Genomic DNA, 47439 nt, shown 5'->3' on the forward strand with positions numbered 1-47439 from the left:
CAGGCAGGGCGGGGCCCGGGTTCTCGGGATCGTGCTCGGGCGGGCGCCGGTAGGCGCGCTCCGCCTCGGCCATGTTGCCGAGCCGCTCGTCGTAGATCTTGGCGGTCTCCGCGAGCAGCCTCGCGACGAGCCCGACGTTCCCTTCCATCGACGGGATCACGCGGTCGAGCAGCTTGCAGTACTCGAGCTCCATGCCGCACGAAGAGGACAGCCGCCCGAGCTCCGCGAGCACGATCTCGTTGTCCGGCGCCACGGCGAAGGCCTGGGAAAGGGCGGCGAACGCCCCGTCGACGTCGCTCAGGCGCCGCTCCCTCAGATCCGCGACACGCGTGAGCACGTCGATCCGCTCGTCGGCGGAGAGCCCGTCGTCCTCGAGAGAAATCATGAGGACGCGCGTCAACGGCTCGGCGGCCCCCTGGGCTTCGTAGTTCTGCGCGAGGATGGCGGCGGCCCGCTGCCGAAGCGCCGGGTTCTCGAGGAGCCCCTCGATTGCGCGCTGCGCCCGCAGGTGATCCGGATCCTCGGTGATGACCTGCTCGAAGTAGTCGAGCGCGTCGGCAGGCGCGTCGAGGTGCTTCTCGGAGATCTCGCCGAGCCGGAACCGCAGCGACATCGCCTCGGTCCCGGTCGCCGCCGAGAGCCCGCCCATCAGGAGCAGCGCGAGATCCTCGTATCGGCCGGCCTCCTCGTACAACACGGTCAGCGCGCGGATCGCCTCGGCGTTCGCGGCGTCGACGTCCAGCACGGCGCGATACGCCTCGATCGCCTGCGGCACGTCACGCCTGACCTCATCGACGATGAAACAGATCTTGAGCAGCAGCCCGAGCCTGTCCTCGGTCGCACCCGCGCGCAGCGTCTCGCGGTACAGGTGGAGGAGATCATCCCATTTCTCGGACGCCGTGTAGAACTCCTCGAGCGCCTCCGCGGACGCGCGGGCGGTCGGATCCGCCTCAACGACGCGCCTGTGGAACGGCTCCGCCGCCGCGGGCTGGCCGAGCACGTCGCCGTACAGGTGCGCGAGGCGCCTAGAGAGCTCGAGCACACCTGCGTCGTCGAGGGTGCCACCGCCGTAGGCCTCCGAGAGCCGTGCCGCGAGATCGGCCTCCCTGCCGAGCTGCTCGGCGAGCGCCGCCATGCGATCCCAGAGCGCGACGTCCGCCTGGTTCTCGCGGAGCGCTGCGCCGAGGGTGTCGAACGCGAGCGCCTTGTCGCCGAGGCGCTCGGAGTAGACGTCCGCGAGATCCATGTTCAGCGCGAGCCGGCGCGCGGCGTCCTGCGTGTTCTCGATCAGGATCGCGAGCACCCACGCCAAACGGCGCCAGTCCCCGCCGGCGACGAGATGCGGCCTGAGCAGCTCCGCGACCTCGGCCCGGTGGGCCTCGTCGCGCAGGAGGTGCTCGACGCCCGAGATCGCCTCCGGGTCGCCCTGCTTCGTCTCGAGCAGCTCGCGGTACGCGCCGATGGCGCGCGGCTTGTCTCCAATCTCGCGATCGAAGAGCCCGGCGATCCGGAAGCCTAACTCCCGCCACTCGTCGGATCCCAGCTCTTGGAGGTTCCGGTGCCGCTCCAGGATCTGCGCGAGCTCCTCCCACTGCTCCGAGACGTGGAACAGGCGCTCGAGGGCGAGCATGGCGTCCCGATTGTCCGGGGCCGCCTCGAGGACGGCCCTGTACTGTGCGGCGGCGCGGATCGAGTCGTCCATCCCCTCTTCGTAGAGGCGCGCCATCTCGAGCATCAGGTCGCAGCGCGCCCTCTTGTCCGTCGCGAGCTCGATGCGCTGCCGGATGATCTCGATGAGATCGTCCCACCGCGCCGTCGTCCGGAAGATGTGGTCGAGCGCCGCGAGCGCGGACTCGTCGCCCGGGCTCGACGCGAGCACGGCCCGGTACCCCGCGACGGCGCCGTCCACCTCCCCGAGCCGCTCGAGCGAGAGATCGGCGATGTGCCGCTCGAGCGCCACCCGCTCGGGCTGCGGGAACGCGTCCAGCTTGCGCTTGTAGATGGCGACGAGCTCGTCGAACGCCCCGGCGGCCTGCGCGGCGTCCTCGAACGCATCCTTGACCGTGGGCTCGGTCGGGAACTCCTCGAACGCCCGGGCCGCCCAGGTGAACGCGAGCGCGCGGTTGTTCAGCTTGTCCGCCGCGAGCTCTCTGAGCTCGTCCATGCGGAGGATCCGCTCCTCGCGGTCCTTTGCCGCGGCGAGCATGACCTCGAGGACGCCGACCAGCCGGCTCCATTTCTCGGCGCGCCTGTAGATCGGCACGAGCGCCTCGGCCGCCCGCAGGTTCTGCGGATCCGCCGTCAGCACGCGCTCGTAGTGACGCACCGCGCGATCCGGCTGGCCGATCGGAGTGTCGTACAGCTCCGCGCAGCGGAACGAGAGGGCGATCTTGGTCGCGGCGTCGGAGGCGCGATCGGCGGCGATGCCGAGCACCTCGACGAGCCCCTCGTAGTCCTCGGCCTCTCGGTAGAGCTGCTCGAGGGCGTCCCAGTCCAGGGCGGCCTGGTACGCGTCCTTCAGGGCGCGCATCGCCTTGGAGTTGCCCGGCTGCACCGCGAGGATCGCCTTCCAGGCCTCCGCGGCCTTCGCGTGATCCTTCACCCGGTCCTTCCACACCGTGCCGAGCTTCGCGAGGAGCTGGATCTTCTCCTCCGCGTCCTCGACCGCCGCGGTCCGCTTCTCGAGCACCGAGGCGAGCCCCTCCCAGTCCTTGTTCCGCTCGGCGAGCTTCTCGAGGTTCGAGAGCGCTTCCGCCGAGCCCGGGTCCGCGTCGAGCACGCGCCGCCACAGCTCGGCGGAGAGCTGCGGATCCGCGAGCCGCTCGCCCGCGATCTGCGCCATCTCCTTGAGGCACTCGAGGGCCTTCGCGCCGCGGAGCGTCGCGACCTCCTTCTCCATGAGGTCGATGAGCGGTCGCCACGCGCGCCGCTTCTGGTAAACGCCCTTCAGCCCCTCGATGGCCGCGGCGTTCGACGGATCGAGGGCGAGGATCTGCTCGAGCGGCTCGACGGCCCGGTTGAAGTTGTTGAACCGGTCCACCCAGAGCGCCGCGATGCGCTGCAGGATCTCGATCTTCTCGGCCGGGCCCGAGACCGCGTCCGCGCGCTTCCCGAGCACGGCGATGAGGTCGTTCCACCGCCCGCCGGCCTCGTACGCCTTCGTGAGCTCGGCGAGCGCCGTCGCGTCGTCCGGCACGAGGGCGAGGATTTGATCGAAGGTCTTGATGACCATCATCTCGAGGTTGAGGTTGGACTGGTAGATGTCCGCCATCTCCCGAAGCACGGCGACGCGGGCCGCGACGTCCGACTCCGGGACGGCGTCGACCTCGCCCTTGAGCAGGTCCAGCAGGTTGTTCCACTTGCCCGCCTGCCGGTACAGCACCTTGAGCTCCTGCCTCGCCTCGGCGTTCGCCGGCTCCTGGCGCAGCACGTTCTTCCACGCGTCGATCGCCTTCTCGACGTTGCCGCCCTCCGTCCCGGCGAGCTGCGCGATCTCCTTCGTCAGCGCGTCGGCGACCTTCTTGTCGTCCGCGGCGCGCTGGGCGTCGGTGAGGATCTGCAGGAGGCGCGACTTGTCGCCCGTCTCTCCGAGGTACTTGCGGTAGAAGCCGAGCATGCCCGGGTGCGCGGGCGCGTGCTTGCGCAGCCGCCTGAAGTAGGCCTCGGCGTCGTCCATCTTGCCGCGCACGCGCCAGTGGATCATGCCGGCCTGCATGAGCATCGCCATCTCTTCTTCCGGCTTGTTCTGCCCGCGCAGCGCATCCTCGTAAACCGCGACGAGGTGATCCCAGTCCTCCTTCTCCTCGTAGTACTTCACCAGGAACTTGAGCGCCGCGCCGTCGCCGGGGCTCAGGTCGAGCACCTCGGAGTAGCAGAGCGCGGCGGAGTCCATGTCCTCCACCTTGCGGCCGTAGGTGTACCCCGCGGCGAGCAGCATCTGGACGCGCTCCCGTTTCGACTTGCGGCTGTCCGCGAGCTTCATGTACAGCGCCGCGAGATCCGCCCACCGCTCGCGCTCCTTGAGCACGCGCTCGAACAGCCGCGCCGCGCCGAGATGCCCGGGGTCCTCTTCGATCGCGCGCTCGAGCAGGGCGGGGATCTCCTTCCCGCGCTTGTGGTTCTTGTAGGTGCGCTCGGCCGCGCTGTAGAGCATGTGCGCCTTGAGCAGCGGCTCCGTGGTCTCTTCCGCCTGCCGCGTGAAGGTCTCGACGATCTCCTTCCAGTTCGAGCGCTCCGCCTCGATCGCCTCGATGCGGCCGCGCAGCGCCTCGTCTTCGGTTCGCAGCGCGGCAATTCGTCTGAGCAGATCGAGCGCGGCCTTCTGATCGAACAGCTCCTCGTCCTGGATGCGCGCCTGCTCCGCGAGCAGCGCGGCCTCGCGCTCCGGGTCGCCGACGATCGCCGCCTCGAGCTCGAGGATCCTCACGGCGGCCTCGAAACCGCTCGCGGCCGCGAGCCTCTTCCACCCGGCGTCGAGCTCCTCGAGCAGCTCTGCGGCGCAGCCTGCCGCCGCGTCGCCGGTGGCGAGCTCTTCCAATCCGGAAATCGCTTCCTCGGTGTTGGAGTCGTGCTCGAGATTCGAAATCAGGGTTCGGATGCGCTCTTTCATGACTTGATGACCTCGTCCTACCCGCTGCCGGCGAACTGAAGCGGCCGTCTCCGTCCGGTGTCAGCCCACCATGGGGACACCGGAGTCGGAAAACCCCGTCAAACTGCGGAGTTGAAAACGACCATCCGCCCCTTCTTCAAACGTGTGTACGACTTGCGAATATCACCTTAGAAATTTCACTATTCAAAGGCAATCCATGGAAATTTGTACAGCGTGAACACCCATTCAGTATCGCGCCGGCCCCGGCCCGTGCCGTTTTGCGAAACAGCGCGGGCTCCGTTATAGTGGCCGCGGCTCCATGGCAAGCAGCGGTACGGAGAATCGCCGCATCGGGCGCTACGAGCTCCTCGCCGAGATCGGCCGAGGCGGCATGGCGGTCGTCTATCGCGCGCGGGACACCGCGCTCCAGCGCGAAGTGGCGCTCAAGCTCCTCCACCCGCACCTCGCCACCCACCCCGAGGCGAGGAAGCGCTTCGAGCGGGAGGCGCACGCGGTCGCGCGGCTGCACAACCCGTCCATCGTCGAGGTGTACGACTACGCCAACGCGAACGCCGACGAGGTGTACATCGTGATGGAGCTCGTCGAGGGGACGACTCTCCGCGCGTTCCTCGATCAGCGCGGCGGGGAGCCGCTGCTCGCGGAGGCCGCGGCGCTCGTCGCACGCCACGTCTTCGCCGCGCTGGCGATAGCCCACGAGCAGGGCGTCGTGCACCGCGACGTGAAGCCCGAGAACATCCTGATAGGCGCCGGCGGCGCGTTGAAGCTCTCCGACTTCGGGATCGCGCACCTCGTCGGAATCGACCAGATGACCGTCACGGGGCAGATCCTCGGCTCCCCCGCGTACATGTCGCCGGAGCACATCGAGCTCGCCGAGCTCGACGCCCGCGCCGACATCTTCTCGCTCGGCACGCTCATGTACGAGATGTCGGTGGGTTCGATGCCGTTCGCGGGCAAGAACCCGCACCACATCATCAAGAGGATCGTCGAAGGCTACTACGATCACCCGCTGAGCGTGAACCCGGGCGTGGGCCACGGCGTCGCCTCGATCATCGTCCGCTGCATGCAGCTCGATCGCGAGCGGCGGTACTCGTCGGCGGCGGAGGTGGTCAGAGGACTCGACGCGGTGCTCACGGAGATGGGGATCGACCCCGGCCCCGCCGAGCTCGCGGCGTTCCTCGCCGATCCGGACGCGTGGGAGCGGAGCCGGAAGGCGACGGTGGCGGCGAAGACGCTCGCGCTCGGCCACGCCGCGCGGCGCTCGGGCCGGTACCCGATCGCCATGGATCACTACAACCGGGTGCTCTCCCTCGAGCCGGGCAACGAGCGCGCGTTGGACGCGGTCGCCGGCCTTTCCCGGCGGCGCCGGATCCGGCGCTTCCTGGAGCGCGCGGCGCTCTCGCTCGCGGTCGTCGTGGCGACGCTCGCCGTCGTGTGGACGATCGTGATGATCCTGATGAGCGGCGCGGAGGAGAAGGTCGGGAGCGGTGGCGACCGCGCGAGCGGCCGGCACGGGTCCGGGCGCGCGCCGCATCGGACGACCGCCGGCAGGACGGACGCCGGCGCGGCGGGGGGTGATCGCGGCGCCGCGCGAGATGGCGGCACGGCCGGCGACGCGTCCAAGGGAGTGCGCCTCGTCGCGAAGCGCCCCGCCGTGAAGCCCAAGGTGCTTCTTCGCGAGGTCGTCTTCAACCCGTCGCCCATGCGCGTCGACGTCGACATCGACGGCGCCGAGCGGTTCGTCTTCAAGACCACGGATCGTTCGCGGCGCCTCATGGTCGGCCCTCACATCGTCACGTTCATCCCCGAGGACCCGCGCCTCGAGCCGCTCCGCAAGGAGATCAGCGTGCCGGTCGGGGACGGGCCGTTCTCCGTCGGCGCGCGCCTCAAGTGGCGGCCGGCGCACCTCAAGATCGCGAGCAACATCGACGCCCTCGTCGAGGTCGTCGGCCGCACGCCCGGCCGGACCAACGCGTTCTTCGACGTCGCCGTCGAGAGCGGCCCCGAGGAGCGCATCAAGGTCGCGGTGAGCGCGAACGGCTACCTTCCTCGCGCGAGGCAGGTTACAATCGCCGCCGGGGAGGACGTGGAGATCACCATCGATCTCCAGCGGGCGCCGACGGCGCCGTGACCTCTCGGGACCGGGGAGGGCGAGGCGGGATGAAACGGGCGATTGCGGTTGCCGCTGCGGCACTCACGATGCTCGTCGCGGCGCGCGGCGCGGCGGACGAGTTCCAGGACTTCGCGAACGCGAAGAACGCGTACGAGGCGGGCGAGTACGAGACCGCCGTCGCCCGCTTCGAGGAGCTGCGCGCGGCCGCGCCGAAGAACAGGGGACTCGTCGAGGAGCTGCACAAGCTGCTCGGCGTGAGCTACCTGTTCCTCGGGAACACCGTCAAGGCGGAAGAGAATTTCCTCGAGCTGCTCTCGGACGACCCGACCTTCGCGCTGGATCCGCTCGTCTTCCCGATCGACGTCATCGACTTCTTCGCGGAGGTGAAAGGGAGGCACGCGGAGCGCCTGGGCGCGCTCGCGGAGGCGCGGGCGGCCGAAGAGGAGTCGAAGAAGCGCGCGGAGGAGGAGAATCGCCTCTTCGAGATCGAGCGACTGAAACGCAACGTCTATGTCGGCCGCGAGATCGAACGCCGATCGCCGCTCGTCGCCGTGCTGCCCTTCGGCGCGGGCCAGTTCCAGAACGGGCACAAGGTCAAGGGCGGCCTGCTGCTCGGGAGCGAGCTCCTCCTGGCCACCGCGGCGATCACGACCTTCGTCCTGCACGAGCAGCTGCGCGGCGAGGCGGCCAATCCGATCGCCTCGAAGGCGGAGCGGGACCGGTACGAGCGCCTGGAGGCGGGCTACCGGATCTCGAACACCGCGTGCGTCGCCACGCTGGGTGCCGTGATCATCGTCGGCGTGATCGACTCGCTCCTCTATTTCCAGAAGGAGATCGTGACCTGGAACCGGATCGAGGAGCGGGACGTGCCCAAGGAGCTCCGGCGCAAACCGGTCGCCGCGCTCGTCGCCCCGTTCCCCACGAACGGGGGGGTGGGCATCGCCGCAGCGGCGCGGTTCTGAGATCGGCTCGGATTCTTACGGAAAAACTGGAGGTCGGCCTGTCGGGTTACGGAACGGCCGGAGCTTCCGGGGCCGGCTCTTCCGCGGCCGGAGCCTCGGGAACTTCCGGCTCCGGGGTCTCGACGGCCGGCTGATCGGCAGCGGGGACCTCGGTCGCCGGAGGCGTAGCGCCGCCGCAGCCGAAAGCGAAACCGAACAGGGCAACCATCACAATCGCGAGAAACTTCTTCATTGATCGAATCCTCCTTGAAAGAGCGAGCCTCTCCCCGCCCTCGCTTCTTGCCCTAGTCAAAGGGTTTCACCTACCTAGCTCCGCCGGGGGAGCGATGTCAAGTTTCAAAAGCATCAGAACGCGGAGCCTATCGAGAGGTACCACGCGAACCGGTCCTCGTGCGGCCGCTTGTCGAGGTTCAGCCCGAGATCGAACGAGAGCGGGCCGATGGGCGTCATGTACCGCAACCCGAGGCCCGACACCGGGCGAAGCGCCATCTCCTTGAGCAGGTTCTTCCGATCGCGCCACAGGTTCCCCGCCTCGGTGAACACGCCGCCGTAGAACCCCTTGGCGAGCGGGAAGCGGAACTCCGCCCGGGCGAGGAACATCGACTCGCCGCCGCGCTGGTTGAGCAGCGCCGCCGCCGTGTCGTCGTAGTCCCGGATCTCCCTCTTCCACGACTGGTAGATGTCCTCGGGGACGACGGAATCCTCCGGGAAGCCGCGGAGCGTGCTCACGCCGCCCATGTAGAAGTAGCGATCGGCCCAGGTCGATGAGCTGGGATCGAGGTGGAACACGTACCCGACCGACGCCGACAGCGCGAGCACCATCTTCCTGCCGATGATCGGGATGTAGCCGGACAGCGACGCCTCGGCGCGGATCAGGCTCGAGAAGCGGTCGATGTACTGCACCTCGCCGGTCTCGGGATCGACGACGTCCTCGCCGTCCGGTCCCTTGGCCGCCTGCCGGCCGAAGTTCGCGAGCGAGCGCACGTAATCCGCGTTGATCGACGCGAACACGCCCCTGCTCGGGTTGAAGACGTCGTCGCGGAAGTCGAGCGACACCGTGAGCCCGGTGACCGAGAACAGCGACTCGCCCTCGGGGAGCAGCGCCCACTTCTGGAACTGCGGCGACGCCTGGAGCGACGTCGCCCCCCCGTCCGCGCTCGTGATCGGCGGCAGATCGAGGGTCGTCCACTCGATGCCGGTGCGCAGCTCTATCGGGAGCGCCTTCAGGCGGTTCGACGTGGCGCGCAGGTAGCTGCTCGTCCTGTCCGCGCTGAACGCGGGGCTGTTCGTGCGCTCGTTGATCACGTCGAGGCCGAGCCCCAGGATGCCGCCCGTGCCCGGCACGTGGGGCGTGGAGATGCCGGCGAGGAGGTGGCGCTCGAGGCGCTCGACCACGCTGAGCTCGCGGTAGCGGGCCTCGAAGTCCTTGAGCGCCTTGCCGGGGAACAGGAGCCGGTAGTTGGCGCGGGCACGCAGGCGCGCCGAGATGGCGAGGCCGCCGACGTTGCGGTATCCGTACTCGAAGCCCGCGCGCACCCCCTCGACCGTGGCGACGCCGCCGCGCAGCTCGAGGTACTGCGGCTTGCCCTCCCCCACCTGGACCACGACGTTCTTCTCGGCGGACGCGACGTTCGGCGCCGCCATCTGCACGGTCGCGCTGTCGAAGATACCGAGCCCCATGAGCCGCTCCTCCGACTTGCTGAGCTTCGCGGGGGTGATCACGTCGCCCGGCTCGATCGTCAGCCGGTCCAGGATCAGCCGCCGGGAGGTGGCGACGTTGCCGCGCACGAAGATCCGCCGGATCTCGGCGCGCGGCCCCTCGCGGATCGCGATGACCACGTCGGCGGCGGTCCCGTCCTGCGACAGCCGGCTCTCCCAGGTCACGTCGGCGAACACGCGCCCCTTGGCGCCGTACGCGGTCTCGACGTCGCGCGCCGACTCGCGGAGCCGGTACTCGTTGTACGGCTGGCCCGGCGCGAGGCCGGCGAGCGCGACGACGTCCCGCTCGGTGAACAACGACGGATCGTTGCCCTCGACCGCGATCCTGTTCAGCAGCGCCTGCGGCCCCTCCTCCACTCCGATCGCGACGATCAGGAGATCCCGATCCGCGTTCAGGAAGACGCACGGCTTGCCCTCCTCGACCTCGCCCTCCGCGGGGTCCCGGCGCACGTCGAGCGGCGAGTACGTCTCGCCCATGGCGTGCATCGGGCCGCGCGTCGCGAGATCGCAGGTGTCCACGACGCGGGCCTTGAGGAAGCCGCGCTCCCGGTACACGCCGGTGAGATGCTCGACCGCCGCTCGATAGATCTCCGGCACGTACGCGTCCTTCGGCGCGACGGTCGGCGAGAGCGCCCCCCGCGGTCGACCGAGCCCCGCGGGCCGCGGATCGGAGAGGCCGAGGCTGTCGACCGTCCGCGTGTTGATGGGCTGAAACACGCCGGTCCGCGCGTTGGACGAGGCGACGAACGCGACGATCTCCCTCTTCAGCTCCTCGTCCGGGATCCGGGAGTTGCCGCTGATGACGATCGCCGCCACGGTGACCGGCACACCCTCGGTGGCGATGAACGCGATCTCCTGGCGTGCCGCTCCTTCGGCGCACGGCGCGAGCTCGGCGGTCCGCGTACGGCGCCCGGCCTCGTCGTAGCAGAGCCGCTCCGCCCGGACGACCGCGTGCAGGAGGCCGCGCTTCACGAGGTGCGCCGCGATTCTCGACCGGACGATCTCCACGGCCGCGGCGGTCGTGCGCAGGCGGCCCTTCCCGGCCGCGACCTCCACGAGCTCGGCCTCGCGGAACCGCCGGAACTCCTCGAACCGCAGGCGGCTCGGCAGCCCGGCGACGATGTCGATCCGGAGCGCGAAGGCGTGCTCGCTCAGGCGCTTCTCCTCGTAGTCGCCGACCGAGGCGTCGTAGTAGCCGAAGCCGGCGAGCGCATCGACGATGGCGTTGCGCGACTCCTCGACGCGCGCGCGATCGCGGACGGTGCCAGGCCGCAGCTCCGCCTTCTTGAGCACGGTGTCGAGCGGGACTTCCTCGGGCAGGCCGCGGATCGTGATCCGGACGTACCTATCCTTGGGGCCCTCGTCGATATCGATCGACAGCGCGACCTGTCCCGCCACCGAGGTGGTCTCCACGGTCAGCGTGGCCCGCGCCTTGCGGTAGCCGCGATCCGCGTACACCCCGAGGAGCGTGTCCCGCCGGACGGTGAGCGCGTCCGCCGTCGGCTCGATCGTGCCGTCCGGCGTGTAGCCGATCGCCCGCGCGACGTCGTCGTCGCTCATCGCGTCGTTTCCGATCACCTCGAGCGCGTGGACGCGGAGCAGCGCCTCGACGCGGACGACGATCGCCGCGCCGTCCCCCCGCCGCTCGGCGAGAATCTCGACGGCGCGGTACGACCCGGTGGCCCAGAGCCGCCGCACCGCGGTCCGCACGAGCGCCCGGTCGAACGTCGCGCCGAGCGGGATCTCGGCGTCCGCGACGGGATCGAACCCCGAGGGCGCGTCCACCGCGCGCACGTCGACGACCGGAAGTCCGATCAGCTGCTCCTCGACGGGTCCCGCGGCCGGGGCGTACGGGCCCTCCTCCCCCTCGGGCGCGGGCACGGCGCCGAGCAGCTCGACGAGCCCGGCGGCGCCGCCGCGATCCGGCGCCGGCGGCGTCTGCGCCGTGGCGATCGCCGGGGCGAGGAGCGCGAGCGCGATGGTGAGAAGTCGCGACATCGATCAGAACTCCAGCCTGAACCTGAGATCCACGCCCAGGTTGCCGGCCTGGCTCTCGTTGTCGTAGTCGGCAAAGAGCGAGAAGTTGTCGTCGATCTTGTATTCCAGATTGGCCTCGATTTCACGCTCCTTGCCCACGCTCGACGATACCGCGATCCAGACGTCCTCCGTGACCTGCTTGCCCACCGAGATCCGCGTCGTGTCCTTGCCGGCCTTCTCGGAGTACTCGTTGTAGATGCGCACATCGACCGGGATCACGTCGCCGCCGACGTTGCTCACGAGATCGCCGATCGGCGCGATGTCGCTGCCGCCGTACTGCTGCCGCTCGGCCTTCGTCATGCCGGTCAGGAGCAGGAACACGAGATCCTCGTTCGAGAGGTACGGCTGTGACGTGAGCGTGATCTTGTAGTCCTCGACCGTGCCCTCGGCCGTGATCGAGACGCGCCAGTCCCGCACCTGGCCGTCGGCGGTCACGCGGAAGGTCGGGTTGCCCGGCCTGAGCCTGTCCTTCCACACGACCGACGCGTACCGCAGGTCGAACACCTGCCCCTGGAACCGCACCTGTCCCTTGGTGCCGAGCACGCGCCCGAGGAACCCGAACATCTGGTTCGAGCCGACGAGCCGGAGCGGCTCCTCCTCGTCGTCGATGCGCAGCGACGCGTCGACCATGTTGTTGCGCACGACGAGGTTCCGCTTGCCGTGGAGCCGCACGTCGTACTCGAAAACGTCGTTCTTCTCCTCGAGGATCTTCGGTATCCCCGAGCCCGCGCGCGCGCCGGTCAGGCTGTCCACCGAGAGATCGGAGATCTGGATCATGCGCAGATCCTCGGTGTAGCGGAAGTCCGAAACCTCCACGTCGCCGGTCACGTACGGCAGGCCCCTCTTGCCCCGCCGCAGGAGCAGGCCGTCCTTGATCGTCGACGCGCTGAGCTCGAGGTCCTCCATGAGCTGGAGCGAGAGGCGTTCGGCCGTCGCGCGGAAGCGGTAGTCGCGGATCCCGAACCCCTCGAGATCCAGCTGCCCCTCGACGCCGACCCGGCCGCCCGCGAAGCGGCCACCGAAGCCCGTGAACCGGATCGTCTTCGCGTTGAGCGCGATGGCGCCGGTGACGTCCTCGATGGGCGTCGGCAGCCCGCGGATCGTCGCCGAGCCGCCCTCGACCTGCGCCTTGCCGTACAGGCGGGGATCGCCCCACGGACCGCTCGCGGTCCCCTCGAACCGGAGCACGCCGCCGCTGCTCGTCACAGGATCGATGAACGCCGCGAGCGCACCGAGATCGGCGAGGCCGCGGATCTTGAGCTGCATCCTCTCGTACGACGCGCGGCCGGACAGGTCGAACACGAGCTGGTCGCCCCGAAAGCGCGAGCGCCGCAGCCGGAACTGGTCGCGATCCGCGGTGATCACGACGTCCTTCTCGTTGATGAACCGGAAGTCGTTGACGCGGACGCGCACCTCGTTCAGCGACACGCGGCCCGTGAGGCCCGGGACGACGCCGGCCCGCCCCTCCCCGAGCCGCCCCCGCAGGGCGAGCTCGCCCGTGAGGTTGACGCTCATCTTCTGGCCGCCCGTGTCGAGCTCGAGCAGGCGCACCACATCGACGTCGTACGCGAACCCCTCGACCTCGAAGCGGAGCGTCTTGAGATCGAGCGTGCCGTGCTCGAGCGTGAACAGATCGCCGCCGAGGTAGCCGCGGGCGGTGAGCCGCATCCCGTCGACGCCGAGCTCGAGGTGGCTCGTCCCGTAGCGCACGCCCCCGCGCACCGTGTCGTCGACGCGCAGATCGGCGGTGCCCTTCGGCCGGTCGAGCGTGCCGCCGAGCACGATGAACGCCTGGGCGACCCCCTCGACGCCGAGCGCGTGCACCGACTCGTAGTCGATGCTCGAGATCGGGAGCTCGCGGGCCATCCCCATCACGTCGATCGCCCCGTCCGCGGCCACGGCGCCGGTGAGCGAGATCGTGCCGGTCCCCTTCTTGGCGTCGAACCTGTTCACCGTGAGCTGCCCGTCGTCGTAGACGAGCTCGGCGCCTCCGCCGCCGAAGCGCTCGCCGAACAGCTCGAGATCCTCGTGATCGACGCTTGCCTCGAGGCGCAGCCTCTCGGGCCGCTGCGCGTACTCCACGGCCACGCGGCCGAAGATCAGGCCGCGGGGGGCCCCGTAGCGCGCGAGCGGGAGGCCGAAGGAGCGGCCGAGCTCCTCGATCGCGGCCTTCTCCACCTCGATCTTGGCCTGGACCTCGAGGCCGCGGCGCCCGCCGAACGCGACCGAGATCTCGCGGGAGGAGAGCGTCGTGCGCGGGCCGCGCGCGACGAGCCCGTCGAAAGACAGCGTCGGGTACGCGAACCGCACACCCGCCTCGGCGCGTTGGAACGCGACGCCGGCGAACACGACGTCGTCGAACGCCGCGGAGCCGACGATGCGCGGATCGCCGTAGTGGGCGTCCGTGATGGCGGCCGACACGCTGCCGCGCCCGGCGACCTCGAGCCCCGCGATGTGCCCGAGATCGCCGAGATCGAACCTGTCGGAGCGGGCGACGAGCCGCCACCCGCGCTGCAGGCTGAAGTTGAACCCGAGGTCGATGAGCACGCGCGAGCTCCCGAACCGCGCCTCGAGGCCGTCCGCGGTGATCGCCCGCTCGCCGACGTGGAGCGGCCCGACGACGGTCGCCTCGTCGAGGTGCAGGAGCGCCTTCCTCTTCGGGCTCCGGAACCCCTCGGACCAGACCGTGTGATCCTTCACCTCGATCCGGTTCTGGAGATCGAGCGACAGGGGCTTCAGGTGGCCGCGGATCCGGCTCGTGCCGGACATGCGCTGCGTGACCTGCGCGCCCGTCAGCGTCATCGCGGCGAGGAGGTGCCCGAGCTCCACGTCCTCGAAGTCGGCCGTCGCGTCGATGGTCATCCGGTCGTCGAACGCGAGGTTCCCCTCGAGGCGGATCACGCCCTCGGCGGCGCGGATCTCGACCTCGGAGAACGAGACCCCCTGCGGCGAGTACGACACGGCGCCGGTCACGTCCCCGATGACGAACTCGTCGACCTTTCCGGACTTGAGCTCCGCGCGGCCGCGGACGTTCAGCTCGGGCTCTCCCATCGCACCCATGCGCACGGACACCTGGCCGGCGAACCCGACGAGCCCTTGCAGCGCCGGGAGCGGCAGCGGCAGCCGGCCGAGCTCCTCCAGCCGCACCGAGACGTCGAGATCGGAGACGCGCGGGCCGTTCGGCCAAACGGGCACGGGGATGTACGCGTCGCGGGCCTCGAGCTGCGCGCCGCCGATCTTCACGGCGACGTGGCGGACGTCGACGCCGGACTCCGAGAGCGCGACCCGGAACTCGAGCCGCTCGAGCCGCTCGTCCACGGTCGCGTCGCCCTTGCTCCAGCGCGCGCTCGCGCCGGCGACGAGGCCGCGGACCTCGATCGCGTCCGCATCCTCGGCGCCCGTCACGTCGAGGCTGAGCCCCTCCACCACCGCGTGCAGGACGCCGAGCTGCGCGGGATCCTCGACGGTCGCCTCGACGCGCCCGTCGGAGAGCGCGAACACCTCGAACCGCGGGATGGCCGACAGGTCGAGGCGCAAGGGCTCGTCGCCCGGCTTCTTTGCCGCCTCCGACCGCAGCTTTCCGATGGTCGCGGCGTCGAGCTGCACGCGGCAGCGGGGCGCGCCGAGGTAGACCTCCTCGACGACGAACGAGCCGCCCACGAGCGCGAGCACGTCCGGCGCGAGCTCCGCCTCCTCGATCGTGCACGAGACGCGGCCCTCGGCGTCCTGCGCCGTGATGCCGCGCAACGTCAGCCGCGGCGGGAGGACGCCGACGTCGATCTTGCTGAACGCGATGACGAACCCGGTCTGCTCCTGAACGGCCTCGCGCACGACCGCCGAGATGCGGCGCGAGCCGGGCTCGGAGGTCGCGTACAGGAGCACCGCCGTGGCGAGGAGCCCGATGATCGCCAGGGCGACGAACACGATCTTGCCGATGCGCTTAAGCACGACCACCTTCCGGAAGATGGACGAACCTCTCGGCTATGGAGATCGCACACACCATTGCCTACATTGTACGACATTATCTATAACTATGTGAAATTATTTGAAGAAGATGACTTCTGGAACAAACGGACACGAACGCAACTACACGTAATAACTCATCATTTGTAGGATGATAAACTACTTTAGACTACATAGAGAACAAAGAAGGCAGGTCAGATATCGAACCCGAACTGGAGGATGAGCGTGCTCGCGTACTGCTTCGCCTCCGCCGGCAGCGAGCCGCTGGGCACGTACCCCGGCAACGCCTCGGCGCACCCCGCGTCCTCGAGGTAGGTCGCGCACATCGCGAGAGGCCCGCCGAACCTGTCGAACATGTAGTTCACGCGGATCTGTCCGTGGATCCCCTCGATGTGGAACTGCGGGCCGGCCGTGACGCGCAGCTGCTCGTCGTCGCGGAGCTCGGTGTCCGGATCGAAAACGTCGACGCGCGCGAACAGCTCGAGCCAGTCGCCGACGATCATGTAGCCGACGTGTCCCATGGCGCCGAACGCGAGGACGTCGGGCCGCGTGTCGCGCTCCGCCCGCCGGACGAGATCGAGCGCGCCGCCGGCGATGAGATCGAACCCGTGATCGTTGTAGCGGGCCTCCAGGATCGGCTGGATGTGGCGCTCGGAGCCGCTCGGCGCGCGCTGCCCGGGCTCGAGCTGCGCGACGGCGAGGTCGCTCACCTCGAACGCGAAGAACGAGGCCGCGCGGAGCTCCAGGCCCGCGGCCGGGCGGAGCCACAACCCGACGAGGACGTCCTTGTAGTCGTCCCCGTCCGCGAACGAGTTGACCCCGCCGTTGAACACGCCGCCCTCGATCGCGAGCCAGTCGAGCACCTCGACGCGCGCCTCGAGCCCGAGGTTGCGGAAGCGCCCGAGCGAGGCGGCGTTGCCGTGCACGTAGAGCGGGTAGGCGATCGCCCCGAGGCGCGTGGGGCGCTCGGGCATCAGGAGCCCCCACCGCGGGACGAAGCGGCCGATCCGGAACGCCGCGCCGATCGCCGGGATGCGCCATGTGAGCGCGACGTCCGTGACGAACGGCACGCCCGACGTCGAGCGCGCGTCGCCGCCCGGCCCGTACCGCCGCGCGCCCGGGATGACCCCCGCCGCCGTGTCTCCGGCGAGCTCGAGCGAGAGGCTCGCCGACGCGAGCGTCCCCTCGAGCGCGATCGCCGCGTGGTGCAGCGCGAACGCGTTCCGCCTTCCGTCGGCCTCGTCCGGCAGGTACTCGTACCCGATCTGCGCGAACGTGCCGAGCGCGATCGAGCCGTAGCGGCTGCGCACGATCGCCACGCCGTCGTCCGTGGGCTCGATCTCCTCCTCCCCGTCCGCGACCTCGACGCCGCCGTCCGTGGCCTCCTCGGCGTACGGGTCGTCGGATGGCGCGTCGGCGGCCCGCGCCGGGCCGGGCGCAGCGAGCAGCGCCGCGGTCAACGCCCAGAGCACGTATCGGTTCATCGCACCTCCGCTCCCGCCGTCCGGCGACACGGGCGAGGGTACATCGGGCCCGGGAGGCTCCGCAAGCGGTGGCACCCGCAACCGGCGCTTGCAACCACTCCAATGAAAAAAAACAGCGCCTTCGGAATCAGCGAGGTTGCGCGACGGCCGTGGCGGATATATTTGGAAGAGCATTCAGTTGACGGGGGACCGCGATGACCGAAGACGAAGACACGAAGGAAGCGCTGGAGAACGGGTCCTCACCCGAGGACGGCGCCGAGGCGGCCCCAGCGCACGAGGAAGCTGACCCGCTCGCGCCTCTCGGCGACCCCGCGCAGACCGCCGAGGCCGATCTCTTCCCGCAGACCGGTGTCGACGCGGCAGGAGCCGAGGACGATCCGGAAAGCGCCGCTGGAAAACACGACAGCGACGTGGAGGAGGCCAGGCCGTTCGCGACCTCCGACGCGCCGTGGGTCGGCGCGGAAGAGAAGTGGCTCGCGGGCGCCGGCGACGACGCGGCCGGGCCCTTTCCCGCGGCGGGAAAGGACGAGCCTCCGGCGCCGGACGCGAAGCCCGTGCCGTCGCTCGGCGATGACGACGACGCTCTCCTGCTCAGCCCGCATCAGATCCCCGTGCTCCCCTCCCTCATCCCGCCGCCTCGCGCGGGCATGGGGACCGGGGCCAAGGTCGGGATCGCCGCCGCCGTGATCGTCGTCCTCGCCGCCGCTGCGATGGTCTGGTGGATGAACCAGCGCTTCGCGGAGCGGGAGCAGGAGATCCTCGCGCTGCGCGCCTCCGACAAGCAGGACGTCTCCCGGCTCGAGGCGCAGATCCGCGAGCTGCTCGCCAAGGGCGGCTCCGCGAACCAGCAGCGCGCGAACGAGCTCCAGGCCGAGCTCGACGCGGCGAAGGCGGGGAGCGCCCCTATCGAACCGGAGATCGCCGCGGCCGAGACCGACGAGGAGCGCCGCCGCCGCCACGAGCGGGACTCCGACACGAGGGACACGGCTTCGGGCGACGTCGCAAAGGCCCCGGCCGAGCCGGCCACGCCGTACGACGAGCCCGCCGCGGCGACCGCCCCGGCCGGGACGGCCGGCGCCAAGAGCCCGGACGAGGAGGATCTCCTCGCGAGCGCGTTCACCAAGCCGGCGGCCGCCGCGGCCGATGCCCCGGCGCCGGCCCAGGGCGCGACCGAGTTCCCGCTCGGCGGCACGGCGCTTCCGAAGAGCCCGTCGCGGGACCAGGTGAAAACCGCGATGGATGCGATCGCGCCACAGGTGAGGAAGTGCGGCGGCGAACCCGGCGGCCGGGTCGTCGTGTCGCTCGCCGTGGCCGGGGCGACGGGCCGCGTCCTGAGCGCGGAGCCCTCGGGGGACGCCGCCGGCACCCCGCTCGGGCTGTGCGCCGCGCGCGCGGTCAAGCTCGCCAAGTTCCCGCCGTTCCAGCAGGACCGCCTGCAGATCAAGTACCCGTTCGACCTGTGAGGCGGGCGGCAGCTACTCCCAGAAGATCCCGAGCGCCGAGGGGTCCCAAGAGCGACGGTACCACCGCGCGAGCGCCTGCTCGGCGAGCTTGCCGCGCGGGCTGAACCCGGCGCGGATCTCCTGGGTCTCGTCGTACGGATCCGAGAAGTACTTCCACACGAACAGCCCCGCGAACCACGGGCGCGGCGCGAGCTCTTCGAGCACGGCGTCGTAGGCGTCCGCCTGGTACGCCTCGTCGTAGACGAGCCCGCCGCAGTGCTCGGGCCACTCCCACGGCGCGAGCGCCGAGTCCCGCGCGCTCTTCACGCCCATCTCGGTGAACAGCACCGGCCGGTCCCAGAAGAGCGACAGCCCCTCGAGCCCTTCCGCCACCCGCCGGGCGGTCGCGCGCATCGCCTCGTAGCCGTCGCCCGGCCTCTGCGCGAGCGGCCAGAACGCGTTCACGCCGATCGCGTCGAGCGCGTCCCAGAACGGCACCTCCTCGACCTCGTCCCAGTTCGCCGAGTACGTCAACGGGCCCGAGTAGGCGCCCCGCACCGCGGCGACGAGCGCGCGCCACTCGGCCTCGCGCCAGTTCGTCGAGCTCTTGAACTCCACGCCGATCGAGAAGAGATCCGCGCCGACCTCCTCGGCGAGCCGGGCGAACCGGACCGCGAACGCCTCGTACGCCGCGAACCAGGCGCGCCACGCCTCCTCCGGGCCCGGATCGATCTCGCCGCGCCACTCGCCGGACATCACGTAGACGTGCGGGACGATCGCCACGCGCAGGCCGCGCGCCTTCGCCATCGCCGCCGTGCTCCGGATCAGCTCCTCGTTGCGCTCGATCGGGATCTCGAAGTCGGGCTCGATCTCGACCGAGGTCAGATCGTCCATCCGGCCGAACGGCGTGATCGAGATCCAGGTCGCGCCGAGCGCGGCGATCTCCTCGACCGCGATCTCGCACCGGGCGCTGCCGTACCCGACCGGGCCGAGCATGCCGTCCTCGATCGGCGCGAGCGTGACGCCTCGGAAAAGCGCCGCGGAGCCGGGCGCCGACGCCAGGGCCGCCGCCAGCGCGAGGACGGGTGGGATCGATCGCGGCACGGGATCAGATCCCGAGCTCGGCGCGCCGCCTCGCGACCGCGGCCTTCTCCTCGTCGGAGCCCGCGAGCTCCTCCGCCCGCGCGAGGTAGCGCCCGATGAGATCCTTCTTCTCGCCGCCCGCGCCGAGCAGCCGCGCGGCCTCGAGGTTGTACGCGAGATGGTGCGCCACGTCGTGCCCGACCGCGAGGTGCCGGTAGAGGCTCGCGGCCTTGTCGAGCTGCCCCTTGCCCTCGTAGATCTTCGCGAGGGGGATCGCGGCGAGCGGGTCGATCTGCTCGTGCTCGCCGAGGGACGCCGAGTGCTCGATGACGGCGAACAGGTTCTCCTCCGCCTCCTTGGGCTTGCCCATCGCGAGGTACGTGATCCCGAGCTCCCGCACCACGCTGAAGTCGGGGCGCATCGTGCCCATCAGCTCCGCGGCCTTGTCGAGCGCGGCGATCGCCTCCTCGAACTTCCTCCTCTCCCTGAGGAAGACGCCGAGCCCGGCCCAGACCGTGTGGTTGGCCGGGAGTGTGCGCGTCGCCTCGACGAGCATCCGCTCCGCCTCGTCGAGCCGCTCGGCCTTCGCGTGGATCCGCGACAGCGCGGCGAGCGCCGTGACGCGCTTCTCCGCCGCCTCCTCGTCGCCCTCGCTCGCCTCCACGAACCTGCCGAGGGCCTCGATCGCGGACTCGGTCAGCCCGGCGCGCGCCTTGGCGAGGCCGAGCTCGAGGTGGACGTAGTAGTGCTCCGGCTTCTCCTCGGACGCGGTGTCGCTCTCGGCGAGCGCGCGCTCCATGAGCAGCACCGCGTTCGCGTGGTCGCCGTCGTGCCCGGCGAGCACCGCCTCGCGGAAGCTGTCGGGCAGCGCAGCGTACTCGTCGGCCTGCGCGTCGGTCCACGTGCCCGCGATCACCGCGATGAGCTCGTCCTCGGTCATCTCGGCCGCGTCCGAGACGAGCTGGCGCGCGATGTCGGCCTCGTACTGCTTGCGGCGCGCCTCGACGGCGGCCGCGATCTCGGGCTCGCCGCAGATCTCGACCGCGTCGTTCAGGCGTTCGCGCGCGTCCTCCACCTCGCCGGACTCGGCCAGGGCGTCCGCCTCGGCGATCCGCCTCTGCGCGAGATCGCGCCGGCACCGCGCGACCTTGTCCCGCACGGCCTGCACGGCCGCACCCTCGGCCCTGTCGACCTTGCGCAGCGCCCGCTCGTACGCCATCTTGGCCTCTCCGAGCCTCCCCTCGGCGAGGTGCTCGTCACCCTCGTCGCGGTTGCTCTCGAACGTGCCGCCCATGAGCTTCGTGAAAAATGACATGGCAGATCTCCTCGCGTCCCGCGCCCCTCTCCATGCCCGAGAACGCCGTCGTTGTCACGCGATTGGGGCCGCCGCCTGAGCTGGTGCGCCGGGATCTCTCCTGCGAAAACGACGGCCGCGGCGGCGGTGCTGCGAAGAGCGCACGGGCCGGATGCCGCCCCTCTCGCGTAAAGTCATAGAAGGAAGCAACGTCCCCTATCCCTGAAGGTGTCGCAACCTTCCAATTACCAATTTCCGGCGAGCCTGGCTGCGGCTCTTCGCGCGCAGCTCTGCGTCGCCGGCGTTTCGGAAAGGGTGGAAAAATGGAAATTGGAAGGTTACGACACCTTACCCACCTTACCTACCCCCTCGCACACGACCTTGTGCAGCTCGGTCGCGGATAGACTCGCCCCTCCGCATGGCGTCGGCGGGGCGAGAGGGCGGAAGGCTCGGTCAGATGCTCATGTCGGTGAGGAGCGAGACGAGCCGCTCCTTGGGGAGATCCGAGGAGACGGCGTACGCCATGTCGCCGTCCACGGTCACGGCGACGTTGTAGCCGTTGTGCCGGCCGAGCAGCACCTCGCGCCCGGCGGCGCGCACCACCGTGCCGCCCCGGATCTGGAGGTGCTCGACCGGGAAGATCATGAGCGTCACGCGGTGGCCGTCCACGTTGTAGACCATATGCGCGGCCTGCGCCGACTGGACGTTGGAGAGGCGGGCGCCCTCGAAGCTCGCGCCGGCGAGCTTCAGCCTCGGCGCGCGCACCGGGAAGTCGACCTTGCCGCGGAACCACGAGGCCGCGGCGGCCGGATCCGCGGAGCGCACCTCGAGCGGAAGATCGCGGGAGTGCCGCTCCACGACGTCGTTGACGACCGCGGCGAGCGGCTCGTCCGCCGGGGCGGGCGCGCGGCCCACGTTGAGCACGACGAGGAGCGCCGCGGCCGCGGCGAGCGGCGCCGCCACGGCGGCCGTGACGAGCCGGGTGTTGCGCCGCCGGGAGGGCAGGCCCTCGATCTTGGCGCGCAGGAGCGCAGGCGTCGCGATCCGCGCACCGGCGGCCGCGAGCTCGGACTTGATCCGGCGCTTCAGGCCGGCGAGCGCCGCGCAGGACGCGCAGCCGTCGACGTGCGCCTCCACCTCCAGGATAAGCCCCGTCTCGAGCTCGCCGTCGACGAAGGCGTCGAGGTACTTCTTTGTCTCCGCGCAGTTCATGACCCACTCCCGTGCCGCTTGCGGAACTCGTCGAGATCCGCCGGCGCGCCGTCGTCGTCCGCCGCCGCCTCGGGCGCGCTCACGAGCCCGGCGGCCACGGCGTAGTCGACGAGGGACTTCTGCAAGAGCCGCCGCCCGCGGTGCAGGCGCGACATGACGGTCCCGATCGGGCAGCCGATCATCTCGGCGATCTCCTTGTAGGCGAACCCCTGCATGTCGGCGAGCACGACGACGATTCGGAAGTCGTCCGGCAGCTCGTCGAGGGCGCGCTCGAGATCGCGCTGGAAGAAGCGCGAGAAGACCGCCGCCTCGGGGTCCGCGGCGTGCTCCCGCGCCTGCCGGTCCAGCACCTCGTCGTACAGGGGCTCGACCGCGGCGCGCTCCACGTAGCGGCGCTCGTGGATCCTGTGCCGGTAGTCGTTGATGAACGTGTTCGTCAGGATGCGGAACAGCCACGCCTTGAGGTTCGTCCCCCACTCGAAGCCGTCCGCCGCGCGGAACGCCCGGAGGTACGTGTCCTGGACGAGCTCCTCGGCCCGCGCGCCGTCGCGCGTCAGCTTGAGCGCCGAGGCGTAGAGCGCATCGAGGTGCTCGACGCACGCCGCCTCGAACTCCCTGCGCCTGTCCGCGCGCTTGCCCTCGGAACGCCTCGTCAACATACGGGCCGCCACCTCCGTCCGGCTCAACGCCCCGGCCGCCATCTTATTCCAATTCCCGGCCGGCGCCGCGCCGCGCGTTCCGGAATTCCAGGAAAGCCGTTGTCTCGCGAGGTCTTTCCCCGACCGCGCAGTCGTTGTAAGGTGGGTCTCCCGTGGCAACCGGAGCCTGAACCATGGACGATGCGAACGGCAAAACGACGACCAGCGAGGCGCCCGCCGAGGCCGCGGCGGCGCAGCCCGAACCGGAGCTCGAGATCGCGGTCGAGGACGATCAAGAGGAGACGATTGCGGCGCTCGAGGCGAGGCTCGCCGAGGAGCACGACAGGCTCCTGCGCACCGCCGCGGAGCTCGACAACGTCCGCAAGCGCGCCCGGCGCGACGTCGAGGACGCCGCGGTCCGGGGTCGCGCCGAGATCCTCTCCGAGATGCTGCCGACGATCGACGCGCTGGATCTCGCGCTCAAGAACATGGACGACTCGGCCCCTGCGCGCGCGACGTTGGAAGGCGTCGAGATGGTGCGCCGCCAGTTCCTCGCCTCCATGGCGCGGTTCGGCCTGAAGCCGATCGACGCCGTCGGCGCCGTGTTCGATCCGAGCTTCCACGAGGCGGTCGCGCAGATCCCGGACGCCGAGCGCCCGGCCGGGACGGTGATCGAGGAGCTGCGCCGCGGCTACCTGCTCGGGGAGAGGCTGCTGCGGGCGACGCTCGTCGTCGTGTCGTCCGGGGCGCCCGCGCCCCAGCCCGCCGACGCTCCGGACGAGGGGGAAAACAATGGCTGACGATCGCATCATCGGCATCGATCTCGGGACCACGAACTCCTGCGTCGCCGTGATGGAGGGCAAGGACGCGATCGTCATCCCCAACGGCGAGGGGAGCCGCACGACGCCGTCCGTCGTCGGCATCACCGAGACCGGCGAGCGGCTCGTCGGGCAGGTCGGCAAGCGCCAGGCGGTCTCGAACCCCGAGAACACGATCTACTCGGTGAAGCGCCTCATGGGCCGCGCCGCAACCTCGCCCGAGGCGACGCGGCAGAAGGACATGTGCCCGTATAAGATCGTCGCCAGCGACAACGGCGACGCGTGGATCGAGGCGCGCGGCAAGCGGATGAGCCCGCCCGAGATCTCGGCGATGGTGCTCGCCGAGATGCGCGCGGTGGCCGAGAGCTACCTCGGCTGCAAGATCTCCCGCGCCGTGATCACGGTGCCCGCGTACTTCAACGACGCGCAGCGCCAGGCGACCAAGGACGCGGGGCTCATCGCCGGCCTCACCGTCGACAGGATCATCAACGAGCCGACCGCCGCGGCGCTCGCGTTCGGGCTCGACAAGGCGGGCAAGGCGAGCGGGCGGATCGCCGTGTACGACCTCGGCGGCGGCACGTTCGACATCTCGATCCTCGAGATCGCGGACGGCGTTTTCACCGTCAAGTCCACGAGCGGCGACACCTTCCTCGGCGGCGAGGACTTCGACCAGCGCCTCGTCGACCACTTCGCCGCGCGCTTCCAGGAGGAGCACGGGATCGATCTGCGCAAGGACAAGATGGCGCTGCAGCGCCTGAAGGAGGCGTCCGAGCGGGCCAAGCACGAGCTCTCCTCGTCGACGACGACCGAGCTGAACCTCCCGTTCATCGCGGCCGCCGCGAGCGGGCCCAAGCACCTGATCGCGTCGTTCGAGCGGCAGGAACTCGAGGAGCTCGTCGACGATCTCGTGCAGCGCACCTTCGAGCCGTGCGCCCAAGCGCTCAAGGACGCGGGCGTCACGGTCAAGGATCTCGACGAGATCCTGCTCGTCGGCGGCATGACGCGGATGCCGCTCGTCCAACGCGCGGTGGAGGAGTTCTTCGGGAAGAAGCCGCTGCGCGGCCTGAACCCGGACGAGGTCGTGGCGATCGGCGCGGCGGTCCAGGGCGCGGTGCTGCTCGGGCAGGTCGAGGAGGTGCTGCTGCTCGACGTCACGCCGCTCTCCCTCGGCCTCGAGACCGGCGGCGGCGTGTTCACGAAGCTCATCGAGCGCAACACGACGGTGCCCACGCGGAAGCGGCAGACCTTCACCACGAGCATCGACAACCAGAACTTCGTGCCGATCCACGTGCTCCAGGGCGAGCGGCCGATGGCGGCGGACAACACGACGCTCGCGAAGTTCGAGCTGACCGGCATCCCGCCCGCGCCGCGCGGCGTGCCGCAGATCCAGGTCACCTTCGACATCGACGCCAACGGCATCGTGTCGGTGTCCGCGCGCGATCTCGGCACGAACAAGGAGCAGACGGTCCGCGTGACGGCCCACTCCGGCCTCTCGGATCGGGACATCCAGCGGATCATCACCGAGGCCGAGGAGCAGCGGCTCAAGGACGAGGGCCGCAAGGATCTCGCGGAGGCCCGCCTCGAGGCCGAGTCGCTCCTGTACACCTCCGAGCGCGCGGCCGAGGAGTACGGCGGCGTCGTGTCGCGCGACGACCTGGCGCTGATCCTCTCCGACATCGCCGCGCTGCGCGAGGCGGTGGCGGGCGAGGACGCGGACCGCGTCCGCGAGCTCAAGGCGCAGCTCGAGTCCTCGGCGTTCCGGATCGCCGAGGCGATGTACACGAACGTCCAGCCCGCCGACGACGCGATGGTGATGGACGGCGCGCCCCCGGAAGAGGGCGACGGCTCGGGCGAGAGCTAGGCCGCGGCGGATGCCGACGAAGCGGGACTACTACGAGGTGCTCGAGGTGCCGCGCGGCGCGGAGGCGGCCGAGCTCAAGAAGGCGTACCGGCGCCTCGCGATGAAGTTCCACCCCGATCAGAACCCCGACGACGCGGGCGCGGCCGAGAAGTTCCGAGAGATCACCGAGGCGTTCCAGGTGCTCTCCGATCCGCAGAAGCGCGCGGCGTACGACAGGTTCGGGCACTCGGCGCCGGACATGGGCGGGTTCGGCGGCGCGGTCGACCTCGGCAACATGACCGACTTCTTCGAGTCGATCTTCGGCTCCGTCTTCGGCGGGGCGCGCCGGCCGCGGCGGCGGCGGGGACGGCCCGGCCGCAACCTGCAGTACGATCTCGATCTCTCGCTCGAGCAGGTCGTGTCCGGCGCCGACGTGCGGCTCACGATCCCCCGCCCGGTCCGCTGCGGCGCGTGCGGCGGCGTCGGCAGCGCGGGCGGCCGTCCGGCGACCCCGTGCCGGCAGTGCGGCGGGCACGGCCAGATCCGGCTCCAGCAGGGGATCTTCGCCGTGGCGACGACCTGCCCGGCGTGCGGCGGCGCGGGCGAGGTCGTCCTCGAGCGGTGCGCGTCGTGCGGCGGCGACGGCCTCGTCGTCCGGGAGGAGGCGTTCGAGGTCCGGATCCCGCCCGGCGTCGACGACGGCTCGGTCAAGGTCGTCGAGGGCGCGGGGGAGGACGGCCGCGGCGGCGCGCCGAACGGCGACCTCCACGTCATGATCCGGGTCGCGCCCCACGGCGCCTTCACCCGGAAGGGGAGCGACCTGCACAGCGCGATCCAGGTGAGCTACCCGCAGGCCGTGCTCGGCGCGGAGGTGGACGCGCCGACGATCGACGGTCCGGTGCGGCTGAAGATCAAGCCCGGCACCGAGGGCGGCCAGGTCTACCGCCTGCGCGGCAAGGGCGTGCCGCACCTGCGCGGCTCGGGCCGCGGGGATCAGCACGTGCACGTCGACGTGTGCGTGCCCAAGAAGCTGACGCCCCGGCAGCGCGAGCTCGTCGAGGCGCTCGGCCGCGAGCTCGGCACCGAGATCCAGTCGAAGCCGCCGTCGTTCTTCGAGAAGATGCGCGGCCTGTTCGAGTGAGTCGAGCGTTTCATAATCGGTGTCGCCCCTTCCGAAACCTGATATCGTTCACGAAGTTTGACGACGTTGGCTCGGCTTGGGGCTCGGCGCTGCTATCGGATCGATCTCTCGCCATCGCTGACCCCGTCCGCGCGCAAACTGGAGGGGGAGATGTCTGGAAGAACACGCCGCGGCTTTTGGTTCATCACCGCGATCGCAGCATCGGCCTTGTGTGCCTGGGCCTTCGAAGCCTCGGCAGGCAAGTGCGTCCCGAACCCATCATCCCAAGGAATGCGGGATTGCGACGCCTACAATCCGCAGTGTCCGTCCGACGGCCGTTCGGCCAATTTCTATAACGACAAGGAGGCGCACGAGTACCTCCGAGACCTCGATGACGCTGTCGACGGCACATCGGGCGAGTACCTGGCCGTGATGCCGCTCGGCGCGCCGAGGTTCCTCGAACTCCAACTGGGAGAGGCGGCGTCGGGGATGAAGGTGGATCCCGAGATCGAGATGCTGGCCGTGCGCGTCACGCAGGACGCCAACGACCGGGACGTGACGAAGCCGACGATTCTTCTCACAGCAGGCGTCCATGCGCAGGAGTGGATCGCGCAGGATACGGCGCTCGGCTTGGTGGACTGGCTCGTGCGCGCCGCGAACGGCAGGGCACCATACAACGACCCGGCCGAGGTCGCCCGAGTCCGGGTTTTGCTCGCCGAACGCGAGATCTGGTTCGTCGTGATCTCCAACCCGGTGGGCCGGGAAGTCGAGGTGGAAAAGGACGACAACTGGGGCACTCCCGTCTACAGCGACGTGCGCAAGAGCCGGCAGTGGGAACCTGGGTTCGAATGCATCCAAGGCTGGGAATCCGCTCCGTATGGCGGCAGATGCTGGTACGAGGACGCTCCCATCGTCACCGGTTTCCCGAGGGACGACAGGCCGGGCATCTCCGAGTGGGATGAACCAGGTGTCAACATCGGAAACAGCTTCTCGCACGGATGGGAAAGGAGGGGGAGCGAGCCGTTCCGGAGAAGGCTGATATACGATGAAACAGAGCTGAGCGTCGAGTTCGATCTCGCTCCGGAACAGTACAACTGTTTCGATTCCGAGCCCGCTCAGGCCGACTTCAACTGTCTTCGCCTTTTCGGCGAAGAGCATGGCCACTGCGTGGAGCACTGGATGGGTGCGTACGAATACGTTAACGGAGTGAAAACCAGGCGCTACACATATGGCTGTTTCATGACCACCGCTACCAATACATTGCTGGATTGCCAAAGCCAGATCGCACCGGGCAAGATTGATGGCCGAGGATTTCTTCACGAACACTGTGTTCCGATAGAGAACTCCAGCGGGACACAATGGGCGTTGTGGGAGTGTGGGGACTCCGCGGATTTCATCCACGAAGATCCACCTGGAGCGAATGACGCCTACGTCGACTGCGGCACGAGCCCGGCTCCTCCCCAATGCCCATCCTCGGTGCCGACACCGATGCTCAGCTATTGCTTGAACGGCACCCTTCGCACCTGCTCCACCGACGCCAGTTGCCACCCGACCATTCGAAGCCAGGAAGATTTCCAAACCTCCTCCATGAACGATGGCTTCAAGACGGTACAAGCTCCCCACTGGATCGCCGAGGCGGAAATGGCCGACCATCTCTACTGCTACAAGGGGTACTGCGCGATCGACAATCGCAGAACCTGCTGCAGCAACCAGTACGGAGGTCAGCGGCCGTTCGAATCGATCGAGGCGCGGCTGATCCGCGAGTTGGTTATCAACGTACCTTTCCGCGCGGTAGTCGACATGCACTCTTCACGAAACGACTTGAAATTCAGATGTACGAACAAGGGTGACGGTTGCGACCCGGACGACGACTTCTTCGAGAACGGCCAGGCGCTCGAGGCCGAGATGACGGCGGCATACAACACAACAGCCGAGGCGCATTGGAACGGGCATGCCTGGGGTTCCCTGGGCGGCTTCCCTGACTTCCTGGAACTTGCAACAACCAACGAAAGCACGCGCGGCGAGGGGTTCGGCTACCTCGCGGGTTGGACCTCTGGGATGCCTGAGACCACGGACCCGAATGCCTATGCGGAACCAGATAACTTCGACAACGACACCATCAGAGCGCTTCCGTCGTTCACTTGGGAGTTGGGAACGCGAGAGAGCGTTGATGACGACGAGCAAGCCACCTTCAACACGATCGTGGGCTGCTATGATCCCGACGACCAACACTCTGGCCAGCCGCGCTCGCGGCTCATGCTGGAGAACCAGCTCGCCGGCGGCATCGCGATGATGGAGTACCTAGCCTGGCAATCTGGCACCCCAGCCGTGGGGTTGACCCAATCGGGCATGCCATTATTGACAGGAAACCGACGCGACGTCGCAGTTTCAGGTCTACGTGTGGAAGACGGACACGGCCGAGGCGTGCAGCAGAGTGAGACAGGAGGCGGTACATCTGGAACGACAGATCTCGGCGCAGCGTTGGGCGCCGACGATGAAGCACGGATCGTAGTCCCGGCCGGACGATGGGAGGTGAGCGCGGACGTCCAAGCGGGCTGGAGCGGCGGCACTGTCCCGCCGCCGAGTCCCCTTTCCGCCGATGTCTCCTTGGTGCAGCGCCGTTACGAGCCGAGTGGGAAGGATGCATGGCCAATAGTCGACGAGGTCCAGTTCGTAGAATCGATCAACGCCAGGGAGTGGCGCAGGGTCAGAACGCGCTTCGACTTCGAAGCTGGCAAACGGTACCGGATCGAAACGAAGATCAACAATATCCCGGGGACGGTCGACAACGACACCGCAGCAAACGACCTACAGGTTCTGAAAGCCGATGTCCTCGACTGCACCGATGAGGCTGAGTTGCCAAACAGCCTCGATCCGGACCTCTTCTGCGAGAAGGGGCTGCCCTTCGCGGATGAACACTTTGAATGTGACGATGCTAAGGGAACCTGTCGTGAGTGCTGGTACGACGTGGGATACCAGTACGAGTGTGAAGGCGAGGGAACCTTCTGCTTCGAGGGGATGTGCGACAGCTACGAAGAGTGCTGGAGCGGCACGTTCGTCGACGAACTGGAAGGTGCCGCCGGAAACGAGACATCGCCGACCATCACGCCGGACGAGCCGCCGTTCGTGCGCACGCTCCGGATGGAGAATTCAAGCGGAGTGCTGATCCAAGACGTCGACACCTTCAAGACGGCCACGACGTATTCCCACGCCACGGGCTACTCCCCACCGACGATGTACCATCTGAAGGTCATCGTGTGGAATTTGTGCGAAGGAGGCTTGTATTTTCCGGGAGCGTATGTGAGCGGGCTGGATGTCCGCGTGCAGGTGCGGAAGCCCTGGGCGACCTACCCATACGTGGACGACGACGACTACTTCAACCTCACTTCACCTACGACCGAAGGGTGGACTACGATCGAACGCGTGAACGGCCTGGATTTGGACATACCGGCAGGTTGGGCCGCGGGCGTGAACAGCGATAAGTATTTTCGAATTCAGGTCCGTAACCGCGAAGCCGCGCTGGAATCGATTCCGTACTCGCTCGACATCGAAATGGATGATGTCGGCGGCTTCAACGGGATGCTCTACCCCATGACAGAGGTCCAGCCTTGGGACGAGGTCGTCTGGCCCACGGCGGACGTGAACGTGGACATGGCAGCGGGCGAGGTGCGCTCGTTCGTGCCGACCGACGACGGCATGTGGGGCGGCTACTTGCTCTTCTTCTCACCGGCCGCCGGGTACGAGAACGCGGTGGGCGTAACGCAGTTCCTGCTCTCGACCCAGGATGGTGGCATACCGTCCGATCCGAACGGCGTGCCGCTCGCGCCGACCGTGAATCGCGACGGCGGGCTCGCGGTACAGCTCGGCGCGCTCGACCCGCGGTCCGGACCGTACGAGGTGCGGCTCGCGACCGACGCGGAACGGATCGAGGGTCGGGTCTTCCTGTGCGGACCGAACGTCGCGGACTGCTCGGTGTACTCGCCGCGGACCGATGCGTGCGGTCCGGCGTGCACGGGCGACGGCGCGCTGTGCTGCGCGGACGAGGACCGGAACCTCAGCTGCAAGTACGTGCACGGCTCGGACGTCACGAACTGCGGCGGCTGTGGCGTCACCTGCGACTGGGACGAGAAGTGCCTGAAGGGCGTGTGCGTAACCGGCAGGACGACGAGCTGCTGGAACACGACCTGCCCGGAGGGGATGGAGTGCGTGTCCCGAGACTGGCCGCTGCTGCGCAACCCGCAATGCCGGGCGACGCTCGTGGACAACGCCTGGTGCGGGCTGCTCGGCGACGTGTGCGCGGAGAACGAGTCGTGCACCTACGGCCTGTGCCTGCCGAAGATGTTCTCGCCGTGCGATCTCCCGTGCGGTGACGGCGAGGCGTGCTGCTGGGTGATGGGCGAAGAGACGTGCGTGGACGTTCAGGGCAGTTCGCTGAACTGCGGCGCGTGCGGCAATGTGTGCGACGCGGGCACGTTGTGCAAAGAGGGACTGTGCGAGTCGTGGTACCACGTGCTCGACGTGTGCGCGGGCGAGGGGATCGTGAACTGCGGCGTGGACGGGATCGACTGCCAGGACGTGCTCTGGAATCACGAGAACTGCGGGAGCTGCGGGATCGCGTGCTCGGACACGGGCGAGTGCCGCGATGGAGTGTGCATCGACATCCTCGAGGCGGACGCATACGGAGCCGGGGAGGAAGAGGAATGACGACAATGAGAAGACGCAGGATCATCGCTCTTCTGTCCGTCTCCGCGGCGGCGCTGCTCGCGTCCTGCTCCGGCTGTGGCGGCAACGGCGGCCACGGGGACACGGACACCGGCACGGACACCGGCCTCGATACGGACACGAGCTGGGATGGCGGGCCGCTGACCGACTGCGAGGGTGCCGCACCCGGGCCGGGCATGGTGTGCGTGCCGGGCGGCCGGTACCTAATGGGCTGCATGCCGTACGACCTCCAGTGCAAATCGAACGAAGAGCCGATGGTGGAGGTTACCCTCTCGCCGTTCTGGATCGACGAGAAGGAGACGACGCTCGCGGAGATCATCCCGTACCTGAACTGGCTACTGTCGCAGGACGAGTACGCTTGGGATGGCTATATCTACAGAGTGTCAGATCACATGCCCATGTGGGTAGCGGGACAAAATGGGGGGTTCTCGCCCGTTGTTGGCGTTGCGGAAAACGAGGTTGGATACTACGCAGGAGACGAAGTGTGTAGTTCACGCCCAATCGATGCCGCGACAGGTGGACTCAGCTGGGAGGCTGCAAAGCTCTACTGTACCTACCGTGGCAAGCGGCTGCCTACTGAAGCGGAATGGGAAGCCGCTGCACGAGGGCAGACGAAGTGGATCTACCCCTGCGCTTGGGAGCACAAGGCCTGCTGGTACGGCAAGTACGATTGCTGCGGGAACGCGTACGACGCCGAGTGCCCGTCGAGCGCTTGCGAGGATCCGTGCTGCATCCCGTTCAAGGATGAGATCACAAATTGCCCCAGCCCGTTCGGCGTGAAGGAGATGTACGGCAACGCCGCGGAGTGGGTGCTGGACCACGATGACGCGGATCACTCCTGGTGTGTCGAAGGGTGCACGGACCCCGCGCCGCGAAAAGACGGTGGCCCCATCCTCAAGGGCGGCGGCGTCGGCACGGAAGCGAGGAGGACACGAATCTCCAACCGGATGGGCACGCTGGGGAACCCGGGCCCTTACTCAGGGGTCCGCTGCGTCTCCTCTCCGATCGATTTCATTCTCCCCGACGGCGGAGTTGTATGGGGGGAGTGACGCCGTTGAAAACCTATAGATTCCCTGATCGGCCCTCGATCACTCGCAGGCGTAGACCCGCCACTCGTAGATGATCGGGTTCGTGTCCTGGCCCGAGCAGGACGGGTTGACCAGGATGTTGTAGATCCGGAGCGACGTCGTCGTGATCGGCGCCGCGAACGCGATCGACCAGTCGTCGGTCGCGCCCGACACGGACGAGTCCGTGACCCACGATGAGCCGTTCCACCACTGGATCGCGCCCTGGCCGAGCGTCCGCGGATCCGATCCGCACGCGCTGGTGGTGTAGTGGTTCGTGTCGAGCCAGAAGCCCCAGAGCGTCTGCGCCGACGACCAGGTGTACTGGATGTACTGCCCGCCGGGGCTCGTGCTCGTGGTCACCCAGTGGAACGTGCAGCTCGCCTGGAGGTTGCCGTCGTTCATCTCGGTGACGTCGTACCCCACCGCGGTCCCGCCGCCGCTCGACGCGGGCGTCGCCGACGTCGCCACGTTCGCGCCCTGCGTGCACCCGCTGCACGAGGGATCGTCCGCGCACCACGCCGCACCCTCGGAGGACACGCACTTCTGATCGTCGGTGCAGTCGGTCGTCGGGTGCCACGCCTCGGCCTGGAGGTTCGAGTCGTCGCAGACGGCGGACGAGCCCGAGCAGTAGCGGAACGAGCTCCGCTCCCGGACGTCGCCGCCGCACGCGGTCGACGCGCAGCCGTACTCGGTCGACACCGCCGTCGCGTCGCACTGCGCGTCGCTCCCGAGGAAGTCGCACCCGTCGCAGCACGCCCCGGACGTGCACGGGCACGTGTCGGTGTCGACGCCGCCGACCTCGCAGCACACGTCGTCCGCGTCCGCGCACGCGTACTCATCCGCGACGACGCCGACCAGCGCGCACAGCGAGACCGAGTAGCACTCGTAGGGACAGGGGTCGGCGTCCGAATCCGTGTCGGTGTCGGTGTCCGTGTCCGCGCCGCCGTCGGCGTCCGTGTCCGAGTCCGTATCGGAATCCGTGTCCGAATCCGTGTCCGTGTCCGAATCCGTGTCCGAATCCGTGTCCGTGTCCGAATCCACGTCCGAGTCGGAGTCCGCGTCCGAGTCGGAATCCGAATCGGTGTCGCCGTCGCTGACACCGGCCGACTGGACCTCGGCGCAGGCCGGCGAGAGCCCGATCGCGAAGAACCCGGCGACCGCGAGCGCGAAAAGCTTCGTTTCGTGGTGGTGTGCCATGGCCGAATTCTAGCAGGGCGCGCCCGGCGGAGGATCGGAAATCGCCCGCAGCCTACGGCGCGAGGTGGAGGATCGTGCCCGCGTAGCCGCCCGCGAAGACGTGGCCGTCGGGAACGGCGAACACGGCCATCAGGGTGTTCCCCGTGAGGCTCTCGGCCTGATCGACGGTCGTGCCGTCCCAGCGCAGGATCGCGCCCGCCGCGCCCACGGCCCAGAGATCGTCGATCCCGAGGAAGTGCGCGTCCATGTAGGTGGCGTAGTCGGGGACCGTGGCCACGGTGTCGATCGCCGCGCCGTCCCACTCGTAAAGCGTGCCGTCCCGGTGCAGGAACTGGATCTGCGAGTCCGACACGCCGTAAATCCCCACGTACTCGACGACGGTGGTGTCGGTGGCGATGTCGGCCAGCCGCTCCCAGCCCGCGCCGTCCCACGCGAGGAGCCCGTCGCCGACGGCCCAGACCAGGCCCGGCCCCTGTCCGTGCACCGCGTCGAGCCGGGACGCGCCGGGGGCGGGATGGAGCCTCCACGCGGCGCCGTCGTAGTGCAGGAGGAGCCCCTCCGCGACCGTGGCCCAGACGTCGTCCGTCCCCACGGCGGCGACGTCGGTCACCACGGCGTCGGTCTCGTCCGCGAAGCCGTGGCGCGTCCAGTCCTCGCCGATGCGGGAGTAGGAGCCGCCCTCCGCGTCGACGACCCACAGATCCCCGGCGGCGTTGCCGAACACGCCTTGCAGGTTGACGCCGCTCTCGGTCAGGGAGCTCGTCACCGCGACCCACCCGGATCCCGTGTTTCGGTACATGGCGCTCGAGTAGCTCGTGACGATCCACGCGTCGTCCGCGCCCGTGCCGCCCACGGCCCGCATGTACCAGTCGTCGATCGACGTGTCCTCGGCCCACGCCGCGCCGTTCCAGTGGACCAGGGCGCCGTGCTCGCCGACCGCCCAGACGTCGTCGGTCGCCGCGCCCCAGACCGAGTAGAGCTGATCGGAGATCCCGGTGTCCACGTCGGTCCAGATCGCGCCGTCCCAGTGCGCGGCCTGGCCGCTGTAGCCCACGGCCCAGACGTCGTTCGTCGCGAAACCGTAGATGTCGAACACCTGAGTGGCGCTCGGGATCGACACCACGGCCCACGTGCCGGTGTAGTGGTACGCCTCGCCGCCCCAGTCCCCGGCGGCCCAGACGTCGTCGCTCGCCGCGCCCCACACCGTGACGAGGTCGTCGGTCGATCCGGTGGCGGAGGACGACCACGCCGAGCCGTTCCAGTGGACCGCAGCGCCGGACTCGCCCACGGCCCACACGTCATCGGCCGAGACGCCGAACACCGCGTAGAGGTCGTAGCTCGTGCCCGCGCCGCCGCACGTCCAGCTCGATCCGTCGAAGTGGCACGCGAGGCCGCCGAGCCCCACGGCCCACGCCTGGCCGTCGTCGTCGACCCACACGTCCCGTATCCCGCGCGGCACCTCCACGGGCGTCTCGTTCCACGCCGCGCCGTCCCAGCGGTAGAAGTGCAGCTGGTCGTCGCTGTAGTCGTCCCTGTACCCCCACGCGTCGTCGGCCCCGGTCTGCCACACGCCGTTCATGTAGTAGGGCGCCGTCGGGGTCTCGGCGCTCCAACCGCCCGCGCCGCGGCTCGCGGACGGCCCGTACATCCCCATGGCGGTCACCGCGTCGCTCGAGGCCCCCCACAGATCGAGGATCGTGTCGTAGGTCACGGCGTCGCTGCACGACCAGGCGCTCCCCTCGCGGTCGCACATCAGGCCGTACACCCCCACGACCCACGGGCCCGCGCCGGCGGCGACGTGGATGTCGGTCACGCCCCAGGTCGTGGTGTCCAGGGACACGTCGTTCCAGAACCCGCCGTCGTAGTGCGCGATGATGCCTGCGCCGCCCATGACCCAGACGTCGTCGGCCGCGGTGCCGGAGATCGAGCTCCAGCCCGAGTACAGGCCCGAGTCGATCACCTCGAACGCGCTGCCGTTCCAGTGCGTGAACACCGGGTTTGCGCCGCTCACGAAGTACACGTCGTCGCTCGCGGAGCCCCAGGCGTCGGCGTAGTCGTCGGTCGTGACCTGCGTGTGATCCTCCCAGTCGAGGCCGTCCCAGTGGAAGATCGCGCCGTCGTTGCCGGCGACCCAGATGTCGTCCGGGCCCAGGCCGAAGATCGCCTGCAGGTAGGTGGTGCCGAAGTCGAAGCTCTCCCAGGTCGCGCCGGTCCAGTGGCGCACCGTGCCGTAGCCGCAGACCCAGAGGTCGTCCGTGCCGAACCCCTGGAGGTCGGTCAGCCCGGAGTAGCTCAGGATCTGGGACCACGTGCCGTCGAAGTGCATGAGGCTCGCGGAGCTCAGCGCGAACATGTTCGTCGGGCCGGTCCCCCACAGGGAGCGGAACGAGTCGGAGGCGCTCCCCGAGCTCCACTCGTACCAGCTCTCGCCGTCGGTGCGCAGGATCCGCCCGCCGTCGCCCCCGAACCAGACGTCGCCCGGGCCGTTGATCCACACCGCGCGCAGGGTGTTGCCGTGGGGCGTCGGGTTCTCCCAGCACCAGCCGTCGTCGTTGCAGAAGTCGGTCGGCAGCATCAGGTCGGTGTCGCCGTCCGAGTCGGTGTCGGAATCCGTGTCCGTGTCGGCGTCCGTGTCGGTGTCGCCGTCCGTGTCCGAATCCGAGTCCGAATCCGAGTCCGAGTCCGAGTCCGAATCGGATCCGCCTCCCTTGCCCGAGTCGCATCCCGCGAACGCGAGCAGCGCGGCGAGGGCCGCAGGGCCAGCGAAGATCGCCGGAAAAAGGAGAGCCGTGAATCCCCTCATGTTCGAGCTCCTTTGGTCAAACCCATTTCCATGATTATGGCACCAGATCGAAAGGACCGCTCGTCGCATGTTTTCGGGTCAGATCGTCGCAAAGGCGACATCCTTTTCGGCCTTCCGGTACACTTTCATCTACAGGAGGTGCGCATGAGAGAGCTCGCAATCGACTTCCGGTGGCTCGCGACCGCACTGCTGCTCGCCTCGCTCTCGTGGCTGGAAGCCTGCGAGGGCGCGTCGAGCGCCGGCGCGGGCGACGGGGACACCGACACCGACACCGACGCGGACTGCGAGGACGGGCAGCACGAGTGCCAGGGCGACGCGTTCTACGAGTGCGAGGGCGGCGCTTGGGCGCTCGAGGAGGAGTGCACCGGCGAGATCCCGTTCTGCGATCCGATCCTCGGGTGCGTCGCGTGCCCGCCCGGCGAGCCGTACTGCGTCGGCGACGACGTCTGGCTCTGCAACGGCGAAGGCTCGTCCGGCACGTTCGTCGAGACGTGCGAGGACGGCGACACCTGCGTCGGCGGCGAGTGCACGAACTCCTGCCTGCAGGCGGTCAGCTCGAAGTCGTACATGGGCTGCGAGTTCGTCGCGGTCACGACCTCCAACAGCCTGCTCGCGTCGTCGTTCGTAACTGTTTAGCCGAGTCCAATGAACCGCTCGTTTGAGGCCGCCGCGCCGCCGAAAACAAAGATAATGGGATCGGATCGGATCGTGGTGTTGATCCCGGGTTCCAATCTTTTTCCCGCCGTGATCTACAATGGTTGTGTTGATCATCGACCCAGCGGTTCTGGCCCTCGTCGACGAGCTTCGGAGCGAAGTTGCCGAGCTGCGGCGCGAGAACGAGGCGCTGCGGCGCGAGAACGCCGAGCTGAAGGCGCGGGTCGTGGAGCTGGAGGCAAAGCTCGCGCGGTACGAGGGCAAGCCGCCGACCGACCCGTCCACGCCGTCGGGGATGACGCCGCCGTTCCACAAGAAGAACAAGAAGGGCAAGCGCAAGAAGCCCGGCCGGAAGAAGGGGCACGCGGGGTCGCACCGCGCAGCGCTCGAGCCGAACCGCTTCGAGAGTCACCCGCTCGTGCACTGCCCCGACTGCGGCACCGACCTGCGCGACAAGCCGAAGAAGACGCGGACGCGCACCACGCACGACCTGCCTCCGAAAAGCGAGCCCGAGGTGACGGCACACGGCATCGAGGGCGCCTGGTGCCCGAAGTGCAAGAAGTACGTCGAGGCACGCGTGGACGCCGCTCTGCCGCGCTCGACGCTCGGCCTGCGGGTCGTGCTGCTCGCGGCGTGGATGCACTACGCGCTCGGGACGCCAGCGCACGCGGTCGTGAAGTACCTGAAGCGCGCCCACGGTTTCCCGGTTACGGTCGGCGGCCTGACGCAGGCGTGGCGGCGATTGGCCGACGCGCTCGCGCCGATGCACACGGCGATCTGGGAGGAGATCCGCGGGGCCGGGGTGCTGCACGCGGACGAGACCGGCTGGCGCGTCGACGGCCGGACGTGCTGGCTGTGGTGCTTCGCGACGAAGAGCGCCGTGTACTACGTGATCGACAAGACGCGCGGGTCGAAGGTGGTGCGCCGCGTCCTCGGTGAGTGCTTCTCGGGCGTGCTCGTGACGGACTTCTTCGCCGCGTACGGCTTCCTCTGCGCCGCTGCCAAGCAGAAGTGCCTCGCGCACCTCTTGCGCGAGCTCGAGAAGGTCGGCTTGCGCAACGCCGGCGAGGAGTGGCGCGGCTTCGCGGCCAAGGCGAAGCGTTTCCTGAAAGACGCGCTGCGCCTCGGCGTGGACCGCGCGAAATACGACGACGCGGAGTACGACCGCCGGTGGCGGCGTCTGCACGACCGCTTGTCCGAACTGTGGGGCGGCGACTACGCGGACAAGGACTGCTACCGCCTCGCGCGACGGCTCGAGCGGCACCGCGACGAGCTGCTCGTCTTCCTCGAGCGCGACAACGTCGACGCGACCAACAACCACGGCGAGCGGGCGATCCGCCCGGCGGTCGTCATGCGCAAGAACTACGGCGGCAACCGCTCCGAGGCGGGCGCCGAGATCCAGGCCGAGCTGATGTCGATCTTCCGCACCCTCGAAATGCGCGGCGTCGACCCGCTCGACTACCTCGAACGCGCGCTGCGCGCTTCCCTGGCCCGCGGCGAACAGCTCACGCTGCCCGCGCTGCCAGCAGAAGACCTCGCAGCTTGATTGCCTTTCCGCTATCATCATGGGAATCCGCTAAACAGTTACGCGGCAGGAGCCCCACGCGATCGTTCGTCGTGATCTCCAGCTTGACGACCTCGCCGACGCCGAAGTCAGCCACTTCGACCGCCTCGTCGTGGGTCGTCGGGGTCGTGCACTCGACCGCGAACGTCCCACAATCGTTCAGCGTGCCGCCGGCCTGGCAGAACCTGTCGCCGAACCCGATCGGGCAGGTCACGAGATCGGCCTGGCACTCGGCCGTGCCCGCGTCCGCCGAGTTCTCGCACGTCTCGTTGTCGCCGCACTCCTCGGCCACGCCGCCGTCCGCGAGCCCGTCGCCCAACTCGCCGGCGCAGAGCCCCTGGTCCCCGGTGCAGTAGCGCTGCCTGTACTTCGCCAGCACGATGTCGCCGCAGCTCGGCTCGTCGCCGCAGACCAGCACCTCCTCGGCCTCCGGCTCGCAGACGTGATCCGTCCCGTAGTAGTTGCAGCCGTCGCAGCACGGCAACGTGTCGTTGAAGCACTCGCACTCGGTGTCGGTGTCGGAGTCCGTGTCCGTGTCGCAATCCGTGTCGATATCCGAATCGGTGTCGGTGTCCGTGTCCGCCCCGGTGTCCGTGTCCTCCGGCTCCCCCTCGTGCGACTCCGCGCACGAAATGGCGAAGGCAATAATGAATAGCAAATACATGGCGTTAGACTTCATCATCTCGTCTTCCTCCTCAGGTTTGTCTCCGCCTTGCTCAGTGGGCTTCGGCCCAGCTCTGCCCGACGCCGGTGTCGACCACGAGCGGCACCCGCAACTCTAGTGCATTTTCCATCTCTTCTCGGACGGCCGTTTTCGCGCGATCGACCTCGTCTTCCGGAACCTCGAGCACGAGCTCGTCGTGCACCGTCAGGATCATCCGGGCCCGGAGCCGCTCCGCGGCGAGCCTTCGGTCCACGCGGATCATCGCCAGCTTGAGGAGGTCCGCGGCCGTGCCCTGGATCGGCGTGTTGCGCGCCATGCGCTCCGCCGCCTGCCGCACGTTGTGGTTCGCGGACGCGAGATCCGGGAGCTCGCGGCGCCGCCCGAGCATCGTCGCGACCGACAGGGTCTCGCGGGCCGACGCGATCGTCTCCTCCATGTACCGCGCCACCCCGACGTGCAGCGCGAAGTAGCCGTCGATGAACCGCCGAGCCTCTCCCCGTGGGATCCCGAGCTCCTTGGCGAGCGAGAACTCGGTCTTGCCGTAGATCACGCCGAAGTTGATCGCCTTGGCCTGGGCGCGCTTCTCCCGCGGCACCTCGGCGCCCGCCGGGATCCCGAACACGGCGCGCGCGGTCCTCGCGTGCACGTCCTCCCCGGCACGGAACGCGGCCACGAGCTCCGCGTCCTCGGAGATGTGGGCGAGCACGCGCAGCTCGATCTGCGAGTAGTCGGCCGAGAGCAGCACGTTGCCGGGCTCCGCTACGAACGCGCGCCGGATGTCGCGGCCCCGGTCCGTGCGGATCGGGATGTTCTGGAGGTTGGGGTTCGAGCTCGACAGCCGCCCCGTCGCCGTGACGGTCTGGTTGAAGCTCGTGTGGATCCGGCCCGTGGCCGGGTTGACGAGGCGCGGCAGCGCGTCGAGGTACGTGCCCTTCAGCTTGGCGAGGAGCCTGTGCTCCACGAGGATGGCGGGCAGCGGGTGCAAGGGCGCGAGCAGCTCGAGCACCTCGGAGTCGGTCGAGTAGCCGGTCTTGGTCTTGCGCTGCGAAGGCAGGCCGAGCTCCTCGAACAGGACCTGCTGGAGCTGCTTCGGCGACGCGAGGTTCAGCTCGTGGCCGGCCGCGGCGTACGCGTCCTTCTCGAGCGCGGCGAGCGCGACGGCGTAGTCGATCGACATCTCGCCGAGCAGATCGGCGTCGATCCGGACGCCCGCGAGCTCCATCGCGGCGAGCACGCGCCCGAGCGGGAGCTCGACGTCGGCGAGCAGCGAGCGGAGCCCCGCGGCCTCGATGCGCGGCGCCATGGCGTCCGCGAGGGCGAGCGCGACCTCCGCGTCCTCGCCGGAGTACCGCGTGGCGCGCTCCACGGTCACCTCGGCGAACGCGAGCTGGGTGCCGCGCGCCTTCTCGGTCACCTCCTCGTAGGTGACGGTGGAGCGCCCGAGGATCTCCTTCGCGAGCGCGTCGAGGTTGTGCGCCCTGCCCTCGCCGCGCAGCAGGTACGAGGCGAGCATGGGGTCGAAGGCGACATTCGCCATGCGGACGCCGTGCCGCCGGAAGATGATCTCCTCGTACTTGGCGTTCTGCGCCACCGCGCCGAGCGACGGATCCTCGAGCAGCGGCCTCAGCGCCGCGAGCACGTCGGCGAGGGGCAGCGACGGCCCGGCGGCGTGCGCGATCGGCACGTACGCCGCCTCGAGCGGCCTCCACGAGAGCGCGACGCCCACGATCTCCGCGAGGACCGGCGAGACCGACGTCGTCTCGAGGTCCACCGCGAACCGGCCCGCGGCGCGGATCTCTTCCGCTGCGGCGCGCAGCCCGTCGAGCGTCGCGATCGTGCGGTACTCGACGTCGGGCGCGGGCGGCCTCGGCTCGGCGTCGACCCCGAACAGCCGCTCCTTGAGCCGCTTCAGCTCGAACCTGTCGAGCACCGGGCCGAGCCGCTCCTTCGACGGCGGGCCGTGGCGCGTCGCCCCGAGATCGACGGCGCCTTCCACCTCGGCGAGCTCGACGAGCCGGCGCGACATTCGGGCCGCCTCGGCGTGCTCCGCGAGCCGCGCCGCGAGCGCCTTGGAGCCGAGCTTGTCCAGGTTCGCAAGCAGCTGCTCGAGCCCCCCGTGCTCGGCGAGGAGCGGCGCCGCAGTCTTCGGGCCCACGCGCGGCACGCCCGGGATGTTGTCCGAGCTGTCGCCGCCTATCGCGAGCAGGTCGCCGAGGAGCGAAGGGGGCACGCCCCACTTCTCCTCGACCGCGGCCGCGTCCCAGAGCTTCTCCTTCATGGTGTCGAGCATGACGACGTCCGGCCCGACGAGCTGCATGAGATCCTTGTCCGCAGAGACGACGACGACCTTGAGGCCGCTTCGCACCGCCGTTCGGGCCGCGGTGGCGATCAGGTCGTCCGCCTCGAAGCCGTCGCGCTGGAGCACCGCGAGGTCGAACGCCTCGACGAGCTCGCGCACGAACGGGAACTGCACCTTGAGATCCTCGGGCGGCGGCGGCCGGTTCGCCTTGTACGCGGGGTAGATCTCGCGCCGGAAGGTCGGCGTGCGCGAGTCCATCGCGACCGCGACGTGCGACGGCTCGTAGTCCTTGAAGAGCGACACGAGCATGTTCGCGACGCCGAACAGCGCGTTCGTCGGCTCGCCGCGCGCGGTCGAGAGCCCCTTGACCGAATAGTACGCGCGGAAAACGAACGACGAGATGTCGACGAGGTACAGGATCTCGGTCCCCTCGGGCCAGGGGAGCGGCACGCGCTTTCCAGATGATTCGGCCATGCCCTTCGGTAGCGCGGATGCGGCGTCCCGGTCAAGGCGCCGCCCCGCCCCGCCCCGTCCATTTCGCCCATTCCGTCCACTTCGTCCATTCCGTCCATTCCCCGTTCCGGCTATCTTCGAAACCATGCCGAGTGAAACCAGCCCTCCCCGCCGCCGCGTCCTCTACTGCGGCGACGGCGTGAGAGAAGGCGCGGCGCGCTACCTGTGCGGCGTCCTCGCGCACGCGGGAATCCCGTTCGACCACGTGCCGTCGGCCGAGCCGTTTCCCGGCGGCGCGCCCGGGCGCGGGTACGGCGCGGTGATCCTGAGCGACTACCCGTCGCGCAACTTCTCGGTCGCGCAACTGGAAGCGCTGTGCGAAGCCGTGCGCGGCGGCCTCGGCCTGCTCGTGATCGGCGGGTGGGAGTCGTACGTCGGCCGCGGCGCGGGCTACCAGCGCACGCCGCTCGCGGCGCTCCTGCCGGTCCTTCTGTCCGCCGAGGACGACCGGCACAACAGCTGGCGGCCGTGCGTCGTCTCGCCCGGACCGGGGCACCCGCACGAGATCACGGACGGCCTCCCTCTGGATCGCGATCTGCCGTGCGTGACCGGCTTCAACGCAATCGACGCCGCCCGCGGCGCCACGGTGGTACTCGAGGTCCGGGAGCACGAGGCGCGCCCGTCCGCGGACGGAGTCGCGTTCGCGCCCGTCGGGAGCCACCCGCTGCTCGTCGTCGGATCCGCGGGCTCCGGGAGGATCGCGTGCTACGCGGGCGACGTTGCCCCGCATTGGGTCGGCGGCCTCGTCGACTGGGGCGTGCCGCGGATCGCCGTCGCGGCGGACGGATCGGCGACCGTCGAGATCGGGTGCCTCTACGCGCGGCTCTTCGAGCGCAGCGTGCGCTGGGTGCTGGGAGGCGACGGCTAGTTCAGGGGAACCGGGGCTATCACGGTCGGTCCGGTGGGACAGCCGTACGGCGGCCCGGCCTCCCGGGGCTGGTGCCTACCCTCTCCCGAGGAGTCGCTGCAAGCGCACCCCGGCGGATCGACACAAACGGTGCCGTACAGGACGCAGCTGTCGCCGCACGGGAACTCGCACGTCCGGCACACGGCGCAGCACGGTCCCTGCGACTGCGCCTGGCCCTGCGCGTCCGGGGACTGCGCCCGGGCGGTCTGGACGATCTGGGCCGCCGCGGCGATGCCCGCGACCAGGGCGGCCTCGCGGTACTCCTCCTGCTGCGCCTCGCCGCCGCAGGCAGAGGCCGCGACAAGCGCGCCGCAGATCAATATCGCTGCGCGAATTTCACGTCCGACAACACCCACTCGTCCACACCCAATCCTGGGAGAGGGTGCTCCCGCGGAGCTCGCGCGCGCTCGTGAATCAACGGTCGACACGGATAGTGTTATAATTCTTTTCGAGAGGTGAGGATATGAGGACATCTTCGGGGCTCTTCGTCATGGTCATGATCGCGCTCGCGGCGACCGCCGCCTGCGAGCAAGGGGGCGGCGCGGGCTCGGACGGCGACGCGGACACCGACACGGACACCGACGCCGACACCGACTCGGATTCGGACGCCGACTCGGACACGGACGCCGACTCGGACACGGACGCCGACACCGACGCCGACGAGGGGTGCGACAAGGCGGACATCCTGTTCGTGATCGACAACTCGGGCAGCATGTCCGAGGAGCAGGCGAACCTGATCGCGAACTTCGAGGGGTTCATCGAGGCGATCGAGGCGTACGAGGTGCAGGGCTCGGGCGAGCAGATCGACTACCACGTCGGCGTGATCTCGACCGGCGTGGACCACAACGAATGCGTCCCGATGTTCGGCTGCCCGCTCGAGGAGGAGGAGGACGGCTTCCTCCAGAACACGCCGCGCGCCGACGGCGGCGCCTGCACGCCCCCGCCGCTCCTCTGGATGGAGGGCCCTTCGCCGGACGTGGCGGAGCAGTTCGCGTGCGTGGCCGAGCTCGGCACGTCCGGCTTCTCGGAGGAGATGCCCCTCGAGGCGATCCGGCGCGGCATGACGCCCGGCCTTGCCGAGTGGGACTTCGAGGACGGCCACATCGACGCGGAGAACGCGGGCTTCCTGCGGGACGACGCCCTGTTCGTCGCGATCATCCTCACGGACGAGGACGACCAGTCGCGCGCCGACACCTACCCCGAGTCGTTCCAGGACGACATCTGGTCCGAGGGCAACGCCGCCGATCTCGGCCTCTACGCCGATATCTTCCTCACGATCAAGCCGTCGTACAACTACATGGTGTTCGGCGTCATTTCGGGCCCCGAGAGCGAGAGCTGCACGAGCACCTTCGGCGGCGCCTCGGACGCGCCGCGGCTGCACGAGTTCCTGACCTACACCGGCGACTACGGCACGTGGGCGAGCATCTGCGAGGAGGACCTCGACGGCGCCATCGCGACGATGCTCGACTCGATCGAACTCGCGTGCGACGAGATGCCGCCCATCGAGTAGCCCTCGAGCCGCGCTCCTAGCCCGCCCGCGCGTCGAGCACCGTCACCAGCCGATCCGCCATGCCGATCATCTCGACGAGCGTCTCCCACTCCGCGGCGCCCATGAGGTAGTCCGGCCGCGCCAGGCGCTCCTCCGGATCGCGCCACGTCAGCCGGCTGCCCTGCACGCCGACGGTCATAGGTGACCGCCCGTCGCAGCGGAGCACTATCGCCGGCGCCCGATACGTGCCTCCCGCGAACCGCGCGTTCACCGCGTAGAGGAACTCGCCGGTCCCGACGCCGTCCGGTGTCGCCGCGCACCGCCCGACGATCGCCTGCGACCCCGGATCGACCAGCCGGATCCCGCCCCCGTCGAGGCGCAGCTCGAGGCGCCCGCGCGCACGCCACCGCCGCCACGTCCGGGGCAGCGTGAGGACGAACACCGCGAAGGCGGCCCCGACCGCGGAGAGCAGCGCCGTTGCGAGCGCTTCGGGCATGTACGGTTCGAGCGCATGGAGAACGATCGCGGCGGCCGTGACGCCGAGGAACGGCGCGAAGACGAGCGGCAGGTGCCCCCACTGCGTGCGGTACCGCTCGAGCGAGAAGATCGCCGCTGTGGCGTTCGCATCCATCGACGAAGTCGTATCACGCGTGCGCGCGCGGCACAGCCCCTGTGCCTGAAATTCACGGTCACGCCGCCCATCCCGCGATTCGACGGAGAGATCCGTGCTGGCACTCTTCGTGCAAAGGGAGGGATCCGGGAAGCGTAGCGAGGAAAGGAAAACGGAGATGATGCACAGAATCGCACCGCTCGTCGCCACGGCGATCGTCCTCCCGGCCCTCGACGCGTCGGCACAGGGCCCCGACGTCTTTCCGCGTGATGAGCCGCGAGGGAAACGGGTTCTCGCAGGAGAAGTACGAGGCGTGCCGCAACCGGCGGTTCGGCGGCGGGCTACAGCTGCAGGTGACTTTCTGACCGGAACGCTTCTCGCCAAGTCCCGTGCGAGCTAGAATGCTCGAATCACGATACGGAAGGAGCCCACGATGAAAGCGCTTTCGATGGCCGTCGGCGTCCTGCTGACAACGTGTTGTCTGCCCGCCTTCGCGCAGGAAACGGAGCCGTCGACGGAACCGGCACCGGCCGCCGCTCCCGCGCCGGCTCCCATTCCCGCCGAAGCCGCTCCTGCGCCCGCCCCGGCTCCGGCGCCCGCGCCCGCCCCGCAGTGGGGTTTGCACCAGGTGGCACCGCCGAGCGCGGTGTACCCGCAATACGACCCTGTCGAGATGAGGCGCGTCGAACGCAAGATGAAGCGCCACGAACGCGACGTCATCCGCCTCGAGCGCGCGATGGCGGTCGAGGGGAACGATTTCTCCGAGGAGAAGTACGACAGCTACCGCAACCAGAAGTCCGGAGGGATCGCGCTCGTCGCCATCGGCGGCGTCAGCCTCGTTACCATGGTCATCTACTTTTTCCATGTCCTCGTGGACGACGCTCGCGAATGGAGCGACAGAGACTACGACAACGACGACGGCCAGTACGACGGATACTCCAGCAAGGAGGAGCAGGAGGACGCGGAGAACTTCGGAGAACATCCGCAGCGGGTAGCGCTGTGGACGATGCTCATCACCGGGATCGCGGGGATCGCCATCGGCGTGCCGCTGCTCATCACCGGCAGCCGCGGGAAGAAGCGGCAGGAGCTGCTGCAGCGGAAGGACGAGATCCTCGCGCCGTTCGACCCCGCCACCGCGTCGCTGTCGCTGTTCGTCGATCCCCAGGGCAACGGCGGCGGCCTGCGGTTGCAGGTGGAGTTCTGATCTACTTGCCCTTGCACGACGGCAGGTTGCCGAAGGTCATCTCCGCCGCGGCCTTGAGCTCCGCCTCGGGCATCGTGCCCTTGAACTGGAGATCGTAGTACTCGAACCACAGCTTCTTCGCGCCCTTGCAGTTCTCGAGCGCGGCGAGGCACTGCGCGGCCATCATCACGACGCTCAAGAGCATGTTCTTCTGCTGGACGTCCGTGGGCTTCTCCTTCGCGACGAGCTTCTTCGCCTCTTCCGCGGTCGCCTTGCACCCCGCCGCGTCGCCCTTCTGCTGCTGCTCCGACACCTGGGTCATGAGCGCGGTCGTCATGCCGGCGATGTCCTTCTGCGCCGACACCGGGCACTTCGACTTCGCCATCGTGTCGATCTGGAGGTCGAGCTGCGCGTCGGTGACCTTGTGCTGCTCGTCCAGGTTCGCGAGGTACTGCCGCATGAGCTTCTTGCCCTCGTCGCACCTGCCGACGCGCATCTTGCACAGGGCGCCCGTGTACATGGTCGTCTTGCGTGACTGCAGCGTGTCCTCGAGCTTCTTCGCGCGCTCGAGGTCGTCGAGGCACCCCTGCCCGTCGCCGGCCTGCTCCTTCTGGGTCGCGCTCTGGCGGAGCTTGTACGCCCGGGCTGCGGGCGTGTCGTCGTACGCGGGCGCCGGATCGACGGGCGGGATGATCGGCCCGGCCGGGGCCGCCGTCCCGTCGAGCGTCGGCGCGACCTCGTCGATCGCCTGCAGCACGAGCCGGATCGGCACGCGGCACTGGCGCTGCGCCTCGGTCGTGCAGCTGTCGAGGGCGCCGCCCTGCTTCAGGTTCGAGCTCGCGCTCGACGTCGAGCCGCCGACCCCCGCCCCGCCCTGGACGCCCACGTCGACGCCGGCGGTCGCGCCCTTGTGGGCGAGCAGCTCGAAGGCGCCGAGGTTGTACGCCGAGACGAAGTGGGTCGCGCCCTGGCAGCGCGGGTTGTCCGCGATCGAAGGCCGCTCGATGTAGTTGCGGGTCGCGTTGACCGCGCCGCTGACGAAATACTTGAGCTCGAGCGACTCCCCCACCTGGACGGAGCCCCCGAACTTGGCCGCGCCGAGCGGCAGCTTCGCCCAGACCTCGTCCTCGTTCCGCATCGTGAAGCTCTCGACCGTGCCGCTCGTGAACGTCGGCTCCTGGTAGCGGCCGTAGCGGCCCGGGATCCCGTTGTCCGAGCAGCCGTACAGGAGCTCGATCGCGCAGTTCCCGTACTTGACGAAAACGATATCGCGCGACGCCTTGGCCTCGAAGGTCGACAGATCCGTCGCGTCCCACTCGACGACGAACGGGCTCGCCAACGCCTCGCCGCTCCCGCAGCGGTGCTGGCCGACGGCCGTATCGTTGAGCAGCTGGTTCGGCCCCGCGCCTGCGGGCTGGCCGTCGAAGTGGCGGGTC

At 69.2% G+C, this 47439-nt stretch carries 29 protein-coding genes; 13 read left to right on the forward strand and 16 right to left on the reverse strand.

Annotated elements, in window-relative coordinates; genetic code table 11:
• Nucleotides 1-4609: hypothetical protein (locus tag M0R80_14540; GenBank protein ID MCK9460853.1), on the reverse strand; the 4609-nt coding region annotated here is incomplete at its 3' end.
• A 298-nt stretch (nucleotides 4610-4907) separates the two neighbouring features.
• On the opposite strand from M0R80_14540, the gene M0R80_14545 reads away from it, so the two are divergent.
• A complete protein-coding gene (locus M0R80_14545; GenBank protein MCK9460854.1) occupies nucleotides 4908-6737 on the forward strand; it encodes a serine/threonine protein kinase in 1830 nt (609 codons plus the stop codon).
• Nucleotides 6738-6766: 29 nt separating this feature from the next.
• Nucleotides 6767-7681, forward strand: coding sequence for a hypothetical protein (locus tag M0R80_14550; GenBank protein ID MCK9460855.1), 915 nt, complete (start codon nucleotides 6767-6769; stop codon nucleotides 7679-7681).
• Between the two features lie 46 nt (nucleotides 7682-7727).
• Here the strand turns inward: M0R80_14550 and M0R80_14555 are convergent, their stop codons facing one another.
• The 4 genes from M0R80_14555 to M0R80_14570 form a co-directional block, all read right to left on the reverse strand.
• The gene (locus M0R80_14555; protein ID MCK9460856.1) at nucleotides 7728-7913 is read right to left on the reverse strand and encodes a hypothetical protein; all 186 of its coding nucleotides are present in this window, start codon (nucleotides 7911-7913) and stop codon (nucleotides 7728-7730) included.
• A 113-nt stretch (nucleotides 7914-8026) separates the two neighbouring features.
• On the reverse strand, nucleotides 8027-11398 hold the full coding sequence (locus tag M0R80_14560; protein ID MCK9460857.1) for a BamA/TamA family outer membrane protein: 3372 nt from the start codon (nucleotides 11396-11398) through the stop codon (nucleotides 8027-8029).
• 3 nt (nucleotides 11399-11401) lie between these two features.
• The gene (locus tag M0R80_14565) at nucleotides 11402-15385 is read right to left on the reverse strand and encodes a translocation/assembly module TamB (protein ID MCK9460858.1); all 3984 of its coding nucleotides are present in this window, start codon (nucleotides 15383-15385) and stop codon (nucleotides 11402-11404) included.
• Between the two features lie 209 nt (nucleotides 15386-15594).
• Nucleotides 15595-16884: a hypothetical protein gene (locus tag M0R80_14570; protein MCK9460859.1), complete on the reverse strand. Its 1290-nt coding sequence runs from the start codon at nucleotides 16882-16884 to the stop codon at nucleotides 15595-15597.
• Between the two features lie 194 nt (nucleotides 16885-17078).
• On the opposite strand from M0R80_14570, the gene M0R80_14575 reads away from it, so the two are divergent.
• Nucleotides 17079-18347, forward strand: a complete 1269-nt coding sequence (locus M0R80_14575; protein ID MCK9460860.1) for a hypothetical protein — start codon at nucleotides 17079-17081, stop codon at nucleotides 18345-18347.
• A 12-nt stretch (nucleotides 18348-18359) separates the two neighbouring features.
• Here M0R80_14575 and M0R80_14580 read toward each other — a convergent pair whose 3' ends face one another.
• The 4 genes from M0R80_14580 to M0R80_14595 form a co-directional block, all read right to left on the reverse strand.
• On the reverse strand, nucleotides 18360-19430 hold the full coding sequence (locus M0R80_14580; protein MCK9460861.1) for a hypothetical protein: 1071 nt from the start codon (nucleotides 19428-19430) through the stop codon (nucleotides 18360-18362).
• Nucleotides 19431-19434: 4 nt separating this feature from the next.
• Nucleotides 19435-20724 carry a hypothetical protein gene (locus M0R80_14585; GenBank protein MCK9460862.1) on the reverse strand — a complete coding sequence of 430 codons (1290 nt, stop codon included), beginning with the start codon at nucleotides 20722-20724 and terminating at the stop codon, nucleotides 19435-19437.
• Nucleotides 20725-21156: 432 nt separating this feature from the next.
• Nucleotides 21157-21915: a zf-HC2 domain-containing protein gene (locus tag M0R80_14590; protein ID MCK9460863.1), complete on the reverse strand. Its 759-nt coding sequence runs from the start codon at nucleotides 21913-21915 to the stop codon at nucleotides 21157-21159.
• Nucleotides 21912-22574, reverse strand: coding sequence for a sigma-70 family RNA polymerase sigma factor (locus M0R80_14595; GenBank protein ID MCK9460864.1), 663 nt, complete (start codon nucleotides 22572-22574; stop codon nucleotides 21912-21914). The genes M0R80_14590 and M0R80_14595 overlap by 4 nt, the downstream gene beginning before the upstream one ends.
• A 173-nt stretch (nucleotides 22575-22747) precedes the next feature.
• On the opposite strand from M0R80_14595, the gene grpE reads away from it, so the two are divergent.
• The 5 genes from grpE to M0R80_14620 all read left to right on the forward strand — a co-directional run bounded on the left by grpE (nucleotide 22748) and on the right by M0R80_14620 (nucleotide 32102).
• Nucleotides 22748-23353 carry a nucleotide exchange factor GrpE gene (gene grpE, locus M0R80_14600; GenBank protein ID MCK9460865.1) on the forward strand — a complete coding sequence of 202 codons (606 nt, stop codon included), beginning with the start codon at nucleotides 22748-22750 and terminating at the stop codon, nucleotides 23351-23353.
• Nucleotides 23346-25232 carry a molecular chaperone DnaK gene (gene dnaK / locus M0R80_14605; protein MCK9460866.1) on the forward strand — a complete coding sequence of 629 codons (1887 nt, stop codon included), beginning with the start codon at nucleotides 23346-23348 and terminating at the stop codon, nucleotides 25230-25232. The genes grpE and dnaK overlap by 8 nt, the downstream gene beginning before the upstream one ends.
• 10 nt (nucleotides 25233-25242) lie before the next feature.
• Entirely contained in the window at nucleotides 25243-26352 is a 1110-nt protein-coding gene (gene dnaJ, locus M0R80_14610) for a molecular chaperone DnaJ (protein ID MCK9460867.1), read from the forward strand.
• 150 nt (nucleotides 26353-26502) lie between these two features.
• Nucleotides 26503-31035 (forward strand): hypothetical protein, encoded by a 4533-nt coding sequence (locus M0R80_14615; GenBank protein ID MCK9460868.1) that lies wholly within the window; start codon nucleotides 26503-26505, stop codon nucleotides 31033-31035.
• On the forward strand, nucleotides 31032-32102 hold the full coding sequence (locus tag M0R80_14620) for a formylglycine-generating enzyme family protein (GenBank protein ID MCK9460869.1): 1071 nt from the start codon (nucleotides 31032-31034) through the stop codon (nucleotides 32100-32102). Before M0R80_14615 ends, M0R80_14620 begins: the two co-directional genes overlap by 4 nt.
• Before the next feature lie 39 nt (nucleotides 32103-32141).
• Here M0R80_14620 and M0R80_14625 read toward each other — a convergent pair whose 3' ends face one another.
• Together M0R80_14625 and M0R80_14630 are read right to left on the reverse strand one after the other, a co-directional pair.
• Nucleotides 32142-33317: a hypothetical protein gene (locus tag M0R80_14625; GenBank protein MCK9460870.1), complete on the reverse strand. Its 1176-nt coding sequence runs from the start codon at nucleotides 33315-33317 to the stop codon at nucleotides 32142-32144.
• A gap of 52 nt (nucleotides 33318-33369) precedes the next feature.
• Nucleotides 33370-36120: a hypothetical protein gene (locus M0R80_14630; GenBank protein ID MCK9460871.1), complete on the reverse strand. Its 2751-nt coding sequence runs from the start codon at nucleotides 36118-36120 to the stop codon at nucleotides 33370-33372.
• 144 nt (nucleotides 36121-36264) lie between these two features.
• Between M0R80_14630 and M0R80_14635 the strand changes: the two genes are divergently transcribed.
• On the forward strand, nucleotides 36265-36756 hold the full coding sequence (locus tag M0R80_14635; protein MCK9460872.1) for a hypothetical protein: 492 nt from the start codon (nucleotides 36265-36267) through the stop codon (nucleotides 36754-36756).
• Between the two features lie 127 nt (nucleotides 36757-36883).
• On the forward strand, nucleotides 36884-38320 hold the full coding sequence (locus tag M0R80_14640) for an IS66 family transposase (GenBank protein MCK9460873.1): 1437 nt from the start codon (nucleotides 36884-36886) through the stop codon (nucleotides 38318-38320).
• Here the strand turns inward: M0R80_14640 and M0R80_14645 are convergent.
• Both M0R80_14645 and polA read right to left on the reverse strand, forming a co-directional pair.
• A complete protein-coding gene (locus tag M0R80_14645; protein MCK9460874.1) occupies nucleotides 38280-39020 on the reverse strand; it encodes a hypothetical protein in 741 nt (246 codons plus the stop codon). The two genes, M0R80_14640 and M0R80_14645, sit on opposite strands and share 41 nt — an antisense overlap.
• A gap of 34 nt (nucleotides 39021-39054) precedes the next feature.
• Complete coding sequence (gene polA, locus M0R80_14650; GenBank protein ID MCK9460875.1) at nucleotides 39055-41775, reverse strand: DNA polymerase I; 2721 nt, start codon at nucleotides 41773-41775, stop codon at nucleotides 39055-39057.
• A 124-nt stretch (nucleotides 41776-41899) separates the two neighbouring features.
• Here polA and M0R80_14655 point away from each other — a divergent pair, with 124 nt between their 5' ends.
• On the forward strand, nucleotides 41900-42682 hold the full coding sequence (locus tag M0R80_14655; protein MCK9460876.1) for a glutamine amidotransferase: 783 nt from the start codon (nucleotides 41900-41902) through the stop codon (nucleotides 42680-42682).
• On the opposite strand, the gene M0R80_14660 is transcribed toward M0R80_14655, so the two are convergent.
• A complete protein-coding gene (locus M0R80_14660; protein MCK9460877.1) occupies nucleotides 42679-43041 on the reverse strand; it encodes a hypothetical protein in 363 nt (120 codons plus the stop codon). The two genes, M0R80_14655 and M0R80_14660, sit on opposite strands and share 4 nt — an antisense overlap.
• 143 nt (nucleotides 43042-43184) lie before the next feature.
• Here M0R80_14660 and M0R80_14665 point away from each other — a divergent pair, with 143 nt between their 5' ends.
• Nucleotides 43185-44231: a VWA domain-containing protein gene (locus tag M0R80_14665; protein MCK9460878.1), complete on the forward strand. Its 1047-nt coding sequence runs from the start codon at nucleotides 43185-43187 to the stop codon at nucleotides 44229-44231.
• Nucleotides 44232-44247: 16 nt separating this feature from the next.
• Here M0R80_14665 and M0R80_14670 read toward each other — a convergent pair whose 3' ends face one another.
• Nucleotides 44248-44841, reverse strand: coding sequence for a hypothetical protein (locus M0R80_14670; GenBank protein MCK9460879.1), 594 nt, complete (start codon nucleotides 44839-44841; stop codon nucleotides 44248-44250).
• Between the two features lie 412 nt (nucleotides 44842-45253).
• Here M0R80_14670 and M0R80_14675 point away from each other — a divergent pair, with 412 nt between their 5' ends.
• Nucleotides 45254-46024: a hypothetical protein gene (locus M0R80_14675; protein MCK9460880.1), complete on the forward strand. Its 771-nt coding sequence runs from the start codon at nucleotides 45254-45256 to the stop codon at nucleotides 46022-46024.
• Between the two features lies 1 nt (nucleotide 46025).
• On the opposite strand, the gene M0R80_14680 is transcribed toward M0R80_14675, so the two are convergent.
• Nucleotides 46026-47439 (reverse strand): hypothetical protein (locus M0R80_14680; GenBank protein ID MCK9460881.1); only part of this gene is annotated, 1414 nt, incomplete at its 5' end.

Source organism: Pseudomonadota bacterium, assembly GCA_023229365.1.
Lineage (GTDB): Bacteria > Myxococcota_A > Polyangia > JAAYKL01 > JAAYKL01 > JALNZK01.

Excerpts from the sequence above, each read along its gene's own strand:
- M0R80_14545 (MCK9460854.1), top strand. The coding sequence starts at position 4,908 with ATGGCAAGCAGCGGTACGGAGAATCGCCGCATCGGGCGCTACGAGCTC.
- M0R80_14550 (MCK9460855.1), top strand. The coding sequence starts at position 6,767 with ATGAAACGGGCGATTGCGGTTGCCGCTGCGGCACTCACGATGCTCGTC.
- M0R80_14555 (MCK9460856.1), bottom strand. The coding sequence starts at position 7,913 with ATGAAGAAGTTTCTCGCGATTGTGATGGTTGCCCTGTTCGGTTTCGCT.
- M0R80_14560 (MCK9460857.1), bottom strand. The coding sequence starts at position 11,398 with ATGTCGCGACTTCTCACCATCGCGCTCGCGCTCCTCGCCCCGGCGATC.
- M0R80_14570 (MCK9460859.1), bottom strand. The coding sequence starts at position 16,884 with ATGAACCGATACGTGCTCTGGGCGTTGACCGCGGCGCTGCTCGCTGCG.
- M0R80_14575 (MCK9460860.1), top strand. The coding sequence starts at position 17,079 with ATGACCGAAGACGAAGACACGAAGGAAGCGCTGGAGAACGGGTCCTCA.
- M0R80_14585 (MCK9460862.1), bottom strand. The coding sequence starts at position 20,724 with ATGTCATTTTTCACGAAGCTCATGGGCGGCACGTTCGAGAGCAACCGC.
- M0R80_14590 (MCK9460863.1), bottom strand. The coding sequence starts at position 21,915 with ATGAACTGCGCGGAGACAAAGAAGTACCTCGACGCCTTCGTCGACGGC.
- M0R80_14595 (MCK9460864.1), bottom strand. The coding sequence starts at position 22,574 with ATGTTGACGAGGCGTTCCGAGGGCAAGCGCGCGGACAGGCGCAGGGAG.
- grpE (MCK9460865.1), top strand. The coding sequence starts at position 22,748 with ATGGACGATGCGAACGGCAAAACGACGACCAGCGAGGCGCCCGCCGAG.
- dnaK (MCK9460866.1), top strand. The coding sequence starts at position 23,346 with ATGGCTGACGATCGCATCATCGGCATCGATCTCGGGACCACGAACTCC.
- dnaJ (MCK9460867.1), top strand. The coding sequence starts at position 25,243 with ATGCCGACGAAGCGGGACTACTACGAGGTGCTCGAGGTGCCGCGCGGC.
- M0R80_14615 (MCK9460868.1), top strand. The coding sequence starts at position 26,503 with ATGTCTGGAAGAACACGCCGCGGCTTTTGGTTCATCACCGCGATCGCA.
- M0R80_14620 (MCK9460869.1), top strand. The coding sequence starts at position 31,032 with ATGACGACAATGAGAAGACGCAGGATCATCGCTCTTCTGTCCGTCTCC.
- M0R80_14625 (MCK9460870.1), bottom strand. The coding sequence starts at position 33,317 with ATGGCACACCACCACGAAACGAAGCTTTTCGCGCTCGCGGTCGCCGGG.
- M0R80_14630 (MCK9460871.1), bottom strand. The coding sequence starts at position 36,120 with ATGAGGGGATTCACGGCTCTCCTTTTTCCGGCGATCTTCGCTGGCCCT.
- M0R80_14635 (MCK9460872.1), top strand. The coding sequence starts at position 36,265 with ATGAGAGAGCTCGCAATCGACTTCCGGTGGCTCGCGACCGCACTGCTG.
- M0R80_14645 (MCK9460874.1), bottom strand. The coding sequence starts at position 39,020 with ATGATGAAGTCTAACGCCATGTATTTGCTATTCATTATTGCCTTCGCC.
- polA (MCK9460875.1), bottom strand. The coding sequence starts at position 41,775 with ATGGCCGAATCATCTGGAAAGCGCGTGCCGCTCCCCTGGCCCGAGGGG.
- M0R80_14655 (MCK9460876.1), top strand. The coding sequence starts at position 41,900 with ATGCCGAGTGAAACCAGCCCTCCCCGCCGCCGCGTCCTCTACTGCGGC.
- M0R80_14665 (MCK9460878.1), top strand. The coding sequence starts at position 43,185 with ATGAGGACATCTTCGGGGCTCTTCGTCATGGTCATGATCGCGCTCGCG.
- M0R80_14670 (MCK9460879.1), bottom strand. The coding sequence starts at position 44,841 with ATGGATGCGAACGCCACAGCGGCGATCTTCTCGCTCGAGCGGTACCGC.
- M0R80_14675 (MCK9460880.1), top strand. The coding sequence starts at position 45,254 with ATGAAAGCGCTTTCGATGGCCGTCGGCGTCCTGCTGACAACGTGTTGT.